The organism is Arthrobacter sp. D3-16, assembly GCF_054408515.1.
Genome location: NZ_CP096437.1, coordinates 3,243,959 through 3,300,813, shown reverse-complemented (window position 1 = coordinate 3,300,813; position 56,855 = coordinate 3,243,959). Strand labels below are relative to the sequence as shown.

50 protein-coding genes, 1 tRNA gene and 3 riboswitches (2 of these 54 running past the window's edge) are annotated in these 56,855 nt (G+C 64.9%); of the genes, 28 read left to right on the top strand and 23 right to left on the bottom strand.

The annotated features are described in order from the left end of the window. On the bottom strand, nucleotides 1-908 hold the 5' portion of the coding sequence (locus M1D32_RS15410) for a LacI family DNA-binding transcriptional regulator (RefSeq protein ID WP_458779500.1). It extends 124 nt beyond the left edge of the window; the window shows 908 of its 1,032 coding nt (coding positions 1-908); its start codon is at nucleotides 906-908; its stop codon lies beyond the left edge, outside the window. 2 nt (nucleotides 909-910) lie between these two features. After that, complete coding sequence (locus M1D32_RS15405) at nucleotides 911-2,638, bottom strand: glycoside hydrolase family 13 protein (RefSeq protein ID WP_458779499.1); 1,728 nt, start codon at nucleotides 2,636-2,638, stop codon at nucleotides 911-913. 214 nt (nucleotides 2,639-2,852) lie between these two features. On the opposite strand from M1D32_RS15405, the gene M1D32_RS15400 reads away from it, so the two are divergent. Beyond that, on the top strand, nucleotides 2,853-4,223 hold the full coding sequence (locus M1D32_RS15400; protein ID WP_458779498.1) for an FAD-binding oxidoreductase: 1,371 nt from the start codon (nucleotides 2,853-2,855) through the stop codon (nucleotides 4,221-4,223). Nucleotides 4,224-4,225: 2 nt separating this feature from the next. Here the strand turns inward: M1D32_RS15400 and M1D32_RS15395 are convergent, their stop codons facing one another. From M1D32_RS15395 to M1D32_RS15380, 4 genes are all read right to left on the bottom strand, one after another. Next, nucleotides 4,226-5,644 carry a DUF4032 domain-containing protein gene (locus M1D32_RS15395; RefSeq protein ID WP_458779497.1) on the bottom strand — a complete coding sequence of 473 codons (1,419 nt, stop codon included), beginning with the start codon at nucleotides 5,642-5,644 and terminating at the stop codon, nucleotides 4,226-4,228. A 193-nt stretch (nucleotides 5,645-5,837) separates the two neighbouring features. After that, nucleotides 5,838-6,920, bottom strand: a complete 1,083-nt coding sequence (locus M1D32_RS15390) for an ABC transporter ATP-binding protein (RefSeq protein ID WP_306638141.1) — start codon at nucleotides 6,918-6,920, stop codon at nucleotides 5,838-5,840. A gap of 211 nt (nucleotides 6,921-7,131) precedes the next feature. After that, on the bottom strand, nucleotides 7,132-7,974 hold the full coding sequence (otsB, locus tag M1D32_RS15385; RefSeq protein ID WP_458779496.1) for a trehalose-phosphatase: 843 nt from the start codon (nucleotides 7,972-7,974) through the stop codon (nucleotides 7,132-7,134). Continuing rightward, the gene (locus M1D32_RS15380; RefSeq protein WP_458779495.1) at nucleotides 7,964-9,466 is read right to left on the bottom strand and encodes an alpha,alpha-trehalose-phosphate synthase (UDP-forming); all 1,503 of its coding nucleotides are present in this window, start codon (nucleotides 9,464-9,466) and stop codon (nucleotides 7,964-7,966) included. The genes otsB and M1D32_RS15380 overlap by 11 nt, the downstream gene beginning before the upstream one ends. 179 nt (nucleotides 9,467-9,645) lie before the next feature. On the opposite strand from M1D32_RS15380, the gene M1D32_RS15375 reads away from it, so the two are divergent. Then, the gene (locus tag M1D32_RS15375; protein WP_458779494.1) at nucleotides 9,646-10,521 is read left to right on the top strand and encodes a DsbA family protein; all 876 of its coding nucleotides are present in this window, start codon (nucleotides 9,646-9,648) and stop codon (nucleotides 10,519-10,521) included. 163 nt (nucleotides 10,522-10,684) lie between these two features. Continuing rightward, nucleotides 10,685-10,758, top strand: a tRNA-Thr gene (locus M1D32_RS15370). A 29-nt stretch (nucleotides 10,759-10,787) separates the two neighbouring features. Here M1D32_RS15370 and M1D32_RS15365 read toward each other — a convergent pair. Continuing rightward, nucleotides 10,788-12,209, bottom strand: a complete 1,422-nt coding sequence (locus tag M1D32_RS15365; protein ID WP_458779493.1) for an FAD-binding oxidoreductase — start codon at nucleotides 12,207-12,209, stop codon at nucleotides 10,788-10,790. 510 nt (nucleotides 12,210-12,719) lie between these two features. On the opposite strand from M1D32_RS15365, the gene M1D32_RS15360 reads away from it, so the two are divergent. Next, nucleotides 12,720-13,022 (top strand): DUF4193 domain-containing protein, encoded by a 303-nt coding sequence (locus tag M1D32_RS15360; protein WP_163165722.1) that lies wholly within the window; start codon nucleotides 12,720-12,722, stop codon nucleotides 13,020-13,022. A 271-nt stretch (nucleotides 13,023-13,293) separates the two neighbouring features. Then, a complete protein-coding gene (locus tag M1D32_RS15355; RefSeq protein ID WP_458779492.1) occupies nucleotides 13,294-13,842 on the top strand; it encodes an AMIN-like domain-containing (lipo)protein in 549 nt (182 codons plus the stop codon). Nucleotides 13,843-13,914: 72 nt separating this feature from the next. On the opposite strand, the gene M1D32_RS15350 is transcribed toward M1D32_RS15355, so the two are convergent. From M1D32_RS15350 to M1D32_RS15340, 3 genes are read right to left on the bottom strand one after another with little or no spacing between them, the layout of a single operon-like run. Beyond that, nucleotides 13,915-15,468, bottom strand: coding sequence for an APC family permease (locus tag M1D32_RS15350; RefSeq protein WP_458779491.1), 1,554 nt, complete (start codon nucleotides 15,466-15,468; stop codon nucleotides 13,915-13,917). After that, nucleotides 15,465-16,490: an agmatine deiminase family protein gene (locus M1D32_RS15345; RefSeq protein ID WP_458782207.1), complete on the bottom strand. Its 1,026-nt coding sequence runs from the start codon at nucleotides 16,488-16,490 to the stop codon at nucleotides 15,465-15,467. The genes M1D32_RS15350 and M1D32_RS15345 overlap by 4 nt, the downstream gene beginning before the upstream one ends. A gap of 56 nt (nucleotides 16,491-16,546) precedes the next feature. Beyond that, entirely contained in the window at nucleotides 16,547-17,575 is a 1,029-nt protein-coding gene (locus tag M1D32_RS15340; RefSeq protein WP_458779490.1) for a nitrilase-related carbon-nitrogen hydrolase, read from the bottom strand. A 213-nt stretch (nucleotides 17,576-17,788) separates the two neighbouring features. On the opposite strand from M1D32_RS15340, the gene M1D32_RS15335 reads away from it, so the two are divergent. Then, nucleotides 17,789-18,265 carry a Dps family protein gene (locus M1D32_RS15335; protein ID WP_458779489.1) on the top strand — a complete coding sequence of 159 codons (477 nt, stop codon included), beginning with the start codon at nucleotides 17,789-17,791 and terminating at the stop codon, nucleotides 18,263-18,265. 108 nt (nucleotides 18,266-18,373) lie between these two features. On the opposite strand, the gene M1D32_RS15330 is transcribed toward M1D32_RS15335, so the two are convergent. Next, nucleotides 18,374-19,942, bottom strand: a complete 1,569-nt coding sequence (locus tag M1D32_RS15330) for an MFS transporter (RefSeq protein ID WP_458779488.1) — start codon at nucleotides 19,940-19,942, stop codon at nucleotides 18,374-18,376. Between the two features lie 66 nt (nucleotides 19,943-20,008). Here M1D32_RS15330 and M1D32_RS15325 point away from each other — a divergent pair, with 66 nt between their 5' ends. From M1D32_RS15325 to M1D32_RS15310, 4 genes are all read left to right on the top strand, one after another. Continuing rightward, nucleotides 20,009-20,548, top strand: a complete 540-nt coding sequence (locus M1D32_RS15325; protein WP_458779487.1) for a TetR/AcrR family transcriptional regulator — start codon at nucleotides 20,009-20,011, stop codon at nucleotides 20,546-20,548. A 90-nt stretch (nucleotides 20,549-20,638) separates the two neighbouring features. Beyond that, a riboswitch (glycine riboswitch) is annotated at nucleotides 20,639-20,737 on the top strand. A 181-nt stretch (nucleotides 20,738-20,918) separates the two neighbouring features. Beyond that, the gene (gcvP, locus tag M1D32_RS15320) at nucleotides 20,919-23,807 is read left to right on the top strand and encodes an aminomethyl-transferring glycine dehydrogenase (protein ID WP_458779486.1); all 2,889 of its coding nucleotides are present in this window, start codon (nucleotides 20,919-20,921) and stop codon (nucleotides 23,805-23,807) included. A gap of 10 nt (nucleotides 23,808-23,817) precedes the next feature. After that, entirely contained in the window at nucleotides 23,818-24,978 is a 1,161-nt protein-coding gene (gcvT, locus tag M1D32_RS15315; protein WP_458779485.1) for a glycine cleavage system aminomethyltransferase GcvT, read from the top strand. 39 nt (nucleotides 24,979-25,017) lie between these two features. Continuing rightward, nucleotides 25,018-26,445, top strand: a complete 1,428-nt coding sequence (locus M1D32_RS15310; protein WP_458779484.1) for an L-serine ammonia-lyase — start codon at nucleotides 25,018-25,020, stop codon at nucleotides 26,443-26,445. A 33-nt stretch (nucleotides 26,446-26,478) separates the two neighbouring features. On the opposite strand, the gene M1D32_RS15305 is transcribed toward M1D32_RS15310, so the two are convergent. Next, complete coding sequence (locus M1D32_RS15305; RefSeq protein ID WP_458779483.1) at nucleotides 26,479-27,024, bottom strand: TspO/MBR family protein; 546 nt, start codon at nucleotides 27,022-27,024, stop codon at nucleotides 26,479-26,481. A gap of 194 nt (nucleotides 27,025-27,218) precedes the next feature. Here M1D32_RS15305 and M1D32_RS15300 point away from each other — a divergent pair, with 194 nt between their 5' ends. The 3 genes from M1D32_RS15300 to M1D32_RS15290 all read left to right on the top strand — a co-directional run bounded on the left by M1D32_RS15300 (nucleotide 27,219) and on the right by M1D32_RS15290 (nucleotide 31,239). After that, on the top strand, nucleotides 27,219-28,292 hold the full coding sequence (locus M1D32_RS15300) for a lipid II:glycine glycyltransferase FemX (protein WP_458779482.1): 1,074 nt from the start codon (nucleotides 27,219-27,221) through the stop codon (nucleotides 28,290-28,292). A 105-nt stretch (nucleotides 28,293-28,397) separates the two neighbouring features. Further along, nucleotides 28,398-29,714 (top strand): peptidoglycan bridge formation glycyltransferase FemA/FemB family protein, encoded by a 1,317-nt coding sequence (locus M1D32_RS15295; protein ID WP_458779481.1) that lies wholly within the window; start codon nucleotides 28,398-28,400, stop codon nucleotides 29,712-29,714. Nucleotides 29,715-29,751: 37 nt separating this feature from the next. Then, a complete protein-coding gene (locus M1D32_RS15290) occupies nucleotides 29,752-31,239 on the top strand; it encodes a threonine/serine exporter family protein (protein WP_458779480.1) in 1,488 nt (495 codons plus the stop codon). Between the two features lie 71 nt (nucleotides 31,240-31,310). Here M1D32_RS15290 and M1D32_RS15285 read toward each other — a convergent pair whose 3' ends face one another. After that, nucleotides 31,311-32,150: a siderophore-interacting protein gene (locus M1D32_RS15285; RefSeq protein WP_458779479.1), complete on the bottom strand. Its 840-nt coding sequence runs from the start codon at nucleotides 32,148-32,150 to the stop codon at nucleotides 31,311-31,313. Between the two features lie 14 nt (nucleotides 32,151-32,164). Then, nucleotides 32,165-32,935 (bottom strand): uracil-DNA glycosylase, encoded by a 771-nt coding sequence (locus M1D32_RS15280; RefSeq protein WP_458779478.1) that lies wholly within the window; start codon nucleotides 32,933-32,935, stop codon nucleotides 32,165-32,167. 127 nt (nucleotides 32,936-33,062) lie between these two features. Between M1D32_RS15280 and M1D32_RS15275 the strand changes: the two genes are divergently transcribed. The 5 genes from M1D32_RS15275 to groL all read left to right on the top strand — a co-directional run bounded on the left by M1D32_RS15275 (nucleotide 33,063) and on the right by groL (nucleotide 37,650). After that, nucleotides 33,063-33,392 (top strand): DUF3263 domain-containing protein, encoded by a 330-nt coding sequence (locus M1D32_RS15275; protein ID WP_458779477.1) that lies wholly within the window; start codon nucleotides 33,063-33,065, stop codon nucleotides 33,390-33,392. 49 nt (nucleotides 33,393-33,441) lie between these two features. Beyond that, nucleotides 33,442-34,086, top strand: a complete 645-nt coding sequence (locus M1D32_RS15270) for a LytR C-terminal domain-containing protein (RefSeq protein ID WP_458779476.1) — start codon at nucleotides 33,442-33,444, stop codon at nucleotides 34,084-34,086. Nucleotides 34,087-34,268: 182 nt separating this feature from the next. Next, nucleotides 34,269-34,475, top strand: a complete 207-nt coding sequence (locus M1D32_RS15265) for a cold-shock protein (protein WP_015936110.1) — start codon at nucleotides 34,269-34,271, stop codon at nucleotides 34,473-34,475. A 5-nt stretch (nucleotides 34,476-34,480) separates the two neighbouring features. Then, a complete protein-coding gene (locus M1D32_RS15260) occupies nucleotides 34,481-35,740 on the top strand; it encodes an ABC transporter substrate-binding protein (RefSeq protein WP_458782206.1) in 1,260 nt (419 codons plus the stop codon). 281 nt (nucleotides 35,741-36,021) lie between these two features. Then, nucleotides 36,022-37,650, top strand: coding sequence for a chaperonin GroEL (gene groL / locus M1D32_RS15255; RefSeq protein WP_458779475.1), 1,629 nt, complete (start codon nucleotides 36,022-36,024; stop codon nucleotides 37,648-37,650). A gap of 93 nt (nucleotides 37,651-37,743) precedes the next feature. Here groL and M1D32_RS15250 read toward each other — a convergent pair whose 3' ends face one another. Beyond that, complete coding sequence (locus M1D32_RS15250; RefSeq protein WP_458779474.1) at nucleotides 37,744-39,054, bottom strand: ABC transporter substrate-binding protein; 1,311 nt, start codon at nucleotides 39,052-39,054, stop codon at nucleotides 37,744-37,746. A 276-nt stretch (nucleotides 39,055-39,330) separates the two neighbouring features. On the opposite strand from M1D32_RS15250, the gene M1D32_RS15245 reads away from it, so the two are divergent. After that, nucleotides 39,331-40,389, top strand: a complete 1,059-nt coding sequence (locus M1D32_RS15245; protein WP_458779473.1) for an RNase H family protein — start codon at nucleotides 39,331-39,333, stop codon at nucleotides 40,387-40,389. Nucleotides 40,390-40,410: 21 nt separating this feature from the next. Here the strand turns inward: M1D32_RS15245 and M1D32_RS15240 are convergent, their stop codons facing one another. The 4 genes from M1D32_RS15240 to M1D32_RS15225 form a co-directional block, all read right to left on the bottom strand. Beyond that, complete coding sequence (locus M1D32_RS15240) at nucleotides 40,411-40,698, bottom strand: WXG100 family type VII secretion target (protein WP_458779472.1); 288 nt, start codon at nucleotides 40,696-40,698, stop codon at nucleotides 40,411-40,413. A 103-nt stretch (nucleotides 40,699-40,801) separates the two neighbouring features. Beyond that, a complete protein-coding gene (locus M1D32_RS15235) occupies nucleotides 40,802-42,331 on the bottom strand; it encodes a sensor histidine kinase (protein WP_458779471.1) in 1,530 nt (509 codons plus the stop codon). A 2-nt stretch (nucleotides 42,332-42,333) separates the two neighbouring features. Then, the gene (locus tag M1D32_RS15230) at nucleotides 42,334-43,044 is read right to left on the bottom strand and encodes a response regulator transcription factor (protein ID WP_142043766.1); all 711 of its coding nucleotides are present in this window, start codon (nucleotides 43,042-43,044) and stop codon (nucleotides 42,334-42,336) included. Between the two features lie 72 nt (nucleotides 43,045-43,116). Then, on the bottom strand, nucleotides 43,117-43,617 hold the full coding sequence (locus M1D32_RS15225; protein ID WP_458779470.1) for a DUF427 domain-containing protein: 501 nt from the start codon (nucleotides 43,615-43,617) through the stop codon (nucleotides 43,117-43,119). Between the two features lie 220 nt (nucleotides 43,618-43,837). On the opposite strand from M1D32_RS15225, the gene M1D32_RS15220 reads away from it, so the two are divergent. Together M1D32_RS15220 and M1D32_RS15215 are read left to right on the top strand one after the other, a co-directional pair. Next, on the top strand, nucleotides 43,838-44,095 hold the full coding sequence (locus tag M1D32_RS15220) for a hypothetical protein (protein ID WP_458779469.1): 258 nt from the start codon (nucleotides 43,838-43,840) through the stop codon (nucleotides 44,093-44,095). Between the two features lie 5 nt (nucleotides 44,096-44,100). Then, nucleotides 44,101-44,970 carry an FHA domain-containing protein gene (locus M1D32_RS15215; RefSeq protein ID WP_458779468.1) on the top strand — a complete coding sequence of 290 codons (870 nt, stop codon included), beginning with the start codon at nucleotides 44,101-44,103 and terminating at the stop codon, nucleotides 44,968-44,970. A gap of 14 nt (nucleotides 44,971-44,984) precedes the next feature. Here the strand turns inward: M1D32_RS15215 and M1D32_RS15210 are convergent, their stop codons facing one another. From M1D32_RS15210 to M1D32_RS15200, 3 genes are read right to left on the bottom strand one after another with little or no spacing between them, the layout of a single operon-like run. Further along, the gene (locus M1D32_RS15210; protein WP_458779467.1) at nucleotides 44,985-46,631 is read right to left on the bottom strand and encodes a DNA repair helicase XPB; all 1,647 of its coding nucleotides are present in this window, start codon (nucleotides 46,629-46,631) and stop codon (nucleotides 44,985-44,987) included. 13 nt (nucleotides 46,632-46,644) lie between these two features. Beyond that, complete coding sequence (locus M1D32_RS15205; protein WP_458779466.1) at nucleotides 46,645-49,131, bottom strand: helicase-associated domain-containing protein; 2,487 nt, start codon at nucleotides 49,129-49,131, stop codon at nucleotides 46,645-46,647. A gap of 10 nt (nucleotides 49,132-49,141) precedes the next feature. Next, nucleotides 49,142-49,375 carry a hypothetical protein gene (locus M1D32_RS15200; protein WP_458779465.1) on the bottom strand — a complete coding sequence of 78 codons (234 nt, stop codon included), beginning with the start codon at nucleotides 49,373-49,375 and terminating at the stop codon, nucleotides 49,142-49,144. Nucleotides 49,376-49,594: 219 nt separating this feature from the next. Between M1D32_RS15200 and M1D32_RS15195 the strand changes: the two genes are divergently transcribed. Together M1D32_RS15195 and M1D32_RS15190 are read left to right on the top strand one after the other, a co-directional pair. Next, nucleotides 49,595-49,978 (top strand): cold-shock protein, encoded by a 384-nt coding sequence (locus tag M1D32_RS15195; RefSeq protein WP_013599963.1) that lies wholly within the window; start codon nucleotides 49,595-49,597, stop codon nucleotides 49,976-49,978. A gap of 6 nt (nucleotides 49,979-49,984) precedes the next feature. Continuing rightward, complete coding sequence (locus tag M1D32_RS15190; RefSeq protein ID WP_458779464.1) at nucleotides 49,985-50,758, top strand: DUF3027 domain-containing protein; 774 nt, start codon at nucleotides 49,985-49,987, stop codon at nucleotides 50,756-50,758. Between the two features lie 139 nt (nucleotides 50,759-50,897). Here M1D32_RS15190 and serC read toward each other — a convergent pair whose 3' ends face one another. After that, a complete protein-coding gene (gene serC / locus M1D32_RS15185; protein ID WP_458779463.1) occupies nucleotides 50,898-52,028 on the bottom strand; it encodes a phosphoserine transaminase in 1,131 nt (376 codons plus the stop codon). A 278-nt stretch (nucleotides 52,029-52,306) separates the two neighbouring features. On the opposite strand from serC, the gene M1D32_RS15180 reads away from it, so the two are divergent. The 5 genes from M1D32_RS15180 to M1D32_RS15160 all read left to right on the top strand — a co-directional run. Beyond that, on the top strand, nucleotides 52,307-53,002 hold the full coding sequence (locus M1D32_RS15180; RefSeq protein ID WP_458779462.1) for a metal-dependent transcriptional regulator: 696 nt from the start codon (nucleotides 52,307-52,309) through the stop codon (nucleotides 53,000-53,002). A 146-nt stretch (nucleotides 53,003-53,148) separates the two neighbouring features. Then, nucleotides 53,149-53,360: riboswitch (cyclic di-AMP (ydaO/yuaA leader) on the top strand. A gap of 10 nt (nucleotides 53,361-53,370) precedes the next feature. Next, nucleotides 53,371-54,192 (top strand): M23 family metallopeptidase, encoded by an 822-nt coding sequence (locus M1D32_RS15175; RefSeq protein WP_458782205.1) that lies wholly within the window; start codon nucleotides 53,371-53,373, stop codon nucleotides 54,190-54,192. A gap of 128 nt (nucleotides 54,193-54,320) precedes the next feature. Further along, a riboswitch (cyclic di-AMP (ydaO/yuaA leader) is annotated at nucleotides 54,321-54,503 on the top strand. Between the two features lie 70 nt (nucleotides 54,504-54,573). Further along, entirely contained in the window at nucleotides 54,574-55,269 is a 696-nt protein-coding gene (locus tag M1D32_RS15170) for a C40 family peptidase (RefSeq protein WP_458779461.1), read from the top strand. 167 nt (nucleotides 55,270-55,436) lie between these two features. Beyond that, on the top strand, nucleotides 55,437-56,210 hold the full coding sequence (locus M1D32_RS15165; protein ID WP_458779460.1) for an NlpC/P60 family protein: 774 nt from the start codon (nucleotides 55,437-55,439) through the stop codon (nucleotides 56,208-56,210). Nucleotides 56,211-56,488: 278 nt separating this feature from the next. Then, nucleotides 56,489-56,855 carry the 5' portion of an HNH endonuclease gene (locus M1D32_RS15160; protein ID WP_458779459.1) on the top strand. 134 nt of this gene lie beyond the right edge of the window, so only the first 367 of its 501 coding nucleotides appear in the window; the start codon lies at nucleotides 56,489-56,491; its stop codon lies beyond the right edge, outside the window.

Sequence of the window (56,855 nt, the reverse complement as noted above, 5' to 3'; positions counted from 1 at the left end):
CTGGCTGCCAGAGCGCCCTGCCCGCGGGCGTCCTGGTCAATGGTGGTCAGCCCGAACGTTTGACCCAATTCGTGGCCGTCCATGCCCACCACCGAGAGATCCCTTGGAACCTGCAACCCGAAGTCCCGCGCGGCGAGGATGGTGCCCACAGCCATCTCGTCCGAGGCGGCGAAGACGGCTGTGGGGCGTTCCGCGGTAGTGCCCAACAGCTTCCGGGCAGCCGTGTATGCCCCCTGGACAGTGAAGTCGGCGGCAGCCTGCCATTCAGGGCGGATGTCCAAACCGGCGGCGGCCATGGCTTTTTGGTAGCCCGCCTGCCGTATGCCCGGCAGCTTGAAATCCTGATCCAAGGCCACGTTGCCGGTGACATGGGCTATCCGGGTGTGGCCGAGCCCTACCAGGTGGTCGGTGGCCATGCGGGCCAGCCGCTCGTCGTCGATCCTTATGGTGGACGCACCGGGCAAGGTGCCGCCGATGCCCACAATGGGGCGGTGGACGGCCAGCAGCTGCTGGATCTCCGCATCGCTGAGCACCAGGGCAACGGCGATCACGGCGTCGAGGCGTTTCCGGAGCAGGAAATCGTTAAGCACGCGGTGACGGTGTCCGGGCTCGTGGCCCACGTTGTAGAGCGTCAGGTCGTAGCCGGCGTCCAAAAGGACCTCAGAAACACCCTCGAGAACCGATGAGAAGTACCACCGGTGGATCGCGGGAACCACCAGGCCAATGTTGTGGTTCCGCCCGGAGGCAAGGCTGGAGGCGTGATAAGACGGGACAAACCCCAATTCCTCTGCCGCCTCCAGCGCCAGTTTCCGGCTCTTCGCCGAGACGTTTTTTTTGCCGCTGAGTGCCCGCGAAACAGTGGCTACGGACAGGCCCGCCTTGTCAGCGACGTCCTTGATGCCCGCCATACTCACTCTGCCGCGGTATCCGGCCCAATACCGATCCAGGCGGTTTCACCGGAAGCAAGGAAGCCGTCCGTGGCTGAGGCGCTGCGGACGAGGACCTGGCCGGCTGGCATTTCCAGCGGCTCGGGGTTCAGGTTCATAAGCATCAGCGTAGTGCCGTTGACGTACGCCAGGGATGAACCGGTGCACCACTCCTCCGCCCACGCGAGCGACCCACGCCCCAGGTCCAGCTCGCGGCGGACCGCCAGCATGCGCCGGTACAGGGCGAGGTGCGATGACGGGGAGTCAGCCTGCAGGTCGCGTGCCAACCCCTTGAACGAGGAGGGCAGGGGCAGCCAGGGATCGCGGCCCGAGCCAAATCCAAGGTGGGGTTCAGCGGCGCGCCACGGCAACGGAACCCGGCAGCCGTCCCGGCCAAGCCGCTCCCCGCCTGTTCTGGCGAAGGTGGGGTCCTGGCGGAGATGCTCAGGGATGTCGATGCCGTCGGGCAGCCCGAGCTCTTCACCCTGGTAGACATAAGCGGCCCCCGGGAGCCCGAGCATAAACAGGGAGGCAGCAGCGGCCCGGTGCCGGCCCAGGGCCGTATCCGGTTGCGGATCTGCGGGCCCGATGCCGTCACCATCGCGGGGTCCATGCCCGTTGTAGCCGAAGCGGCTGGCGTGCCGGACGACGTCGTGATTGGACAGAACCCAGGTGCTGGGAGCGCCAACGGCGTCCAGGACCGTCAGGGAGTCCGTGATGACCGACCGCAGGCGATAGACGTCCAGCCCTGCGTGCAGGTACGGGAAGTTAAAGGCCTGGTGCATCTCGTCCGGCCTGACCCACTGCGCAAGCCGGGGGAGGTCAACGCTGGCCTCTGCGCAAAGAATCCGGTCCGGGCCGTACTGGTCCAGGATCCTGCGCCACCCACGGTAGATGTCGTGGATGGCCGGCTGGCCGAACATCGGTGCCTCATGGCCCGGGAAGCCGTCCGAACTTCCGCCGTCGGCCCGGCCTCCCCAAGCCGGGAGGCCAGGGGCCTTGACCAGCGCGTGAGCCACGTCCACACGGAAACCTGAAACTCCGCGGTCGAGCCAAAACCGGAGAATCCGTTCGAATTCGGCATGGACGGCGGGGTTGTCCCAGTTGAAATCTGGCTGGGATGAATCAAAAAGGTGCAGGTACCACTGCTCCGGCTGGCCGTCGGGCCCCGTGACCCGGGTCCAGGCAGGTCCGCCGAAGTGGGACTGCCAGTTGTTGGGCGGTTCATGCCCGTCATGCCCAAGGCCGTCGCGAAAGATAAACATCTCCCGTTCCCGGCTGCCGGCCGGTGCCGCAAGGGCTGCCTGGAACAACTGGTGCTGATCCGAGCAGTGGTTGGGCACCAGGTCCACAATGACGCGCAGGCCCAGCCGGTGGGATTCGGCCATCATGACGTCGAAGTCACGGAGGGTGCCGAAGATCGGGTCCACGTCGCAGTAGTCGCTGACGTCATAGCCCGCGTCGCGTTGGGGAGACCTGTAGAAGGGGGACAGCCACACGGCGTCCACTCCGAGGTCCGCCAGGTGCGGCAGTTCCTCCGTAATCCCCGCAAGGTCGCCGACGCCGTCGCCGTTGAGGTCACGGAACGAACGCGGGTAGACCTGGTAGATCACGGCGGAGCGCCACCAGCCGGGCTGGTTGTCCTCGGGGTGGACCAAGGTCAGCGGTCCGGTTTGAGGAGCGGTGGTGAGCGTCACAGTTTCGACAGACATAGAAGCAAGCTTAGGGGTCGGAGGCCTGAGAATGGAAACGCTTCCACGGCGAGCAGTAGGAGCACTAGTCGAAAGCAGCCTTTCCGCAGGTCAGCCCTGGAAGCGCTTGCAAGGTCTTTCTTGAGCAGGCTTTGCCAGGGAGGACCTTTCGCGCTACGGCCGCACGGCGCCGTCCTACACTGGTGGGACGTGTGCGACGACGGATGGAGGCTTCGTGGGAAGCGTAGTTGAGGAGCTGGAGACCGTGTTGGCGGCCGGACAGGTGGACCGTGCGGAAGCTACCCTCAGCCGGTACGCGGTGGACCAGGCGCCCGTCCTCGACTACCAGCTCCCGCTGGCTGTGGTGTTCCCGGAGTCAGTGCCGGATGTACAGGCCGTGGTGCGGATCTGCGCGGCTGGTGCCGTTCCGATCGTGCCGAGGGGCGCCGGGACGGGTGTTTCCGGCGGTGCCCACGCCACCAAGGGCTGCATCATCCTGTCGCTCGAGCGCATGGACCGGATCCTGGACTTGAATCCTGACGACGAAACGGCAGTGGTGGAACCGGGGGTCATTAATGCCGTGCTCAATGAAGCAGCAGCGCTGCATGGCCTGATGTACGCGCCGGATCCAGCGAGCTTCCGCACCTCCACCATCGGCGGCAACGTCGCAACCAACGCAGGCGGGCTGCGGTGCGCCAAGTACGGCGTCACCAGGGACTCGGTTCTTGCGCTGGACGTCGTGCTGGCTGACGGCTCCCTCATCCACACCGGCCACCAGACCTTCAAGGGCGTCGCGGGCTATGACCTGACCGGCCTGTTCGTCGGCTCGGAGGGGACGCTGGGCATCGTAGTGGGCGTGACGGTGCGGCTGAAGTATCTTCCCCGGGAGGTGCACACTGTTGCGGCCTTCTACCCAGACTTCCGACGCGCCGCCGCCGGTGTCCTTGCCGTAGGCAGGGCGCGGGTGCAGCCCGCCATCATGGAATTGCTCGACGGCGGTACGCTGGCCCAGCTGGACGATATCCACGGTTCGGACCTCACTGCACGCGGCAGGTCCCTGCTCCTGATCCAGACGGACGGCTTCGGTGCTGCCGCCGAGGCGGAAGTGGTCCGGGAGGTCCTGAAGGCCGGTGGGGCAACCGTCACTACTGAAGTCAGCGCCGAGGCTGAACGGCTGGTGGAACTCAGGCGGCACAGCAGGGGCGTGGAAGTGGACGATGAGTATCGGGTGGGAGAGGACGTCGCCGTGCCCCGCTCCCGGCTGGTTGACTACGTGGCTGCCCTGGAGGCCATGGCCGCCGGCTACGGCGTGCAGCTGAAGGTCGTGGCCCACGCGGGCGACGGCAACCTGCACCCCACCTTCTGGATCGACCGGAAGGACAGCAAGGTGGATACCGCAGCCATGGCGAGGCTCCAGCAGGTCCTTGACAAATCCATCACGGCAGCCCTGCAGATGGGTGGAACCATCACCGGGGAACACGGGGTAGGGCAGTACAAACTTCGGTGGCTGGGCCAGGAGCAGCCCGAACCGGTCCGGGAGTTCCAGCGCAGGATCAAGGAACTGTTTGATCCTGCCGGCATCCTCAATCCCGGGAAGGCAATCTAGCCCTAGTCGTCCGAGTCGGGGTATTCGTCGATCGTCTCGTCTTCGCCGTAACGGGATTCTTCTGTTTCCACCTCGAGGATCTTCAGCAGCCCGGTGTCCGGGTTGAGCATGATCGCCGCTTCGTCCCGGCGGTGCCGGAGGATGGAGTCGATGTAGGACTGGACGGCCTCGGCCAGGGGTATGTGCCGCTCCTGCTTTTCGGACATGTACCAGCGGTGCTCCAGGACCTCGTGCACCACTTCCGCGGGCTCCAGCTTCCCGGAAAGGTCCCGCGGGATGGACCGGACGATCGGCTCGAAGATCTGGCTGACCCAGAGATGGGCGCTGTATTCCTCGTCCATATCCGGGTTGTTGTCCGCACGGAAGGAGTCCATGTCATTAAGGAGCCGCCGGGCCTGGTTTTCCTGCGCGTCGATGCCCGTAAGCCGCAGGAGCCGCCGCTGGTGGTGTCCGGCGTCCACCACTTTGGGCTGCAGCTGGATGGTGGACCCGTTCTGGGTGGTCTTGATGGCGTATTCCTCGACGTCGAAACCGAGTTCATTGAGCCGGCGGATTCTGGCACTCACGCGCCACCTCTCACCTAGTTCGAAGGACTCCTTCTCCGTCAGTTCGGCCCAAAGGCGCCGGTAGCTGTCCATGATCAGCTCGCTGGTGGCCACCGGGTCCACCTTTTCCTCGATCAGCCCGCCATCCAGCAGGTCCATCAGCTCGCCCGCGATGTTCACCCGTGCGATTTCCAGGTCGTACTCGCGCTGGCCGGTGGACAGGTCCGGATACAGCTCGCCGGTTTCAGCGTCCACCAGGTAGGCGGCAAAGGCTCCGGCATCACGGCGGAACAGGGTGTTGGACAGGGAAACGTCGCCCCAGTAGAAGCCGATCAGGTGTAGCCGCACCATCAGCAGCGCCTGCGCATCGATGAGGCGCGTGAGCGTATCCTTGCGGAGCATCTGCGAGAACAGGGCGCGGTACGGCATCGAGAACTTCAGGTGCCGGGTGACCAGCACCGGGTTCAGCGGCCGCCCGTCCAGGGTGGTGCGCCCGGTGATGACGGCGACGGGCTCTACGCAGGGCACGTCCAGCCGGGCCAGCTTCCGCAGCATGTGGTATTCATGCCGGGCGACGTGCTCGGAGGTTTCCTTGATGGCGATCACCGAGCCGCCGAGGTGGGCGAAGCGGACGATGTGCCGGGAGATGCCGCGGGGGAGTGCGGCCAGGTTTTCCGCCGGCCAGTCCTCCAGCGCGATGTGCCAGGGCAAGTCCAGCAGCTCGGGGTCTGCCGCTGCGGCCGTGATGTTCAGCGAACTGGAGACCGAAGCGAGCTTGCCGTCGTCGGCACTCGCCGCCACGAACCGGGGCAGTTTCCCCACCTGCGCATAGTCGGTGGGTTCGTCGTGCCACTGCGCGCTGTATTCCTCGGTCATAGGTCAATTCTTCCGTACATCGGCGTGGCCAGCTAATTCTTCAGCAGGCACGGTTAAAGGCCGACGGCGGCCGTCCGGTTAAGGAGGCCGCCGTCAGTTTCATGCGGTGCTTTAGGTTTGGGCGCCGGTGGATGGGCCCACGCCGGCAGGGTTCCCTAATCGAAGCGGAGCGAGGTTAGGGCACCGGCGGGGATTAGTCGCCCAGGCGCAGGCCGGTCTTGGTGTCGAACAGGTGCACGTGGCCCGACTGCGGACGGACGTAGATGGACTCACCCTTCATCGGGGGGCGGCGGCCGTCGACACGTGCCACGATGTCGTGGTCCTTGCCGTCAAGGGTGGTGTGGCCATAGACGTAAGCGTCGGCACCCAGCTCCTCGACGACGTCGACCTCTACCTTCAGGCCTTCGCCGTGCGGAGCGGTCTCGAGGTCCTCGGGGCGGGATCCCAGGGTCACAGTGGAGCCGTGTGCCTCTTCGAGGACGTCGCGCGGTACCGGGTAAACCGTGCCGCCGAACTGTACGCCGCCGTCGACGACCGGCAGTTCGAGCAGGTTCATGGCAGGGGAGCCGATGAAGCCGGCCACGAAGACGTTCTTGGGCTTGTCGTACAGGTTGCGCGGGGTGTCCACCTGCATCAGCAGGCCGTCCTTCAGCACAGCGACGCGGTCGCCCATGGTCATGGCCTCAACCTGGTCGTGCGTCACGTAAACAGTGGTGACGCCCAGGCGGCGGGTCAGGGATGCGATCTGGGTGCGGGTCTGCACACGGAGCTTGGCGTCCAGGTTGGAAAGCGGCTCATCCATGAGGAAGACCTGCGGGTTACGGACAATGGCGCGGCCCATGGCAACACGCTGGCGCTGACCGCCGGAGAGTGCCTTCGGCTTGCGGTCCAGGTAGGGCTCAAGGTCAAGGAGCTTGGCAGCTTCACGGACACGCTCGGCGCGCTCTTCCTTGGAGACGCCGGCGATCTTCAGGGCGAAGCCCATGTTGTCGGCCACAGTCATGTGCGGGTACAGCGCGTAGTTCTGGAAAACCATCGCGATGTCGCGGTCCTTCGGCGGAACGTCGGTGACGTCGCGGTCGCCGATGAGGATGCGGCCTGCGTTGACGTCCTCGAGGCCTGCGAGCATGCGCAGCGAGGTGGACTTACCGCAACCGGAGGGTCCAACGAGGACCAGGAATTCGCCATCGGCGATGTCGATGTTGAGCTTATCGACGGCGGGCTTTTCTGTGCCCGGGTACAGACGCGTAGCGTTATCAAAAGTAACTGTAGCCACAGTTATCAATCCCTTCACCGGCAGGTACGTGCCGGACGATCCGTTGTGAATGGTTCATGTTTGTTCAGTTTTGTGCTGCAGACGTTCCTCAACCACGGTCGGAGAGCGCCGAGTGACGCCGCACGGTGCTTGTGCGCCACATCACAAGCAAGAGTATGTCAGATGTTGTGCGTTTAGTCGCAAATGTTACGGACGTCACATATGACCTTGCTCAACTTCTGCCCTGAAAGCCCTGCTGGTCTTCCTCGGCAACGGCAAGGCTCCGCTCCTGGAGCAGCACCTCCAGCATCTCCGCCACGTGCACGGGTGCCTCCACGCGGTACTCGGCCTGGGTGAAGTCCAGGCCCACCTTCACGCCCACATCTCCGGGCCCGAGGCGCGCCAGCGCATCCTCATCCGTGGTGTCGTCGCCCGCGAACAGGACGGCCGTGGCACCGGTGACCTGGCGCAGGAAGGTAACCCCCTCACCCTTTGAGGCGTTCACCACAGAGGTTTCCAAGACGCGCTTTCCGTCCTTAAGGAAGACGCCCTTCCGGTCCTGCAGCACAGAGCGGGCGGCGGATACCGCATCCTGGGCTACGTCGTCGTCGGCCAGGCGGGTATGCAGGACCACCCCGGCGGGCTTGTCCTCCAGCATCGTGCCGGGCGCCTCCTCGACGATGTCCGCCAGGATGCTGCGGACCTCGGCGAGCAGGGCCTTTTGCTCCGCATCGAGCGTCAGTCCTGCCGATCCAGGCCCCAGCCAGGCCTCTGCCCCGTGGCTGCCAATCAGGAGGGTGTCCACCGGAGGCGACGCGACCGTGCGCAGGCTGGCGAGGGCGCGTCCGGAGATGAGTGCCGTCGTCGTCCTGGGCAGCACGGCTAGTCCGGCGAAGGCCTTGGCGGCGCGGGGAAGGGGGCGGGCGTCGTCGGCGTGGCCCACGATGGGAGCCATGGTGCCGTCGAAGTCCATGGCCACCAGCAAGTGATCCGTCGCAGCCACGCGCCGAAGGGCCTCGCGAAGCTCCGGTGTCAGTGCCAACTTGCCGTTGCCGGCCCGGCCGTCAGGAGTCATCACGGACCGCCTTCTCCTCAAGGGCCCGGAGGAACTCGGCAGACCAGTAGTCCACGTCGTGCTCGAGGATCTGCTTGCGCATGGCCCGCATCCGCCGGGAGGCATCCCGGGGCGGCAGCTCCACTGCCCGCATAATCGCGCTCTTCAAGCCATCGATGTCGTGCGGGTTCATCAGCAGGGCCTGCTTGAGCTGATCAGCCGCGCCGGCGAACTCGCTGAGCACCAGGGCGCCGTCGTTGTTGGTCCGCGCGGTGACGTACTCCTTGGCCACCAGGTTCATGCCGTCCCGGAGGGCGGTCACCAGCATGACGTCCGCTGCCAGGTACAGGGCCACCATCTCCTCCACGGGGTAGCTGTGGTGCAGGTAGCGGACCGCTGTGTTCTCCAGGGTGTCGTAGGTGCCGTTGATGTGGCCTACCGTGCCCTCGACTTCCTCGCGCAGGAGCCGGTACTGTTCAACGCGCTCGCGGCTGGGGCTGGCTACCTGGATCAGGGTGGCGTCGCCAACGGACAGCTTGCCGTCGGCCAGGAGCTCCTCGAACGCCTTGAGCCTGTGCCGGATGCCTTTGGTGTAGTCCAGGCGGTCCACGCCGAGCAGGATGGTTTTCGGATTACCCAGGTCCTGGCGGATTTGACGGGCCCGCTCAATGATCTCGGGTTTTTTGGCCAGTTCGGTGATCTGCTGGACGTCGATGGAGATGGGGAACGCCTGGGCCCGGGCGATGTGCGTGATTTCCCCGTCCTGGCCCTTAACGTGCACCTGCTGCTGCTTGACGCTGGCGCCCAGGAAGCGGCGGGCCGAGCGCATGAAGTTGCCGGCGTCGCTGGGCCGCTGGAAGCCCACCAGGTCGGCGCCGAGGAGGCCGTCGATGATGGCCTGGCGCCAGGGCAGCTGGGCGAAGATCTCCGGCGGGGGGAACGGGATGTGATTGAAGAAGCCGATCCGGAGGTCCGGCCGCTCCTCCCGGAGCATCCGCGGCACCAGCTGCAGCTGGTAGTCCTGGATCCACACCGTGGCAGCTTTGTCAGCATGGCGTACGACGGCGTCGGCGAACCTTCTGTTGACCGTGCGGTAGGTATCCCACCAGGTCCGGTGGAATTCGGGCGGGGCGATGACGTCATGGTAGAGCGGCCACAGCGTGGCGTTGGAGAAACCCTCGTAGTAAAGCTCTACGTCGTCAGCGCTCAGCTGGACCGGAACCAGGTCCATGCCGCCGTGGCTAAACGGTTCCACCGTCTCATCCGGTGCGCCGTGCCAGCCCACCCATGCGCCGTCGGTCTTGGTCATCATCGGCGCCAGCGCGGTCACCAGGCCGCCGGGGGACCGGCGCCACCCGGAGCCGTCGTCGCCGCTTTCGCCCGGGGCGCAGCGGTCAACGGGCAGCCTGTTCGAGACCACCATGAAGTCATACTTTGTTTCCCCGCTGCCGCCGGAGCCGGCGGCGCCGGACCCGGCTGCGGTGGCAGGTTTTTCCTGGACGGGTGTTTGCATTGCGGCCCCCTGGGGTTGCTTGTGCCTCTCAGCCCACCCTAACGGGACGGAATCTTCCATGCTATTCGTCCGTTGGTCAATCCGGCAGAATACTTGAAAAGGCAAGCTCTCAGCTTTCTCCCCTAAAATAATGGGGTTGCCACGAATTGGTCCCCCTCGTCAATCGACCCAAGGAACACATGAGCCCCGCAAACGAAGTACGTAAGTCCAAAGCTGAGCGAACCGCGGAGGCCCGCGAGAAAGCGCGGCTGATCCGTGAAGCCCAGCTGAAAAAGGACAAGCGCAACAAGCTGCTGATCGGGTGGGGAATTGTGGTGGCCGTTGTGGCCATCCTGGCGGTGATCGCGCTGGTGGTGACGACGGGCATCCGGCAGAACACCCCCATTGCCGACCAGGGCCCGGTGCCGGCCAGCGCCAACGTCAACGGTGGTGTGACCCTCCTGGCCAACACCGAAGTCAAGAAGACAGACCCGGCGACTGTGGACATGGCCAACCTGCCGGCCAAGCCTGATGCGCAGCCGAGCCCGGTGGTGGCACCGGGTGCCGAGGCCGAAGCCGGCCAGCCCGTGAAGGTGATTGCCTACATCGACTTCATCTGCCCGGTCTGCCTGCGCTTTGAAAACACCTACAACGAAGCCCTCACCACGCTCCGTAATGAAGGCAAGATCAGCATGGAGTACCGTCCGCTGGGCTTCCTGGACCGCCAGTCCAGCACCAACTACTCCTCACGTGCCGCCAACGCTGCGGCCTGCGTAGCCGACAAGGCACCGGAAAAGTATGCCGAATACGTGGACGTTCTTTTTGCCAACCAGCCTGCCGAAGGCGGAGCAGGACTCTCTGACGACAAGCTGAAGTCCCTTGCCACTGAGGTGGGTGCGGATATCAACAGCTGCGTGGATGACAAGACCTTCCGCCCGTATGTGAAGTACTCCACCGCGCTGGCAGCGAACACGGGCATCACCGGTACGCCTACCGTCTTCGTTGACGGCAAGCAGTGGGACGGCGCAACCGACCTGAACGCTGAGATCCAGGCAGCCATCGACGCCAAAGCCTAACGGTCTCTCCCGAACATCAGGGGCCCGCCTCCGGAGCGTTTCCGGAGGCGGGCTTTTCCTTTGCCCGCTTCTTCCGTGTAGGAACCGAGGCGGCGTTTTTACCACCGGGAGGACTTGGGCTAACCTTATCTAGCGCCGTCCAGGCGCCCGCCCGCAGGGGCACGCCTCCTTAGCTCAGTTGGCCAGAGCACCGCTCTTGTAAAGCGGGGGTCGTCGGTTCGAATCCGACAGGGGGCTCCGATTGACCGTCCGCCCTGAGGGGCCTTTCACGCCTGCGTCGGCGGGATGTTGTGGTTCAGGCGCAGGAGATTCTGCGGATCATAGCGGTCCTTGAGGGCCACGAGGCGCTGGTACTTGTCCTGGCCGTAGGCATGGCGCGCGGCGTCCGTCTCCTTGATCCCCAGCTCCGCTCCCAGGAAGTTGACGTATTCCCCCTGCTCGGCGAAGGGCCGCATCAGGGCGTAGGCCTTGCGGGCGAAGGCGGTGAGCCGTTCGTCCTCGGCGGCGTCGCCCCAGAAGCCGTAAACGTTCAGCCAGTAGCGCGCCGACCGGTTCGGAAACGCTGTTGCCTCCTCCGGGACCCGCCCGAACGCGCCCTCCAGGTGGTGGATGTCGATACCGGTTCCGTGCCACGCCAGCTCGGAGGCGAAACCCACCACCACATCGGCCACCTCCTCGTCCAGCCGTGAAAACGAAACGTTCTTCCAGTAGCCCCGGGAGCCCTTGGGGAACACTGCATCCATGGCGCTCTGCCAGTCCAGCCATGATGTCGGTCCCACTTCCTCCTCGTCAGGCGGGGCAACGGCCCGGAGCTGGTCAACAAGCTTGAGGCCAGCCTGGTGGTCGGCGGCGGTCCAGGCGAAGCCAAGAATCATCCAGGGCTCGTCGCCCATGCCGAAATCGGGCGGGAAGACCAGGAAGGAGATGATCGGGTTCATCTCATCAGGCAGGTCCCGGGTCCAGGCATCGAAGGCCAGCAGGGCCTGCTTCCAGTGCTGTTGCCGGTAGAAGAGGTTGCCGCCCAAGGGTGCCGCCGGCAGGGGATGGGCGCGGAAAGTGAAAGAGGATACGACGCCGAAGTTTCCGCCACCGCCGCGCAGCCCCCAGAACAATTCCGCGTTTTCGTCCGCGCTGGCGTGCAGGTGTTCGCCTGCGGCGGTGACGATGTCCGCGGCTTCCAGGTTGTCCAGGCTCAGGCCTCCGGTTCGGGTCAGCCAGCCCACCCCGCCGCCAAGGGTAAGTCCTGCTACTCCTGTTCCGCTGATGACTCCCAGCGGAACAGCCAGCCCATGCGCGGCCGTGGCCCCGTCCACATCAGCGAGGGTAGCTCCCGGCTCAACGGTGACGAGCCGCCGTTCAACGTCCACGTGAACAGCCCGGAGTGATCCCAGGTCCAGCACCAGGCCGCCTTCAACAGTTCCGTGGCCGGCAATGTTGTGCCCTCCGCCGCGGACCGCCAGCGCCAGACCGCTGCGCCGCGCAGTATCCAGAACAACGTCAATGTCCGAGACTGCCCCAGCTTTTGCGATGGCGAGTGGGCGGAGATCGACCATGCCGTTCCAAACCGCCCGGGCTTCCTCGTACAGCGGATCCTGTGGCTCGATTAAGGGTCCCCGCAGCCGCCCACGCAATTCCTGCAGTGACTGCTGGGCGTCACGTTCCGGATCGTGGTGATGAACTGTGGCCATCGCTGATGCTTCCGGGTCAAAGGGCGAAAACTATTCACAGGGGATCCCGATGCCCGGAGTTTAGGAGCAGTTCCGCGGGCCGGTCAATAGCTTCTTCTTTCGGCCGCAGCCAGCCCGAATTCAAGGCGGCCTCCGCTCTCAACAGGAGCGGGATTAATGTCCGTGAGACAGGGACGAAACGCGGCCACAACATTGACTGCGTATGGTCGGCGGCATGACAGCTCACTATCCGGCCCGTATCCGGGCCTGGTTCGCGGATACCTTTTACTGCGATACCCCCGGCCAGGCTGCAGATGCCATGGCAGATGCGACGCGGTGGGGCTGGCTTCCGGCCCTCAGCGGCGTGGCTGTCGGAGCAGATCAGGCGCGGGAAAAGCACCTAAATTCCCCGGCCGAACCCGGCGGAATGTCTGGTTGAACACACTATTGCGCGGGTGAGGGCATAATGACCTAAACTGCTTCACTGAGGTGCCTGAAATGGCGCTGTGCAGCAACGAAAGTGAACATGCAATGGCTACCGATTACGATGCTCCACGCAAGCAAGAAGAAGAGTCACCCGCGGATTCTTTGGAGGCACTGCAGGCCTCGCGTGGCGGCAACGCGCAGACCGCAGTAATCGACCTCGACGAAAACGACACGGCCGAGGGAATCGACCTGCCCGGCGCCGACCTTTCCAACGAGGAACTGACAGTCATCGTTGTTCCGGAGCAGTCAGATGAGTTCACCTGCTCCTCCTGCTTCCTGGTCCGCCACCGGTCCCAGGTGGCCCGTGAAAAGAACGGCATGAAGTACTGCCGCGACTGCGAAGGCTGAAATTCCGTACGGAAAACAGCGCCGGACACCCCCTCGGGTGTCCGGCGCTGTTTCGTCTTTCCGGCACCGTTATCCGGCATAACGGGCGGGTCCAGAAACGGCACCGGAACGGTTAAGGACGGTGGCAAAACGGCCCCGGATTTACAGCGGCGTGATGCATATTCGGGCTTCCTCACAGTTGCGCGCCGAAGCGGCCACAACCCTCGTTTCGGCAGTGCTGTGCTCCTACGCTTGAGCTATCCAACCGTTCCTCCTCTGGATGGCACCCACAATGAAAAAACTCCTCATCTGGCTCACGGCGCTCTTAGTGGCCGTCGGGCTGGGAATCCTGGTTCCGGGGCCCGCCTCGGCAACCACATCGTATTGCGGGCTGGTCTGGGGCTCCATGACCAAGACTGACAACAGCCCGAGCACCGCATCCATCACCAACGTCCGCACCGGGCAGCACTACTGCTTTGACCGGATGGTGGTGGACCTCAATGGCCCGGCAGCGGGCTACACCGTGCGTTATGTACCCCAGATAGTCCAGGACGGCTCCGGGTTTACGGTCCCTGTCCGGGGAAACGCCCGGCTGCAGGTTACCGTCAAGGCACCTTCCTATGACGGCAACGGCAACGCCACGTACAACCCCGCAAACAAGGCGGAACTGTCCAACGTCTCCGGCCACCAGACCTTCCGCCAGGTGGTCTACGCCGGAAGCTTTGAGGGTCAGACCAACTTCGGTGTGGGCGTCCGTGCCCGCCTTCCGTTCCGGGTGTTCACCCTCGACGGCCCGGGATCCGGTTCACGGCTGATTGTGGACGTGGCGCACTTCTGGTGATCCAACTGAAAAGGTGCCGCACCCCGATGATCCGGGGTGCGGCACCTTTTTGTGTGCACTGCTGCTCAGGACCTACTCCGGAACAATAAGGGCGGGAGTGTCCCGTTTGAGGGTTTCGCCGCGGAAGAACCCGGGACGCAGCCGGGACATCACCAGCATGAACACCGCGCCAAGTGCCAGGATGCCTACCCCAAGGACGAAGACCAGCCCCACGCCGAACACCTCGGAGCCGCTGCCGAACTCGGGGGCAAGACTGTCCACGGCGGTCTGGCCGAACACCACGAACAGGCCCACGCCGCCCAGTACCGGGCAGAGGAACCGCAGCAGGAAGTTGCGGAAGCTGCTGAACACGCTGTTGCGGAAGTACCAGGCGCAGGCCAGGGCGGTCAGCCCGTAGTAGAAGCAGATCATCAGGCCCAAGGCCAGGATGGTGTCGTTGAGGACATTCTCGCTGACTACATGCATCACGGCGTAGAACCCCGCGGACATGATGCCGGCTGCAATGGTGGCGAAGCCCGGCGTCGCAAACTTCTTGCTGACCCGGCTGAACGGCTCCGGCAGGGCACCGTAGTGTCCCATCGCCAGGAGGCTGCGGGACGGTGACATAAACGTGGACTGCAGCGAGGCAGCGGAGCTGGAGAGCACCGCCAGGGACATCAGGATGGCGAAGGGACCCATGATGGGGGAGGCCAGCGCCGTGAAGATGTTTTCGTGGATTTCGGTGTTGTTCAGGCCGTTGCCGGTGTCTCCGACGCCGGCGAACATCATCGTGGCGATGCTCACCAGGAGGTAGATGGCCAGGACGATGACGGCCGTCAGCGTGCCGGCCAGGCCGGAGGTCTTCTTCCCGTTCGCGGTTTCCTCGTTCACGGTGAGGCAGACATCCCAGCCCCAGTACACAAAAATCGAGAGGGAGATGCCCGCGGCGATCTGGCCGAAGGTCTCGATCCTGGTGACGTCGAACCATTCCCAGCTGAACGGGATGGCCGTTTCGGAGCTGGACCAGTTGGCGAACGCCATGGCCACGAACAGGCCAAGGACCAGCAGCTGGAACCCCACCAGGCCGTACTGCACCAGCTTGGTGGTATGCAGTCCGCGGTAGCTGACCCAGACGGCCAGCGCAACAAACACGAGGCAAGTCAGCACGTTAAGGGCTTTGTTGGCTGCCAGGTCTGCCAGTTCAGGCGTCCCGGTGAGCTGCGAGAGGAACAGGTAGAAGAAGTCAACGGCGACGCCGGCCAGGTTGGACAATACGATGATATTTGCCGCGAGGAGCCCCCAGCCGCCCATCCACCCGACCCAGGGGCCAAATGCCTTGGTCACCCACGTGAAGGTGGTGCCGCTGTCCGGGGAGTCGGCGTTGAGTTCCCGGTAGGCGAGCGAGACCAGGATCATGGGGATGAACCCGATGAGGAAGATGACCGGCAGCTGGAGTCCGGCCTCGTTGACGGTGGGGCCCAGTGCGCTGGTCAGCGTATAGGCCGGTGCGATGGTGGAGATGCCAAGGACGACGACGGCGAGAAGTCCCAGCTGCCCGCCCTTCAGGCCCTTTGGGGTTATTCCGTGGGCAGTACCGGGAGCATGCCCGCCGGCGGCGGGAGTGCCGGTTCGGATGGTTTCTGTCATGACACCACTTTCTGGGAAGCAGCAGGCTGCTGTTGGGTGATGCAGTGGATACCCCCGCCGCGGGCAAACAGCTCACGTGCGTCAATGGCGACGATACGCCGCCCGGGGTAGGCCTCGGCCAAGATCTGCAGGGCCTTGTCGTCCTGGGGGTCGTTGAAGCTGCAGGCGATCACTCCGCCGTTGACCGCCACGTGGTTGATGTAGCTGTAGTCCACGAAGCCTTCCTCATCCCGGAGTGTTTCGGGCGCGGGGACTTCGATGATGTTCCAATGGCGGCCGGCGGCGTCCGTGGTGCCGCGCAGGAAGTCGATAATTTCCCGGCAGACCTCGAAGTCCGGATGCTCGGGATTCTCCTGGGAATGGACCAGCAGCGTACCGGGCGAGGGGATGGCGGCCACGATGTCCACGTGGCCGCGGGTGCCGAAACGCTCCAAATCCCGGGTGAGGCCGCGAGGCAGCCACACCACATGGGTGGCACCGATCGTGCGCGCCAGCTCCAGCTCCACGTCGGCCCGGCTGATGCCGGGATTGCGCCCCGGATCCAGCTGGACTGTTTCCGTAACGAGGACAGTTCCCTGGCCGTCCACCTGGATGCCGCCACCCTCGTTCACCAGCGCCGAGACGATGTGCTGTGCCCCTGACCGGCCGGCCACCTCTCCGGCGACCAGTGCATCTTTGTCCCACTGCGCCCAGTCCTGTCCGCCCCAGCCGTTGAACACCCAATCCACCGCGCCAAGGTTTCCCTCGCCATTTAAGACAAAAGTGGGGCCGATGTCGCGCATCCACGCATCATTCAACGGGGCTGCAAGTAGCTCAATGTCGGGGGAGAGGTAGGCAGCGGCCGTTTCGACGTCGTCGGGATCCACCACCATGGTGACCGGCTGGAATTCGACGGCGGCGTTCGCCACCGCAGCCCAGGTGGACCTGGCCGCGTGGGCAGCCTCGGCCGACTCGCCAAGGGTGTAGCCGCCGGCGGGAAACGCCATCCAGAGCCGCTCCTGCGGGGCTGTTTCGGCAGGCATCCGCCACTGCTCGGCCTGCATCAGGGCCCCTGCGTCCTGCTGCGCCACGGGGGCGGTCACGAGCACACCTCCGCGAACCCGCGCTCGCCGCCGATGGATTCATTCGGGCGGACGGGCTCGGTGAGGCGGCCGTAGGTGTCCGGGCGCCGCGTTGCCAGGAAGGGGAACAGGGTCAGCCAGTCCTTCCGCTGGTCCAGGTCCAGGTCGGCCACGAGGACGGCGGACGCGTCGCGGGGTGCCTGGGCAAGGATCCGCCCGTAGGGGTCGGAGATGAAGGACGAACCGTAGAAGTTCAGGGTGCCTTCGCTGCCCCAGCGGTTGGGCGCGATCATAAACAGCCCGTTGGCGATGCCGTTCCCTACAATTACCTGCTGCCAGAGCGGCTGGGTGTCAAAATCGGGGTGGTCCGGTTCGGAGCCGATGGCCGTGGGGTAGACCAGGATTTCGGCACCGCCCAGCGAGTACAGCCGGGCCACTTCAGGAAACCATTCGTCCCAGCAGGTGGGCATACCCAGGCGGGCACCGGCGAGTTCGGCAGGGGCATGCACCTCGTAGGCGTCAGCCGCTGCCGGGCCCTGGCGGAAGAACTTGTCCTCGTAGTACCCGGCGGTGACGGGGATGTGGAGTTTGTGGGTCCGCGCCAGGAGTTCGCCCTCCGGCGAGACCAGGATGGCCGTGTTCAAGCCCAGCCCGTCGTCCTGTCCGTCAGGGTCTTCGGCCCGCTGGTACAGCGACGCGTGGACCGATACCCCTTGGCGGCGGGCAGCCTCTGCGGCGAAGCGGAAGGTTGGCCCCGTTAGCAGGTCTTCGGCGATGTCCGAGGGCCGGGGACGGGTTGTCCCCTCTGCAGGGTCGTTGTGCGGCAGCGTGTCCGCCGGATAACGCGAAAGCGTCAGCTCCGGCAGGAAAACCACAGAGGCTCCCAATGCAGCGGCCTGGCTGATGCCCTCGTTGAGTTCGGCCTCGACAGCGGCGCTGTCGGCTTGCCACCGGTGCTGGACCACGCCAACGCGCAGGGCCTTCCGGCTGGACGGCGATGTCCGGGCCAAGGAGGCGGGTGCGTCGAGGCAGGAAATTTCAATCATGTTTGCTACTCCAGTGAGACGATGGTCACTAAATGAATGACGTTCATTTAGTATGCGGTTCCATCCGTCCCGATGCAAGGGGAAATATGAATCGCGTTCGTTTATGTCGGAAAAAAGGAATTAGTAAGCTCACTGAGAAATTTCCCGGCGGTACCGTCTCTGCCCGTGCGGGGCTGATAGCGTCGGGATTACTGGACCAATCGAGGAGGACGCATGAAAGCTTCACCGACACTGACCAACAACCTGCAGGCTGTGCTGACAGACCTGATCGAGCTGCACCTCCAGGGCAAGCAGGCCCACTGGAACATCGTGGGAACGAACTTCCGTGACCTGCACCTGCAGTTGGACGAAATCATTGACGCCGCCCGCCAGTTTGCCGACGATACCGCCGAGCGGATGCGCGCGCTGCACGCCCTTCCGGACGGACGCAGCTCCACTGTGGCAGAGTCCACCAGTCTCGCTCCGTTTCCTGAAGGCCTGATCAGTACCAAGGACGCCATCGAGCGGATTGTCGCAGCCCTGGAAGCTGCCGTGGGCACCATGCGCAAGGTCCATGACGAAGTAGACGAGGAAGACCCCACGTCGGCTGACCTGCTCCACGAGTTCATCGCCAAGTTCGAGCAGTTCGCCTGGATGGTGAACGCCGAAACCATGAAGCCGACGGCGAGCGTCACGGCGCCTGACGCTTAGCCAGCAGGGCATCACGCACGGCCTTTCAGCGCCCGGCCCGGACACGAAGTCCGGAGCCGGGCGCTGTTTTTATGCCTGCCCGCGCGAGCCCCTATGCAGTCTGCGCCCCTACTGCGCCTTGGGCACCTTTCGGAGCACGACGGCGGCCAGGACTGCCGCCGTCGCCATCAGCACCAGCCCGATCGCCGCGGTGACGTGCACGCCGGAGTCGAAAGCGGAGCCAGCGGCATGGCGGACGGCGTCCGCCAAGGGTGCCGGCAGCCCGGCTGCAAGTTCCATGGCCCCGGCCAGGGTTTCGCTGGCATGCGCACTGCCCTGGCCTGCGGCCTCGACCGCCGCGGCAGGAAGCTGCAGGTTCTGCTGGTAGGAGGCGGTCAGGATGGAGCCCAGGACGGCAGTTCCCAGCAGGGCGCCCACCTCATAGCCTGTCTCCGAGATCGCGGAGGCCGCCCCCGATTTTTCCGCCGGGACGCTGCCAAGGATGAGGTCATTGGAGATGGTTTCGGCCGTTCCCACGCCCAGGGCCAGGACCAGCAGGGCAGCGAGCAGCAGTGCCGGCCCGTCGGCGTGGCTGCCGAACGTCACCATGCTGTAGCCTGCGGCGCTCATGGCCAAACCGGCGCCCACCACGAAACCCGGCCGGACCTTCCGCACTACCGGCACCACCGCAAGGCCCGCCACAACGGTTGCCACCAGCGCCGGAATCATTGCCATTCCCGCAGCGGAAGGCGACATGCCCTCAAGGAGCTGGAGGTGCTGCGCCAGGAAGAGGATGAAGCCGTTGAAGGAGAACAGGGCCAGGACGTTTGCCGTGATGGCCATGCTGAACACCCGGTTGCGGAACAGGGACATGTCCAGCAGCGGGCTCTTCAGCCGCTGCTGCCGCCGGACAAAAGTGGCGCCCATTGCCAGGCCGAAAGCCAGGCTGCCCAGGGCCAGCGGTCCGGCACCTTCGGTGGCGAACTCCTTGATGCCGTAGACCACCGGAACCATGGTGAGCAGCGAGAGCAGGATGCTCGGCGCATCCACCCGACCAGGTGTTGGGTCCTTGGACTCCGGGATGAAGGCGGGTCCGAAGGCCAGCAGGGGCAGCATGATGGGCACGGCCACCAGGAGTACTGCTCCCCACCAGAACTGCTCAACGAGCCACCCGCCAAAAATTGGGCCCAGGGCGGCACCGCCGGAAAACCCGGCCGCCCAGATGGCAATGGCCAGCCGCCGGCGGTTGGGATCAACAAAAATGTTGCGGATCAGGGAGAGCGTTGAGGGCATCAGCATGGCGCCGAAGAAACCCAGGGACGCGCGGCCGGCAATCAGCCAGCCGGCGCTGGGAGCGAAGGCTGTTACTGCTGACACGGCTGCAAAGCCAATGCTGCCGATGATCAGGAGCCGGCGGCGTCCAATCCGGTCGCCCAGGCTCCCCATGGCCACGAGTAATCCTGCCAGCACCAGCGGATAGGCATCCACAATCCACAGCAGCTCCACCCCCGAGGTGCCCAGTGCGCCCGCGATGGCGGGCAGCGCGAAGGTCAGGGCGGTATTGTCCACGGCCACGAGGAGGACCGGGAACATCAGCAGCCCGAGTGCAAGCCAGTCGCGCCACGTGCCCCGTGCGGGATCCGGGACGGTCGGGGCAGTGCGGGTACGTGCTTGCTGGGAGGCGGCGGACGGTGTCATGAGATAACTGTACCGTCCGGACGGTATAGTTAAGAAATTGTCTGCCGGAGATGCATGATGGGAGGCATGCCCCGAAAACCCGTAGCGCGAGATGCAGTCCTCGATGCCTTTGAAGAGCTCCTGATCGATGTGGGAGAGAGGGCCGCCACGCTGGATGCGGTGGCAAAGCGGGCCGGTGTGTCCAAGGGCGGCCTGCTGTACCACTTCCCCAACAAGGAAGCGCTGATCACCGCAACCTTGGAGCGGTTGGACCGCCTGGCAGGAGAAGACCTCGCCGCCATGGCCGCCGCGCCCGAGGGGGCCGCGGCCTACTTCATCCGGTCATCCCTCTGGTCCGATACCCCGATGGACCGTTCTTTTGTCGCCGTGACGCGGCTCGCCGAGGTGGCCCACGAGGATGCCCGCCGCCGCTTCGCAGTCATCCAGCAGCAATGGCTGGACCTGATCGGCAAGGACGTGGGAGCGGCGATGGCAAAGGCCGTCCTGTATATGGGGGACGGGCTGTACTTCAACGCCATGTGGGAGAGCGGGCCGTCCGGAAACGCCGGCGACAGGCAGGCGGAGGTCGAAGAACTCCTGGCCGCCGTCGAGAGGCTGAGGGGCTAGCCGGTATTTGCTCCTGAGCCCGCGGCATAGGAGAATTAGTGCATGTGTGGGCCGTAAACGGCCACCAGGAAAACCCAAATGAATAGCCTTTGATCTGCGGCGGGAGAGTTCTGCCAGAAGGTACAAGCAGGCGCCGTAGGAGCAATACCTCCCCAGGAATCTCACAGGCCCATGTACCGCCGCGGCGAGGCAACTCTGGAAAGTAGCAGGCTGTCCGCCTGGCATCCGGTTCCCCCGGATACCCGGACTGCTGTGCTCACCGACGGTGCAAGCGGGGCCAGCGGATGCAGGCAACGCGGAAACTCTCAGGTCCAATACAGAGCGGGGAGGAACCCGAATCGATGCGGCGTACCCTGATGCCGCCTTAGCTATGGAGTTCCCCGTGACTGTATCTCCGGCCCCCGCCTCTCCGGCTATTGCCGCCCCGGCTGCTGCCACCTTCGTTGACCGGCATATCGGCGCCCGCCGCGAGGCCGACGTGGACACGATGCTCAAGGCAGTGGGCTACGACACCGTGGACGCACTGGTGGATACCGCCGTCCCCAAGGACATCCGCCAGGACTCCGCGCTGGAACTGACGGCCGCGCTGAGCGAGGTGGAGGCGCTCGCCGAGCTCCGCAAACTTGCCGGCAAAAACAAGACGGCCGTGCAGATGATCGGCCAGGGCTACTACGACACCTTCACGCCGCCGGTGATCCGGCGCAATATCCTCGAGGGTCCGGCCTGGTACACCGCGTACACCCCGTACCAGCCCGAGATTTCCCAGGGCCGGCTCGAGGCGCTGCTGAACTTCCAGACCATGGTCCAGGACCTGGTGGGCCTGCCCATCGCCAACGCCTCGTTGCTTGATGAAGCCACGGCGGTGGCCGAGGCCGTGCTGATGATGCGCCGGGCGAACAAAAACAAAGAGGTGCGCGACGGCAAGACAGTGCTGGACGCCGATTGCCTGCCGCAGACCATCGCCATCGTGAGGGGCCGCGCCGAGGCACTCGGCTTCGAGGTTGAGGTGGCGGACCTCTCCACAGGATTGCCCGACGGCGCCATCAACGGGGTGGTCCTGCAGCAGCCCGGGGCTTCCGGCCGGGTGTTTGACCACAGCGCGGTGATCGCCGACGCCAAGGAGCGCGGCGCCCTGGTAACCGTTGCGGCCGACCTGCTCGCGCTGACCCTCATCACGCCTCCGGGTGAGCAGGGCGCGGACATCGCCGTCGGCTCGGCACAGCGCTTCGGCGTCCCGCTGTTCTATGGCGGCCCGCACGCCGCCTACATGGCAGTGCAGAAAGGCCTGGAGCGCTCCATGCCCGGCAGGCTGGTGGGAGTTTCCAAAGACTCGGCAGGAACTCCGGCCTACCGCCTTGCCCTGCAGACCCGTGAGCAGCACATCCGCCGCGAGAAGGCCACCTCCAACATCTGCACGGCGCAGGCCCTGCTGGCCATCGTGGCCTCGATGTACGCCGTCTACCACGGACCCGAGGGGCTGAAGGCGATTGCGCAGTCCGCACACGCTCATGCCAGGACCCTGGCCGCTTCGCTCAAGGCCGCCGGCCTTGAGGTAGTGCACACCAGCTTCTTCGACACCGTCACGGTCTCCGTTCCCGGCAAGGCGGCGGGCATCATCGCCGCAGCAGAGGCCAAGGGCATCAACCTGCGCAGCATCGACGCGGACACGCTGGGCTTCTCCACTGATGAAACCACAACCCCGGAAATTGTCGACGGCGTCCTGGCCGCCTTTGGCGCCGGGCTGGCTGAGGTGACGGACGGGTTCGGCCTGGATGCCGCCGTCGAGCGCTCCTCCGACTTCCTGCAGCACCCGGTGTTCAACACCCACCGCTCCGAGACCCAGCTGCTGCGCTACATCCGCCGTCTCTCCGACCGGGACCTGGCGCTGGACCGCACCATGATCCCGCTGGGTTCCTGCACCATGAAGCTGAACGCCACGGCCGAGATGGAAGCCATCTCCTGGCCCGAGTTCGCCTCGATCCACCCGTTCGCTCCGGACTCCCAAACTGAAGGCTGGCGGGAACTGATCGCGGACCTGGAAGCGCAGCTGACCGAGATCACCGGGTACGACCAGGTGTCCATCCAGCCCAACGCCGGTTCCCAGGGCGAGCTCGCCGGCCTGCTGGCGATCCGCGGCTACCACCACTCGCGCGGTGACCAGCAGCGCAACGTCTGCCTGATCCCGGCGTCGGCGCACGGCACCAACGCCGCCTCGGCTGTCCTCGCCGGCATGAAGGTGGTTGTGGTGGCCACCGCCGCCGACGGCACCATTGACCACGCCGACCTGTACGCCAAGATCGAGGCCAACAAGGACGCGCTGTCCTGCATCATGATCACCTACCCGTCAACGCACGGGGTGTACGACGCCGACGTGCGGGAAGTCTGCGATGCCATCCACGCCGCCGGCGGCCAGGTCTACATTGACGGCGCCAACCTGAACGCCCTCGTCGGGTTGGCACAGCCCGGCCAGTTCGGCGGCGACGTCTCGCACCTGAACCTGCACAAGACCTTCTGCATCCCGCACGGCGGCGGCGGCCCCGGCGTCGGACCGGTGGCTGCGAAGGCGCACCTCGCGCCCTTTATGCCCGGCAACGCTGCCACCTGGACCGAAGGCAACGACGTCCCCATCTCCGCCTCCAAGTACGGTTCCGCCGGCGTGCTCCCCATCTCCTGGGCGTACGTGAAGCTCATGGGCGGCCAGGGCCTGACGGAGGCCACGAAGTCCGCCCTGCTCGCTGCCAACTACATCGCTGCCCGCCTGAACGACTTCTTTCCGGTCCTGTACACCGGAGAAGGCGGGCTGGTGGCCCACGAGTGCATCCTGGACCTGCGCGAGGTCACGGCCAGGACCGGTGTCACCGCCGAGGATGTGGCCAAGCGCCTTATCGACTACGGCTTCCACGCCCCCACCCTGGCCTTCCCCGTTGCGGGCACCCTGATGGTGGAGCCCACGGAATCCGAGGACCTCGGCGAGATCGACCGCTTCATTGAGGCCATGATTTCCATCCGCGCAGAAATCGACCAGGTGGCGCAGGGTGACTTCACCGTTGCTGACAGCCCGCTGCGCAACGCTCCCCACACCGCCGCGGCTGCCATCAGCAGTGACTGGGACCGCGCCTACCCGCGCGAGCAGGCCGTGTTCCCGGTGAAGTCCTTGAAGCAGGACAAGTACTTCCCGCCGGTGGGCCGCATCGACGGCGCGGCCGGCGACCGGAACCTGATCTGCTCCTGCCCGCCGCTTTCCGAGTTCGAGAACTAAGGCCGGCGCCATGACCGAAAAGTACACAGCCCTCTACGACGAGCACAAGAAACTGGGCGCATCCTTCACCGACTTCGGCGGCTGGCAGATGCCCCTGAAGTACAGCTCCGAACTGGCGGAGCACCACGCGGTGCGCAACGCCGCAGGCCTCTTTGACCTCTCCCACATGGGCGAGGTCTGGGTTACCGGAGCGGACGCCGCCGCGTTCCTGGACTACGCCCTGGTGGGAAAGATTTCCGCCATGCCCGTGGGAAAGGCAAAGTACTCGCTGATCTGTGACGAGGACGGCGGCATCATCGACGACCTCATCACGTACCGACGCACTGCAGGTGAGGGCACCTCAGGAGGCGGCAGCGACGCTTTCCTGGTGGTCCCCAACGCAGGCAACGCCGGGGTTGTTGCCACTGCCCTTGCCGAGCGGGCTGCCGGCTTCGACGTCAGCGTCGAAGACGCTTCCGCCACCACCTCGCTGATCGCCGTCCAGGGCCCCAATGCGCAGGAGCTGCTGCTGCGCCTGGTCCCGGCCGCTCAGCATGAACTCGTGACGGAGCTGAAGTACTACGCCGCCGTGGTGGTTCCCGTCCTGGTGGGCGGCGCCGGACGGGACCTCCTGCTCGCCCGCACCGGCTACACCGGCGAGGACGGGTTTGAAATTTTTGTGTCCAACGACGACGCCGCTGGCCTTTGGCAGGCACTCGTCGCCATCGCGGATGAAGGGGAGCTGACTCCCGCCGGCCTCGCCTCCCGCGATTCGCTCCGTCTCGAAGCAGGCATGCCGCTGTACGGCAATGAGCTGTCCCTGCAGGGGGACCCCTTCGCCGCAAGCCTGGGACCCGTCGTCGCGCTTTCCAAGGAAGGCGACTTCGTGGGCAAGGCCGCGCTGGCCGCCAAAAAGGAAGCCGGGGTTGGCAGAACGTCCGGCCGCAGGCTGGTCGGCCTCAAGGGCCTGGGCCGCCGCGCCGGCCGCGCCCACTACCCGGTGCTCAAGGACGGCAACGTCGTTGGCGAAGTCACCTCCGGCCAGCCAAGCCCCACCCTGGGCTACCCGATCGCCCTGGCCTACGTCGACGTCGACTTCACCGAAGTCGGCACCGCCCTGGAGGTTGATCTCCGCGGCAAGGCAGAGCCGTTCGAAGTAGTCGACCTGCCGTTCTACAAACGCACCAGGTAGCTCCGCTGGCCCGACCAGAACTTAGTTAGGAACACGCGCATGGCTGTTGGTGTCTTTGATCTTTTTTCCATCGGAATCGGGCCTTCAAGTTCGCATACTGTGGGGCCGATGCGGGCGGCCGCCGTATTCGCGGAGGAGCTGAAATCCTCCGGCGCCCTGGACCGTGTGGCATCGCTGCGGGTGGACCTCTACGGGTCGCTCGCGGCGACGGGCCATGGCCACGGCACCATGACTGCGATCCTGCTGGGGCTGGAGGGGTTTCATCCGGAGTTGATCCTGCCGGACGAGGTGGAGGAACGCCTGGCCGCGATCGCGGAGACTGGAATCCTGCAGCTGGCCGGTGCGGTGCCCCTGCCGTATGGGGTGAAGGACATGGTGCTGCGGCCGCTGACCATCCTGCCGCGGCATACCAACGGCATGACGTTCACCATCTTTGATGCGGAGGACGAGATCCTCCACACCGCCACGTTCTTTTCCGTGGGCGGTGGGTTCATCGTCCGCGAGGGCGAGGAGGATGCCGCGCAGCAGGAGCTGGAGGAGTCCAAGAAGGAACTGCCGTTGCCTTTCCGGACGGCTGCAGAGCTGCTGGGGCGCTGCCAGTCCAAGGGGCTGTCGATTGGCGACATCATGCTGGTCAACGAGAAGGCGTCCCGCTCCGAGGAAGAAATCCGGAAGGGACTGCTGCACATCTGGTCCGTCATGGAGGAATGTGTGCAGACGAGCCTCAAGCGTGAGGGCGTGCTGCCGGGCGGGCTGAAGGTCCGCCGTCGTGCCCCTGACTGGTACGACCGGCTCAAGAAGGAAAGTTCCCGGCCTGACAGTGAAGGCCAGGATGAGGACTTCCACGACCCGAAGTATTGGCAGGAGTGGGTTAACTTGATCGCCCTTGCTGTGAATGAGGAGAACGCGTCCGGCGGGCGGGTGGTCACCGCGCCCACGAACGGGGCTGCCGGGATCATCCCTGCGGTGCTGTATTACGCGCTGCATTTCGCGCCGGGGATGGAGAACGCCAGCCAGGAGGACCGCGACGACGTGGTGGTGAAGTTCCTGCTCGCTGCCGGCGCCGTCGGGGTGCTGTACAAGGAGCAGGCGTCCATTTCGGGGGCTGAGGTGGGCTGCCAGGGTGAGGTGGGGTCGGCGTCGTCGATGGCTGCCGCCGGCCTGGCCGAGGTGATGGGCGGGACCCCGGCGCAGGTGGAGAACGCCGCGGAGATCGCGATGGAGCACAACCTGGGCCTGACCTGTGATCCGATCGGCGGGCTGGTGCAGGTGCCCTGCATCGAACGCAACGCGATCGCTGCAGCGAAGGCCATCAACGCCGCGAAGATGGCGCTCTGGGGTGACGGCTCGCACCGGGTCTCCCTCGATGAGGTCATTGTGACCATGCGCGAGACCGGCAAGGACATGAGCTCCAAATACAAGGAAACGGCGATGGGCGGCCTCGCCGTCAACGTCGCCGTCTGCTGACGGTGACTGGCCCCGCCGACGTGACGTGCGCCGTCAGTTATGGATGGCAGCCCACCCGTTGAGCGTGGCTGCGAACACGAGCCAGGTGATGTACGGCAGCAGGAGCAGCCCGGCGGTCCGGCTGATGGGTCCGAAGTACAGCACTGTCACCGAGACGGCGGCGATGAGGGCGAGGATGATGACCAGCGCCAACCACAGCGCAGCCGACCCAATGGCTGGATAAAGACCGAAAAATACCGGGGTCCAGGCCAGGTTCAGCGCCAGCTGGGCTGCGTAGGCAGCCAGGGCGCGCCTGCTGCCTGGTGACTGTTTCCGCCATACCAGCCAGGCTGCAACCGCCATCGCCGTGTACAGGATGGTCCAGACAGGCCCGAAGACAGTGTTGGGCGGTGACCACGGGGCCTTGTCCGCGGCGGTGTACCACCCGTCCACGTTGCCCGCGGTGGCAAGGGCACCCAGCCCGGCGACGAGGAAGGACGTGGCAAGGAACACCAGCAAGGCCACGATCTGCCTGCCAAGCCCCGGCCGTTCAACAGGTCTGTCCTGCTGGGGCCTCAACTGTTCGGGATGCGGCTGCATGCTTCAACCCTCGCCACAACGCATTCCCGAGTCAAGGCAGCGGGGTTTTGGCATCTCCGGCAGCGCCGGCAGGAGGGCTTCGGCCCGCCGCGCTGGAAAGCCCCCGCCCCGCCAGGCTTTAGACTTGAGGTTGCATGTCCGCACGCAGCCACGAGTACAGAACCGCGCACAACCCCTGATTGGACACGGCCCCCTTGCGAGAATTCACCGCACGTTTTGCCACAGCCGAGGAAATTGAAAACTGGGACAAGCACGTCACGGCCAACCCGAACGGCGGCAACATGCTGCAGTCCGCGGCATACGCGTCGGTAAAGAACGGCACTGGCTGGAAGGTCATGTTCCTGGTGCTGGAAAGCTCCGGCACCGCCAGCTACAACCTGGTGCTTGAAAAGAAGTTCCCGGTGCTTGGCAGGCTCTGGTACCTCATCAAGGGCCCCGACCTCGCCGACGCCAGGGACCTGAAGCCGGCCCTTCAAGCCTGCGCGGACTTTGCCCGTGCCAGGAAGCTCAACGTCTTCACCATCAAGATCGAACCGGACATCGTGGACGCGGCCGATGCCCAGGCGCAGCTGGCTGAGGCCGGCCTGGTCAGGGCCCCCAATATCCAGTCCAACGACTCCACCGCCCTGCTGGACATCTCGGCACCGGAGGAAGAGGTCTTCAAGGCCATCTCTTCCCGGGCACGCAACGCCATCCGACGCGCGGAGCGGGAAGGCTGCGAAGTGCTCCGGAAGGAACACGGCCCGGAAACCTACCGCGCACTCTACGATCTGATGGCGGACACCGTCAGCGCCAAGGGTTCCATGCCCCTGCGCAGCTATGAGTACTACGCCGCGTTCTGGGACGAGTTCTGCAACCGCGGACAGGGCAACTTCTTCTTCGTTTACGAGGACGGCAAACCCAGCGTTGGTGCGTTCGTGATCAACTACGGAGCCAAAGCCACCTACAAGGACGGCGGTTCCACCCAGAACCGCAAGCAGTACGGCGACTCGCACCTGGTCCAGTGGGCAGCCATCCGCCGCATGCAGGAATTGGGTTGCACCGAGTACGACTTCTGCGGCACGCCGCCCTCCGCCCGGATCAAGGACAAGAGCCACAACCTGTACGGCATGGGCATGTTCAAGACCAGCTTCACCAAAACGGTCACTGATTTCGTAGGGTGCCACGACTACGTCCTGGCTCCCCTCAAGCACCGCTTGTGGGTCAAAGGCGCCGAAAGGGTCTTCCGCCGGATCGAAACAGCCCGGACCGGCCAGCAGTTCTACTGACCTGAAACGCCCGGACCAGCCCCTGCACCGGCTGGCCGGACCCCTGCCCGTCATTGCCCTGCGCCTGCCACTGCCAGGACGCACAACAGCGAATGAGGAAATCCCTTGAATCCAGTCACCACCGGCACCGATCTTGACTTTGCCCTCCTCAGCGACGCAGACTTCGAGGCCTACGCCCTGAAGCACCCGCAAAACAGCTTTCTCCAGTCCGTTGACTTCGCGACATTCCAGCGCGCCCGCGGCCAGCAGGTGGAGCTGTTTGGCGTACGCCGCAACGGCGAACTGGTGGCGGCCGGGAAACTGAATTACACCACCACCCGCCTGGGCTACACAGTGTGCGAGTGCGCCAAGGGACCGCTGATGGACTACACGGACACCGATCTGGTGCGCGCCGTCGTCGGACTCCTCCGCCAACGCGCCGCCGAACGCAAAGCCGCCGAGCTGAAGATTTCGCCCAACCTCAAGTACATCGCCCGCGACGCCGACGGCGCCGAACACCCCGAAGTTGAGGACAACCGGGAGCTGGTGGCCCGGCTTTCGGAACTGGGGTTCCAGCACCAGGGCCTGGACATGAACTTCGTCAACGTGAACTGGATGTTCATCAAAAGCCTGGCCGGCGTAAGCGACGCCGAAGAGCTCATCATGGGCACCAGCTATCGGACCCGCAAGGCCATCCGAAAAGCCGAGAAAAACGGCGTCTTCCTGGAACAGGCCACGCTGGAAACCCTTGACGATTTCTACGGTGCCCTGAGCAAGGCCGGGGACGAAAAGGGCTTCGTCTACCGCGAGCGTGCCTATTACGAGCACCTGCTCCGGACCACCTCGGCAGAATTCACCAAGCTCATGATGGCCAAGATCGATATCCCGGCCTACCGGAAATCCATCACCGAGCGGCTGGAGGCGGAATCCGCGACGGCCGCGGAGCTGCGCCGTGAGGTGGAAGAGACCGGGAGCAAGAAAAAGGCGAACCGGCTCAAGGTGGTCCAGGACCTCGTGGACAGCTATGAACGGAGCCTGAAGGACATTGAGCGGTTCCCCGACTCGGTGGGAGTTGCCACCGTGGCAGCGATCCACTTTGTCTGCTACGGGGACGAGGTGGTCTGCGTGATCGGCGGCACGGTGCAGGACTACATTTACTTCAACGGCGCCACCTCCCTGTACTGGGGCATGATGCTCCACGCACTGGAGCACGGGTACCAGCGGTACAACTTCTACGGAACTTTCGGCATCTCCGGCCAGGACGAGGAAGGCCACGGCGGCTATGCGTTCAAAAAGGGCTTCGGGGGAGAGGTGGTCCAGCTGGTGGGTGATTTCGTGATGCCGGTCCGCCCTGCCGTCTTCCGCGCCAACACGCTGGCCCGCGCGGCAGCAGCCGCTGCCCGGACCTTGCTCCGCAGGCTCCCCCTGAAGCGTTCCGCCTGAAATACCAACCAGAGCACCGCACCGGGAGGAGGCAACCATGACTGACCGGCCCGAACGTCCCGGGCGACGGCCGCGCACGGACGGCCTGCCCAAAACAGAGCCGCTGACCCCTGCCCAGGTCCGGCAGAACGCCGCAGCCAAAAAAATGCTGCGGCGCCTGGTCCAGGGTGAAAACCCGCCCACGGCGCCGATGAGCATCGTGGACCGGTTGACGGGGAGTCCCTACGCCAACCCGATGATCCAGGTGGGCGGCGTTGACACCTCTGCCCGCAAGACCCTCGACTTCGCCCTGCACCTGGCCGAAACCATGTTCCGGTACGGAGCCGGTGCGCTCGAGGTGGAAACGAGCATCATCGCCGTCACCGCTGCGCTGGGGCTGAAGAACATCGAAGTGGACATCACCAACCAGTCCGTGGGCATTAACTATGCGCCCAAGGACCAGACGCCCATTTCGCTGCTGCGGGTGGTGCGTTCCTGGACCAACAACTACGCCGGCCTGGCCAAGGTGCACCAGCTGGTGACAGACATTGTGGCCGGGGGAGTAGGCCGTGACGAGGCAATCCGCCGGCTTGATGAGGCCATCACCAGCCCCAAGCCCTTTCCGCGCTGGATGGTCACCGTGGCCTTCGGTACGTTCGCAGCCGTCTTTGTGGGAGTCCTGGGCGGCGGCCCGGTGTCCTCCGCCATCGCCTTCGCGGCCAACATCGGCATTAGCCTGCTGGCCCGCCAACTGGGCCGCTGGCGCGTCCCCGACTTCTTCATCACCGCCAGCTGCTCCTTCGTAGTGACGCAGCTGGCACTGGTGCTTTGGCAGTTCGGGCTGACAACATCCCCGGCCATCGTGGTGGTGGGCGGCATCCTGCTGCTCCTGCCGACAGGACGCCTCGTCTCGTCGGTGCAGGACGCCATTAACGGCTTCCCCGTGACGGCAGCCGGACGGTTCCTGTCCACGCTGCTGACCTTCGGCGCCATTGTTGCCGGCATCGCCGTCGCCTTCGTTGTGGGTGAATTGACCGGGATGCAGCGCATTGACGTCACCCAAACGTTCCCGCCGGCCTACGATCTGTGGGTCCTGGTGATCTTCGTGGCGGTGGCCGTAATGGCGATTGGCATCACCGAACAGACCAGCTGGCAGCTCCTGCTGCCTACAGCAGCTGTTGGCGTGGCCGGCTACCTCGTCCTGCTCGCGGCCGGCCAGCTCGGCGTGGGCGACCGGTTTTCGCCGGCCCTGGCCGCCGTGGTCATCGGCCTGCTGGGGCGTGTGGTCGCCCTTCGCATGGGGGCGCCGCAACTGGTGGTTGCCGTGCCTGCAGCCTTGATCCTGCTGCCCGGCCTGACCATCTTCCGGTCCATGTACGTGCTCACCATCGAGGAGGCCGAGATCCTGCTTGGCGCCGGCGGGATGCTGAATGCAGGGGCTATCGTGCTGGGTACAGCGGGCGGAATTGTCCTGGGCGACACCCTTGCCCGGCCGCTGACGCGCAGCCTGGCAAGCAATGAGCGGCGGCGCGCCCGCCGCCGCTGACGCCGGGATAGGGCTGGGCAGACCAGTGCCAGCCAGGTCTGCCCAGCCCGGACTGGCTGGATCTGCTGTGGCTAGATCTGTCCCACCGGCAGTTTTTTCTCGGCCTGGAACACATCCTCCACGCGGCCCTTGGCCCAGTAGCCCGAGAGGGAGACCTGGCTGCGTTCCAGGCCCCGCTGATCGAAAAGGACCCCGCGCAGGGCCTTCATGTAGCCGCGCTCACCATGGACGAAAACATCCACCCGGCCCGCGGGCCACTCGGCGTTTGCCACGGCCTGCACCAGGAGGTCGCTCTCGCCTGCAGGGACACCATTGCGGGCAAGCCAGTGGATTTTCACCCCGGCGGGGGCGGCAATGAACTGGATGTCGGCGTCGGAATCAACCTCCACAAAGGCAAGGCCTTCCGCCTCCGGCGGCAGGGACTCCAGGCACGCGGCAATTGCGGGCAGCGCCGCCTCGTCGCCCGCATAGAGGTACCAGTCAGCATCGCGTGCCGGATTGTAGGCGCCCCCGGGGCCGGTGAAGGTGAGGACGTCGCCGGGCTGCGCCCTGGCGGCCCAGGGGCCTGCGAGGCCCTCGTCGCCGTGGACTACAAAATCGATGGCGAGCTCGCGGGCGGCAGGGTCCACCCAGCGGATGGTGTACGTCCGGGTGAAGGGCCACTGTTCCCGTGGCATGGTCTCCCGGATGCTCCACAGGTCCAGGGGGGAGGGATACTCCACGCCCGGCTGGGGAAAGACGATCTTGACGTAGCGGTCCACATAACCGTTGTCCACGAAGTCCGCGAAGCCGTCCCCGCCGGCCACGATCCGGACCATGTGCGGGGAAAGCTCTTCCCTGCGCAGCACGGAGAGGTTGATCTGCGGACGGCTTTTCTTGGTGGCGCTGGTAGCGGCGGGAAGGGTGTTCATAAGGCAAGCCTAAGCTAGGGTGCTGCGGGGAGTTCCCAGGTTACGCCCAGGGCGCCCTGCTCCATCAGCAGTTCATTGACCCGGCTGAAAGGCCGGGACCCAAAAAAGCCGCGGGATGCGGACAGCGGGCTGGGGTGGGCGCTGGCCACGGCAGGAGCCCCGGCCAGGAGGGGGCGGACGCTCTCGGCGTCCTTTCCCCACAGCACGGCAACCAGCGGCATCCGGGACCCGTTCGTGTCCCGCCGGTGGGCCACCGCGGAGACTGCCGCCGTCGTGATCTTCTCCCAGCCCTTGCCGCGGTGCGAACCGGGGGATCCCGCCCGCACCGTCATCACGCGGTTGAGGAGCAGCACGCCCTGGTCGGCCCAGGCGGAAAGGTCCCCGTGGATCCTGGCCGGCAACCCGAGGTCGGATTCCAGCTCCCGGTAGATGTTCGCCAGGCTCCGGGGGATGGGCCGGGTGCGCCGATCCACGGAAAAGGACAATCCCACTGCGTGCCCCGGCGTCGGGTAGGGATCCTGGCCCACAATCAGGACCTTCACGTCGGCGAGGGGCTGCCGGAAGGCCCGCAGGACGTTCGACGGCGCCGGCAGCACCTGGTGCCCGGCCCCCACGTCGTCCGCGAGGAAGGTGAGCACCTCCCGAAGTTCTTTTTCGACACCCGCCAGGGCAGCGGCCCAGTCCGGGGCCATGAGCTCATCCAGCGGGCGCCGCGCCAGCTCAACGAAGCCCGCTCCCTGCGCCGGTTCCTGTACGAGCTCGAACAAGGCATCTGATTCAAACACGGTCCCATTCTTGCAGGGCAACCCGCACCGGGCGCAGGGCGTGGCCTTCCACGCCGCAAATGACAATGCTGTTATTCGTCCGTAGCATGGGGGTCAGACATTTTCGTATCCAGCTAAGGAGTACGCCGTGGCGGAACCAGCCCGGGAGCACCTGCCGGAGCAGGAAACCCGGCAGTCCCTCCTGGCCGGCTTCACGCTCCGGGAGTCGCCGCTCAGCGAGCGTGACCAGCAGATGCTTGCCCTGGAGCGGCAGTGGTGGAAGTACGCCGGTGCCAAGGAACAGGCCATCCGGGAGCTTTTCGACCTCTCCGCAACCCACTACTACCAGCTGCTTAACGCACTGATCGACACCGAGGATGCGCTGGCCCACGATCCGATGCTGGTCAAGCGATTGCGTAGACTACGTACGTCGCGTCACCGTGCACGTACTGCACGGCGCCTGGGGTCCGACGCGTAAGACTCCCACGCTGAGCATTCAGCAGCAATCAACAAGGAATATGTCGTCCATGACCAAATACGCCCGCGATGAATTCGACAAAGTCCCTGAGACTGCGTCGCGACAAGGTGTCCACCGCACGGCTTCCGCCCCGTCACGGGTACGGCTTTGGCCCATCCTGGCGGTGGGCATGGTTGCGCTGGCCATCGGTCTGGTGTCCTTCCTGATCCTTCCCAAGCTCGGTTTCAGTGGGCCCGGCAGCCAGGCCGTTTCGAGCCAGGAGGCATCCGCGCTGGCCGCCACCGGTTCCACGCCCTCTGCCACTCCTGACGTTTCTCCGGGACCCTCTGCGGAGGCAGCGCCCCCTGCGCCCAGTGAGCCGGAACCCACCGCCGACGCTGAGCCGGAACCGAGCGCAACAGATCCGGCCCCGCTGTTTATCGACAAGACGCAAAGCGTCGCCATCTACAACGCGGCCGGGACGGCAGGACTCGCCGGGCGGGTTGGCGGAACGGTCCAGGCGGACGGCTGGACGCTGGGACAGGTAGGCAACTGGGCAGGTTCACCCCAGCAGGCCTCGATCATCTACTACCAGGGGGCAGACCAGCTGCCCAACGCACAGGCCCTCGCGGCGCTGCTGGGTATTCCCACCGTGCTCAACAGCACCGATTTCCAGGTGCCGCTCGTTGTGGTGCTGGGGCCTGGCTACCGGTAAGCAGTGTGCCGCCAGGCTGCGCCCTGTTGCAGCGGTCACGCCTCAGTAACTATTGAGGACGGGCCAAGGCCAACCCCGCGCCGGCGGCGCTGAATTGGCTAGAGTAATTTTTCAGGGTCGGTTCGGGGCCAGTCGGCACACAGTGGCGTGGGCGCCCGGAAACAACGGAAAGAGTGGTCGGCATGGCACTGGGAACCGTCAAATGGTTCAACGCAGAAAAGGGCTACGGCTTCATCACCGTTGACGGCTCGGGCGATGACATTTTCGTCCATTGGTCCGCCATCCAGGGTGAAGGTTACCGGGCCCTCGACGAGGGCCAGCGTGTGGAACTCGAAGTAGGCGAAGGCGAGAAGGGCCCGCAGGCAGAGAGCGTCCGGCCGGCCGAGTGAACCATCTGATCCTCCGTCCTGGACCCGTCCGCCGGACGCTCTTCACGGCTGCAGCCTGCTCCACCCTGGCTCTGACCGCCTGCTCCGGCGTCACCGGCAATGTGCGGGTGGAATCCGCAGAGGCTTCCGGCGACGGCACCCTGCGCGTAGGCCTGATCCTGGACAACACCGGCCACAGCGGCTTCCTCAACGCCCCGCAACTGGCCGCTGCCAAGCTCGCCGTACAGGAGATCAACGCCGCCGGCGGACACAAAGGCAAGCCGGTGGAGCTTCTTCCCGCCGACACAGTGCAGGACACGGCATTGCAGGCCCAGGCGCTGGTTGCCGGAAAAGCCGACGTCGTCATCGGCCCCACCGATTCAAGCCGTGCCGCAGCGGCCATCGATGTCCTCTCCCGCGCCCGGACGCCCCTCATCTCACCCGCCAACACCGCAGCCGGGCTAAGCAGTATCAGCAGCGGCGGCTATTATTTTCGGACTGCGCCGGCCGACGCCGCGCAGGGCCCGGTCCTGGTAAAGCTCGCCAAGGACGCCGGTGCCACGTCTATTGCGGTGCTGTACCAGGAGGGCTCCTACGGCAAGGACCTTTCGGCCGCCGTCGCCGCTGCTGCGGAACAGGCGGGTCTGGACGTGGTGGCCAATGCCGCATTCACAGCGGGCGACGCCGGCAACGCGGCCGATACCGCCGGAAAGGCTGACCCCGGCGCCGTCTTTGTCATTGCCCGCGATGGTGCCCAGGGAGCCCTGGCGGAACTGGCCAATTCCGGAGTTGACGGGAAGCGGCTCGTCCTCAGTGACGGCGCCTTCGGCCGATACGGTTCAGGGGTGGCAGCCGGATACCTGGACGGCGCCCGCGCGGTGGTTCCCGGACAACTTCCTGATGCCGACTTCCAGGCAAGGCTCCTGACGGTGGACCCCGGCCTGAAGGACGTATCCTTCGCTGCCGAAGCCTATGACGCCGTAACCCTTGCTGCCTTGGCTGCCGCAAGGGCGCAGGACGACGCCGGCCGGTCTGTTGCCGCCAACCTGATCGCCGTATCGGGAGGAACGGGGGGACCATCAGCGGGGGATGCGTGCCTGTCCTACAAGGACTGCCTGGCGCATTTGAAGGCCGGAGCGGACGCAAACTACGACGGCGAATCCGGGCCGGTTGCCTTCGACGCCAACGGAGATGTCACCACGGCCACCTTCACCGTCTTCACGTACGGCGCCGACAACCACTCTGCCGTGAGCGGCCTTGAGACCGCGGGGCGGGCTTCGAGCTAAACCCCGTGCCGCTGGCGGCAGCACCGTTTTCCGTCGTCTTTCGCTTGCACTCTAACGTGGGGAGTGCTAATTATTGAGTTAGCACTCTGACGTACCGACTGCTAAAGCAATGCTGGTTCCGGCCTGCGGCGCGCGGCACCGGTCGAGGAGCGAAGAAACACCTAACTGGAGTGAGATCCGCACCCCGAGGCATACAGAGGCCAACGGCGAAGGATCGTCCGTCGCGGGCACTGCAGCGAAGGTTCATTCTTAACGACTGTCCCGAAAGGACTATTGCCGTTATGGCCAAGATCATTGCATTTGATGAAGAGGCACGCCGCGGCCTTGAGCGGGGCCTGAACATCCTCGCCGACGCCGTTAAGGTCACCCTCGGCCCGCGTGGACGCAACGTCGTCCTCGAAAAGAAGTGGGGCGCCCCCACGATCACCAACGATGGTGTTTCCATCGCCAAGGAGATCGAGCTGGACGATCCCTACGAGAAGATCGGCGCCGAGCTGGTCAAGGAAGTTGCCAAGAAGACGGACGACGTCGCTGGCGACGGCACCACCACGGCTACCGTGCTGGCACAGGCACTGGTGAAGGAAGGCCTGCGCAACGTTGCGGCCGGCGCCGACCCGCTGTCCCTCAAGCGCGGCATCGAGAAGGCTGTTGAGGCCGTCACGGCCGAACTGCTGAACTCCGCCAAGGAAATCGAAACCAAGGAAGAGATCGCCGCTACGGCGTCCATCTCCGCTGGCGACGAGGAAATCGGCGCCCTCATTGCCGAAGCCCTGGACAAGGTGGGCAAGGAAGGCGTCATCACGGTCGAGGAGTCCAACACCTTCGGCCTGGAGCTTGAGCTCACCGAAGGCATGCGCTTCGACAAGGGCTACATTTCCGCCTACTTCGTCACCGACACGGAGCGCCAGGAAACGGTCCTTGAGGATCCGTACATCCTGATCGTCAACTCCAAGATCTCCAACGTCAAGGAACTGGTTGCTGTCCTCGAAAAGGTCATGCAGTCCAACAAGCCGCTGCTGATCATCGCCGAGGACATCGAGGGTGAGGCACTCGCCACCCTGATCGTCAACAAGATCCGCGGCACCTTCAAGTCCGTCGCCGTCAAGGCTCCGGGCTTCGGTGACCGCCGCAAGGCGCAGCTTGCCGACATCGCCGTCCTCACCGGTGGCCAGGTCATCGCCGAGGAAGTTGGCCTCAAGCTGGAAAACGCCGGCCTGGAACTCCTGGGCAAGGCACGCAAGGTTGTTGTCACCAAGGACGAAACCACCATCGTCGAGGGTGCAGGCGACGCCGACCAGATCGCCGGCCGCGTATCCCAGATCCGCGCCGAGATCGAGAACTCCGATTCGGACTACGACCGCGAGAAGCTGCAGGAACGCCTGGCCAAGCTGGCCGGCGGCGTGGCAGTCATCAAGGCCGGTGCCGCAACCGAGGTTGAACTCAAGGAGCGCAAGCACCGCATCGAGGACGCTGTGCGCAACGCAAAGGCAGCCGTCGAGGAAGGCATCGTCGCCGGTGGCGGCGTGGCCCTCATCCAGGCCGGCGCCAAGGCATTCGCCAACCTGCAGCTTTCCGGTGACGAGGCAACCGGTGCGAACATCGTCCGCGTTGCCATCGATGCTCCGCTGAAGCAGATCGCCTTCAACGCCGGCCTGGAGCCGGGCGTTGTGGTGGACAAGGTCCGCGGCCTGCCCGCCGGCCACGGCCTGAACGCAGCAACCGGCGAATACGTCGACCTGCTGGCCGCCGGCGTCAACGACCCCGTCAAGGTAACCCGCTCTGCCCTGCAGAACGCGGCCTCCATCGCCGGCCTCTTCCTCACCACCGAGGCAGTTGTGGCGGACAAGCCGGAGAAGAACCCTGCTCCGGTTGGCGGCGGCGACGACATGGGCGGCATGGGCGGCTTCTAGCCTCCACGCCGGGCCCGTCCCGCACGTACACACAAAAGCGGCCCCCTCGTTTGAGGGGGCCGCTTTTTGTGTTCGGGCTTTTGCCGGACAGTTCTATTTCCTGGCGCCGGCCAGCATTCCTTCAACTTCCTTCTTGAATGCTTCGGCAGCCGACTGCGGCGTGAGGCGGTCGTACAGGACTTCATCGGTGTACCGCTTGATCACGTTCTGCACGCTGCCTGCGCCGACCGGAGGAACGGGCGGCGCTTCCTTCATGTCAGGGGCGATGTCCTTCAGGAAGCCAACCACCGTGGTGTCGGCGGGCTTCAGGGAGGGTGAAATGCCGTCCACAATCTCGGGGTTGGTGGGCACTCCCCGGTCCGTCATCAGGATGGCCCCGGCATCGGGGCTGTTGGCCAGGTAGTTGATGAAGGTGGCCGCGGCTTCCGGGTGCTTGGACCGTGAAGAAGCGGACCAGAACATGGTGGGCTTGTAGTACATGCCGTTACTTGCCGCCGAGCCGTCCTTGCTGGGCGCGCGGAGCATTTTGATGCTGCTGCCGGTGGTGGCCTCCAAGGAGCCGAGCTGGTTTGTCCACCACCACGCCATGCCTACCCGGTTGGTGCCGAAGAGGCTCTCCTCCAGGCCGGCGCCGGCATCTTCGGTGGCGACGGTCGCCGGCGGGCTCGCCTTGGAATCGCGCTGTTCCTTCAGGCGCTCCCAGAAGGAGGCGGCCGTTGCGGTGTCGAAGTCCAGCTTGCCGTCCTCGGAGTAAAGGTTTTCGCCATGCTGGCGCAGCCAGATGATCAGGTCCGCCTCATTGCTGCCGTATGCCGCGCCGTAGTTCTTCCCGTCCCCTGCGGCGCTGATTTTGGACGCAGTCTCCATGAATTCGTCCCAGGTCCACTTGGTGTCATCCGGCAGGGGCACGTTGGCAGCCTCAAAGACCTTTGTGTTGGCCATGATGACATAGGCGTTCTGGCCCGTGCTCAGCCCGTACTGGGCATCGTCGTACTGGCCTGATGCCAAAGCTTCCTTGTCCAGCTTGGAGGTATCGATTCCTTCCTGCTTCGACAGGTCCAGCAGGGCTCCGCGTCCGCCGTACTCGGCAATGTACTTCTGGTCCATCTGGATGACATCGGGGGCATCGTTGGCGGCAGTCTTGGTGGCGAGCTTGTCCCAGTAGCTGGCCCACTCTCCGGGCTCGGATTCGATCTTGATATTCGGGTGTTCTGCTTCGAAGGCGTCGATCACCTTTTCGGTTTGCGCATTGAGGTACTCGTTGCCCCACCAGGCAAACCTCAGGGTCACTTCCTCGTTGCCGCTTGAGCTGGTGGACGCGCCACAGCCGGTTGCGAGCAGGGAGAGCGCCAGGGCTGCCGCGCCGAGCTGGAATTTCCTCCGGCTAACGGTTGGAATCGTCATTGATGTGCCTTCCTTGTTTCTGGGACGCGCTTCCTCAGGGGCTTCCCGGCACGCATCGTCGCGGCGGGACCTGAGGTGAGAAAGCGTTTTCTCGTATAACGTCCGATTGTGCCGGGGCCGGGACGTCCGCGTCAAGAGTTGGCGGCAAACGCTTTCCTCTGGCATCCTCCAGCGTCGTTTTTACGCTGGGTGGCCCCTCGTCCCGCTGCTGCCCTCCGGGGTGTTGCGCCGGGACCGCATCACCGCATTGTCACTGCCGTCTGGCAGGATAGACCGGTGACGATTACTGCAGCGGCCGACGGTTCGGCTTTAGGAAACCCCGGCCCGGCCGGCTGGGCCTGGTACGTGAATGACGGTTGTTGGCGAGCAGGCGGATGGCCCCACGGCACCAACAACCAGGGCGAATTGATGGCTGTCCTGGACCTGCTGCGGGCCACCGCGCACGTTCGCCACGAGGACCTTCACATCCTCTGTGACAGCCAGTACGTCATCAACTCGATCACCAAGTGGATGCCGGGATGGAAGCGCAAAGGCTGGCGGAAGGCGGACGGCAAGCCGGTGCTGAACGTCGATCTGCTGAAAGAGCTGGACCGGGAACTCGCCGGACGGAAGTACAGGTTCGAGTGGGTCAAGGGGCACGCCGGGCATGACCTGAACGAAGCCGCCGATGAACGGGCGCGGGCCGCTGCAACCGCCTACCAGCAGGGGGTAGCGGCCAGGTCGGGACCAGGCTTTCCCGGTACCCGGCACGCACCGGCTTCCGGAACCCCTGCGGCAGGCAAGGCCCCTTTCCCAGTTGAAATTCCGGCGGCCGCCGCCGGCGAACCCGACCTCTTCAGCCAGCAGGACACCGCCCCGCCGGAGACCACGCAACGGAGCGCCCGGCAGGACTCAACCCAAAAGGAACCCGCCCCGGAGGAATTCACCCAGCTGGACTTTACCCAGTTGGACGGCGCTTTTGACCTTGCCGGGGCGACAGGCCAGGCGGAAACCGCCCCGCCAGAAGCCCTTGTGGAAGAGCTGGAGCGTGAACTGCTTGGCCCGCTGGTGCGCGGCGACATCGGCAGGACTGCTGTCCTGCTGCACCCGGACTTCCTGGAAATCGGCAGTTCGGGCAGGGTCTGGACGCGGGACGCCATGATGATGGCACTCGAAGAAGACCCGGGTGAGCGGACAGATATCGAGATCCTCGGCGCGGACCGCATCGGCACCAGTGCAGTCCTGCTGACGTACCGGAGCTACGCACGCTCCGGTACGACTCTCCGGAGCTCCCTGTGGGTGCAGGACGGCGGCCGGTGGCGGCTGCGTTTCCACCAGGGCACGCCCGAAGCCTAGGGGCGCGCACACTGGGCACGATCAGCTGAACCTTTGCGTGTTCCCCTGCTCAGCCTGCGCATACGTGGCCGCGGCCGAAGCGAGGGCCATATTGATTGAGGCCAGGGATGCCTCCACCCTGCCTTGGGTGATGGTCCACTCCGTGATGAGTGCTTGGAAGTTGGTGGCAGCAGAGCCCCGCCAGGTGCCCTGGAGCTCGTCCAGCCCGCGTTTCATGGCCTGGACATCGGCGCTGATGCGGTCCACAGTCGCCTGGACGTTGGCGGACTTGAGCTGGAGGAGTTCGGTGTCGACGGAAATGATGCTCATGGCGGTGCCTTTCGCTGGAGCGGCAGCTTCTGCTCCCGCGCCCGGACTGTCCGGGCCACTGCGAGCCTAGGGAAGCGGGGGCGCGGGTGCCATTACGGGGAATCTATATGTGGATAACCCTGCCGTCGCTGCCCCGGGAGTCACTGCCGGCGGGCTTGGGAAAAGAGCCCAGGCTTTCTGCTTCCTCGACGTCCGCTGCTTCCTTTTCCTGTGCGTCGTCGCGGTGCGGAAGGGCGACTACCAGCGTGGCGCCCCCGCCGTCGGTATTTTCCACGCGGACCGATCCGCCGTGGGAGCCCACGATCGCGGCCACGATGGCCAGTCCCAGGCCGCTGCCTCCCGTCTCCCGTGTACGGGAGGTATCGGCCCGGTAGAAGCGCTCGAAAACCTTGGAGGCGTCCTCCTCCGAGATTCCCGGCCCGTGGTCGCGGACCTCAATAACTGACCGGGGCTGCCCGCCCTCCGTGGCGCGGACGCCCACAGCCAGCTCGATGGGGCTTTCTTCCGGGGTGTAGCGCAGCGCGTTGCCTACGAGGTTTCCCACCACCTGGCGGAGTTTGGCCTCGTCGCCGAGCACCGGCGCAGGGGCTGCCGGGCCACCGTCGAGTCCGGTAAGGGATATAACCCGTGAGCGGGCGCTGGCTTGGGTGTCCACTACTGCGTCATGGGCGATCAGCTGGAGGTCTACGGGCTTTTGCTGCAACGGCCGTTGTTCGTCCAGGCGGGCCAGCAGCAGCAGGTCCTCCACCATGTTGCCCATGCGTTTGGCTTCGCTTTCGATCCTGCCCATGGCAGTGGCCACGTCCTCCTCAGTGGCCAAGGCGCCGTGCCGGTACAGCTCCGAGAAGCCGCGGATGGTCACCAGCGGCGTCCGCAGTTCGTGGGACGCATCGGCGGCAAACCGGCGCATCCTCGCCTCAGAGGCCGTGCGCGCGGAGAAGGCGGTTTCGATGTGGGCGAGCATGGCGTTCAGGGAGCTGCTGAGCCGGCCCAGCTCGGTTCCGGGATTTTCCACGTCCACCCGGCGGGACAGGTCGCCGGCGGCAATGGCGGCGGCTGTCTTTTCGACCCGGGCAAGCGGCCGGAATGCCCGCGAGACAGTCCAGCTGGCAATCAGGGATGCCAACAGGAGCGTCAGCAGGCCCACGCCGATGACAACAAGGGTGGCGTGCTCCAGGACGTCGTCAACGCTTTCCAGCGGCAGCCCGATGACCACCACGGCTGTGGTCTGGTTGTTCTGCACCGTCACCGCGATAACCCGCCAGTTGTGGCCGTCGGTGCCGCGCACCTGGTATGGGTCGGTGCCGCGTTCCCGGGCCTGTTCCACAGTCATGGAGCTGATGTCCGGCCCGTTGTCGGGCTCAGCGCCGAAGGGAAAAGGATCTTCCCCGGGCACGAACAGAATCAGCGAGTAGTCGGTGGGAACCATGGGGGCCTGCAGCTGCGAGAAGGACCGCTGCCGGCTGGCCAGCTCAACGGCTGCCTGCAGCTTTTGGTCCACCTGGCCCTGCAGGTAGCTGTGAAGGAGGGCCAGGGTACCTGCCCCAGTCACCGTTAGGGCAACGATAAGCAGCGCCATGATCATGGCCACCAGTTGCGTCCTGAGCGAGGACGACTTCCACTGCTGCAGCAAGGTCAGCGCTTTTCTGCCGTCCGGAGCACGTACCCCACGCCGCGCTTGGTCTGGATCAGGGCCGGAGCTTCAGGGTCAATGTCCACTTTCCGGCGAAGGTAGGAGATGTATGACTCCACGATGGAGGCATCGCCGTTGAAGTTGTACTCCCACACATGGTCCAGGATCTGCGACTTCGACAACACCCGGTTCGGGTTGAGCATAAGGTAGCGGAGCAGCTTGAACTCCGTGGGGGACAGTTCGATGACTGTGCCGCCGCGCCGTACTTCATGGGCGTCGTCGTCAAGCTCCAGGTCATCGACGCGGATCACGGCGTCATCATCGAGCAGGGGCTGCGTCCGGCGCAGGACGGCGCGGATCCGGGCCACTACTTCATCGAGGCTGAAAGGTTTGGTCACGTAGTCGTCCCCGCCGACCGTGAGGCCCGTGACTTTGTCCTCTGTATCGTCCTTTGCTGTCAGGAACAGAACGGGAAAATGCTTGCCGGAAGCCCTGAGACGGCGGGTAACGGTGAACCCGTCCATGTCGGGAAGCATAACGTCCAGGACGGCAAGGTCCGGAGCGTGCAGGTCGGCAGCAGCAAGGGCGTCCCGTCCGTTTGCCGCGGAGACGACGTCGAACCCGGCGAACCGCAGGGACGTGGAGAGCAACTCCCGGATGTTGGGTTCGTCATCCACTACCAGGAGCTTTGCCTCAGGTCCGTTCTTGTTCATGTTCCCATCATGCTCCCGGACGCTGGGAGTTGTCTGGATATTCCTTGGAAGCTCGGTGTGCGGACGCCGCTATCACCAGTGCATGGTCCCCGGTTCACCCTTGGTGGGACCGGCTACCCGGCCAGTGATCCAGCCCCCGTAGAAGTTCCCGGGCTGGGGGCGGACCCGCTCCCCGTCAACTTCGCAGTAGTCCATCATGCCGGGGTACACAGCCACCCGGCCAGCGAGCGCCTCGTATCCCGACGCGGGCTCAGAATAAAACCAGGCGGCCCCCTCTGCCGCCACCCTGCCTCCATGGACTGTGAGGTAGTGCGCCAAGCCTTTGAACTCGCAGAAGCTGCTGCCTGGCGCCGGCTCCAGTGCCCCTGGGCTGAACGCCGACCGGGGAAGGTAGTAGACCGGGGGATGGCTGGTCTCAAGGACCCGGAGCGAATCCGTGGTGTCCAGAATCAGCTCCCCGCCGAGGACTACCCGAATGCGTTCGGTGCTCGCCTCGACGCGCGGGGGCCTGGGGTAGTTCCACACGGACTCCTGCCCGGGACGGGGAACAGCGGGCGTGGCTTTACTTTGCATTCCTCCAGTGTGCATGACGGGAACCGAAACGGGAGCGAGAACGTTTCCCGGATAACATCTTCCTCCTGGCCTAGGGCGGGCATACAGTGATGGAGCCGGGCCCGTTCCCATCCCTGGATTCATTGATTGAAGGACCGGCCCCGGTGCCGAAGGCGCCAGCGCCTGACGTCACCACACCGTGTTCTCCAAGATTCCCAGCCCAATGAAGGGGACAGACATCATGACTGATTTGAGTGCTTCCGAAAATACTGCTTCCAACGACCGCAGCATCCGCGACTGGGCAGATTTGGCAGAGGAAATGTGGTCTTACCTCACAGGTAAGGGCGCTGCGATCAACTACCAGTTCGTGGATATGACGGTCGAGGTGCCCCGGGACATCGGCCCTGATGCTCCCCGCGCCACTTGGAAACTTAACGGCAGCTTGCGCGTCACGACCAGCGACAAGGATGTTGCCGGTTCCGATCTGAACCGCAGCTGACGGACATGTCCGAGTTCCGCCTGGACGTGGACCTGTCCTTCTCCTATACGGATGAGTCGGGCTCGGTGACGAAGGGGAGTGCCGTCTCCTCGGGGACGGACGTCAAAGTGGCACTGGACAGCCTGGCACCCCTGGGAAGCGGCCGCATGCCGTCGCTTGACGACGTCAGGCCGCTGGCTAAGATGCTCGCCGGCAAGGGAGTCAGCGTCACGCTCTCCGGCCCGGACGGAGGCATTATCAGCCTTGGAGCCGTGGACAGTCCAGCCTCGCAACGGCTTGTAACCCGTTCGCCGTACATCAAACTGGGGAAACTGGGTGCGCTGGTGCCGCTTGTCCGGCAGAGCCGGCGGAAGCCCGCTGCAGCCAGGCTCCTGCCGCCGTCGACCCCCTTGCCGTTGCTGCCCACGGTCCAACGAAAGATCAACCGCCGGATCACCACCACCCACTACATCCGGGGCAGCGGCCGTCCGCGGCTGATCTTCGTCCAGGACTCAGCCGCCTGGACAGGCCAGATCCCACGGGAGGTCACACTGGCAGGGGAAACCACCACCATCGGCAGCGGCCCCGGCTCCGATATCCTGCTCGAAGGGCTGGACGGACTGCATGCCGAGATACGGCATGATGAACAGGACGAGTACGTGCTGGTCCCCCATGGGGCGGTCAGCGGCAGCGTCGCCGGCAAAGGCCCATCAGTACTTCGCACGGGTGCCAGGCTGCAGATGGGGCAGTGGTGCCTGGCCTTCTTCCGGGAAGAATTCGCCGATCACGGCCGTCCCTACGGCGGCCGCAGTGGCGGAGAGCTGGCCTATGAGCGTCCGCAGTTTGATCCGCGGTCAGGACGTATCGCGCGGGACAGCTCGAGGGGTGTCACCTAAGCGGCAACATAGGGCTATTCGGCCGTTTCAACGTCCTTGGCGTCCATAATGCGGTAGGCATAGCCCTGTTCGGCAAGGAACCGCTGGCGTTTGGCCGCGAAGTCCTGGTCCAGGGTGTCCCGGGCCACGAGCGAGTAGAACCGCGCCGCCCGGCCGTCCTTCTTGGGCCGCAGCAGCCTGCCCAGCCGCTGTGCCTCCTCCTGCCGCGATCCGAAGGAACCGGAAACCTGGATCGCTACAGAGGCTTCGGGAAGGTCGATGGAAAAGTTGGCAACCTTCGAGACCACGAGCGTCTGGATCCCGCCGGCACGGAAGTCGTCAAAGAGTTTTTGGCGCACCTTCACGGACGTGTCGCCCTTGATGACCGGCGCCCCGAGGCGCTCGCCGAGGTCATCCAGCTGGTCGATGTACTGGCCGATGACCAGCAGTTGCTCCCCACGGTGCCGGGCAACGAGCTGTTCCACCACCTGCGTTTTGGACTCTGAGGTGGCACAAAGCCGATACTTGTCCGCGTCGTCCGCCATGGCGTACGCCACCCGCTCGTCCCGCGGCAGGTCCACCCGGACCTCCACGCAGTCGGCCGGGGCAATGTAGCCCTGGGACTCGATGTCCTTCCACGGTGCGTCGTAACGCTTGGGGCCAATCAGGCTGAACACCTCGCCCTCGCGGCCGTCTTCCCGTACCAGGGTTGCTGTCAGGCCAAGGCGTCGCCTGGCTTGCAGATCCGCCGTCATCCGGAAGATGGGTGCAGGCAGCAGGTGCACTTCGTCGTAGATGATCAGGCCCCAGTCGTGCCCATCCACCAGTTCAAGGTGCGGATACAGGCCGCCGCGCTTGGTGGTGAGGACCTGGTAAGTGGCAATGGTTACCGGCCGTACTTCCTTCACAGCCCCCGAGTACTCACCAATCTCGTCCTCGGTGAGGGACGTGCGCTTGAGCAGCTCGTCCTTCCACTGCCGGGCAGCGACGGTGTTGGTGACCAGGATCAGGGTGGTGGTGGAACCGGTGGCCATGGCTGCGGCACCTACCAGCGTTTTGCCCGCCCCGCAGGGCAGCACCACAACCCCGCTGCCGCCTGCCCAGAAGTTGTCGCTGGCCATTTGCTGGTACGGCCGCAGTTTCCAGCCGTCCTCATTCAGCGCGATCAGGTGCGGGGTGCCGTCCACGTAGCCGGCCAGGTCCTCCGCCGGCCACCCGATCTTGAGCAGGAGCTGCTTGAGCTGTCCACGCTGCGACGCGTGCACCACCACAGTTTCGCCGTCAATACGTGGGCCCAGCAGCGGCTGGATCTTTTTGGACCGGATCACTTCCTCGAGAACCGGGTAGTCGTCAGTCCGCATAACCAATCCGTGCTGCGGATCCTTCTCCAGGCGCAGCCGGCCGTACCTGGACATGGTTTCTTCGACGTCGATCAGCAGCGAATGCGGCACGGGGAACCGGGAGTACTTCAGGAGGGTGTCGAGGACTTTCTCGGCGTCAAGTCCGGCGGCACGGGCATTCCACAAGCCCAGGGGAGTGAGCCTGTAACTGTGAACGTGTTCAGGGGCGCGTTCCAGCTCTGCGAACGGTGCGATGGCATGCCGGGCTTCGGTGGCGAGCTCGTGGTCAACCTCGAGCAGGATGGTTTTATCGCTCTGGACTATCAGGGGTCCGTCGTTCACGCGGGGGAGTCCTTCACTGGCGCAGTTCCTCTGCGGCCTCAATGTCAATGATGCGATGGATGGACAGCACCCGTTCGGTGTCCTTCGCGGGATCAAAGACCCGCACCCGTCCGCCGCTTACTGACAGGGGAACAACAATTTCCAGGTTGGCATTCCCCAGGCCGTCCACCACGTTCATGCTGATGCGCTGCTTGAGCCGGATGGCCCGCTGCAGCGCCTCCAAACCAAGCTGCGTGGCTGCCTCACCGCTATGGTCTGCGTCCGCGCCGTGATGAGTCCCTACGGCGGCAGGACGGTGGCGCAGCACATCAAGTTGTGCTTGCACTTCCTCCGCCGGCGGGGCTGTCCGCGGGGCAGTGTAGATGGGGCGGGATGGGGTGTGGGGCGCCGGAACGCGCCGGAGCCGGAGCACCGGCTGTTCCGAATCATCAATGGACGGGGAGAGGCCCAGGCTCCGGAGGACCTGCGCCGTTTCCCGCGGCGGCGCCGATGAGATGAGGACCGTGGGCGCAATCCGCACCAGGCCAAGCCCCTCCGTCTTCGGCCCGGCCAGCAGCTCCAACAGTGCAGCTTCATCCTCGCTCTGGACGAAACTGGCCGCTGCACCCACCCGCAGCCGGCCGTGCCGGGCCGCCGTATCCTCCACGAGGTACTGCAGCGGCTGGGGTACCGCAGTGGCCGAGTGCTCCTTCAGGAATTCCAGCACGGTGGAGGCGTCGTGGCCGGCGTCCAGGGCGCGCCGGACGGAGCCGGGCGAGAACCGGTAGATGGTGGCGGGCCCCTGGCCTTCAGCGTCGGCCATCAACAGCAGTTTTTCGGTCAGCGCCGGGGCCAGGTACCCGGGGGCAACTGCGGTGAGGTCTGCTTGGAGCAGTACGTGGTTCAATTCCGCGGGCAGGTGCTCACCCAGGATGGAGAGGGCGGCCTCGGGATCGTCGTCCGCGATGGCGCTTCCCAGTTGGCTCAAGGCCCCGGAGCCCAGCAGTCCGAGTACTTCGGCTTCTGCCAGGACTCCGCGGATCAGTGAGCTGAAGCGGCGGGCCATCCGCGGTTGGGCCCACTCTGCGCGTTGGAGCACCGCTGGGGCGTCCAGGACGGGCGCAGTTCCGTCAGGGGCTGCTGCTTCCCGGGTGAGTTCGTTCAGGATCTCCAGGATCCGTTTGCGAACGACCGGGGCGTCGGGCCGTTGCGCTTCGGCCGATAAGGCGATGATGGTGCTCCCGGAAGCGGCACGGTGCGCTGCGGCTCCCGGGGTCCCGTTGATCGGTTGCCCCACCAGGGACGGTACGCGCTCGCTGGCCAGCCAGGCGTTAACGAGCCAAAGCCACTGTTCCTGCCTGGGCAGGATAAGCCACTCCAGCTCCGGCGGCTGGACCCACGATGAGGAGTCCACATCCAGGCGGATCAGTCCGGCAAGCCCGCAGAGCTCCAGGAGCAGCCCGGCACGGGGCTGGTCGATCCGGAGCATCTCGGCGAGCCGCCGCATCTCACGGACACCTACGCCGCCACTGCGCAGTGTGGCCAGGGGCTGCTCCCGGACCGCATGGAGTATTTCGCCCACGAGCCGCAGCGTCTCGCTGATGGCTCCCAAGGCAGCATTCCGCCGCAACGCCGCACTGGTTTGGCCGAGCTCGGGAACCGGCGGCGACAGCCTGAAGTCGTCGATGATGGCACCCCCGCGCAGCGAGAGCCCCACGCTGTGCGGCAGTTCCACATGGGCGGCGTCAAGCGGCACCAGCAGTCCGCGGGCCAGGAGCCAGTCGATCGGCCCGACGTCGGATCCTTCGGTGGAGATGGACGCCTTGCGCTGCGCCTGGGGAACGGCACCCATGGCCCAGTTCCTGAACCGGGCGAGCAGGGCGGCCGTCCGTTCCGGAGCCGTGGCCAAAATGTCCTGGAGGTTCTCCGGCGAGGACGTCCAGTGCTGCAGGGCAAGCGCTGCTTCCATGGGCGTTGTGGCTCCATGGATGGCTGCACCGCTGCGGTGAAGCTCGGAAACCAGCTGGACCGCCCGCTGCGCAAAAGCCGGCTGGAGGCGCACCAGTTCGGTATAGCTGCGGCCAAGCCCGGCAGGATAAATGCCCACCACATCCTTGAGGCTGCCGACGGGAAGGTAATAGCGCTGCCTGTTGCCGGTGGCGGGTGATCCGTGCGGGGGTTCTGCGCGGTGTACGAGGGCGAGTTCCTGCAGGGACGCCAGGATCCGTTCCACAGCGGCAACCGTGGAACCCGATATCAGTTTGCGCAGTCCTGTGGCGGAGGCGCTGTGCTCCGTATCCGTGTTGGTGCACAAATGGAGGGTTTCCAGGACCTGCATCTGTGGCCGGTTGAGGCGTTCCAGCGCACGCTGGACGCTGACACGCCCGCTGGCCCGGGCAGCGAGGGCGGCGAAGTCAGGTACCGGGGGGGAAACGAGATCCGGACGCGCGTCGAACAGCGCCCGCAACGAGTCGTCGCTGCGGGCCTCCAGGTCCTTGCTGAGCGCGCGAATAAGGGACATCAGTCCAACGTTACCGCCCGCCCGGTTTTCCTGCCCGGCGGCGGCCGGCAACGCTGTCCAGAACAAGGAACAGCATCAGGAGGAATGCCAGCGGCAGGCCGTAGAGCGCGGTGTAGGTGACCCAGGCAGGAGCAACTGAACCGGCGAAGGCGAAGGCCATAACGGCAGCCACCGCCGCCAGCGAAAGCACGGCAATAACGGCGGCGACGATCGTCAGGGGACGCCGGTAACGCGAGGGTGTCATGAACGTAACGCTAACAGCCCGGTCTGACAGTCCCGGCATGGCTGCAGGGTGGCGTTGCGGAGAGCCCTCGAAAGCAGGATTACGGCAGCGGGCAGGATAACCTTGAGGGATACAGACCAACACGGTCTCCCAGCCGTCACACCTTGGACCCGCACAACCATGTGGATGCGGTGACAGCTGGCCGTGTCTCAAGACGTCAGAACGAAGAAGGTTGATTACGTGCCTACCGGCAAGGTCAAGTGGTATGACAAGGAAAAGGGCTTCGGATTCCTCGCGGGCGAAGATGGCCAGGAAGTCTTCCTGCCCAAATCGTCGCTGCCTGAGGGCGTAACAGAGCTGAAAGCAGGCACCCGCGTCGAGTTTGGAGTGGCAGACGGCCGCAAGGGAGCCCAGGCCCTGGGCCTGCGCGTGCTGGACAAGACGCCGTCCATTGCCAAGGCGAAACGGCCCAGCGCGAAGGACCTTGCGCCGCTGGTCCAGGACCTGGTGACTGTTTTGGACAACCTGTCCGGAACCCTTTCCAAAGGCAAGTACCCGGAAGGCAACAAGGGCAAGGCCATCGCCGCGGCCCTGCGTAAGGTTGCCGACGAGCTGGACGTTTAGGCCTTCATGAACCGGGAAGCTGATCAGCAGGACCTGGAGTCACTCGACCCGGAGTCAACGTACCTGGAGCCACCGGGTTTGGAGTCACCGGTCATTCAACCGGTGGACCGGGTGCCCTGGGCGGCAAAACCAGCCAAGCGCCGCGCCGGTGTGCCCGTGTGGCGTACAGGTAAGCCGGATGCTTTCCTCGCTGCTGCCGTGGACACGGCGCGAACGGCCATCGAGGGCATCACCGCAGCGTCGGACATTGGGGAGCACCTGGCGGCCAAGACCGAAGGCGACCGCCTGGTCACTCACCTCTTTGAATGCAGGCTGCCCGGCTATGCCGGCTGGCAGTGGTTCGCAGTGCTGACGCGGAATTCGCGGTCCAAGGTGGTCACGGTCAACGAGCTCGGCCTCTTGCCATCGGAGGAGTCCATCCTCGCCCCCGAATGGGTTCCGTGGGCCGAGCGGGTGCGGCCCGAGGATGAACAGGAACAGGAACAGGAATCGGGGCGCGGTGAGGACCGGGCGCACGAGCCGGAAGCCGCCACGCCCGACGCCGGTGCGCAGCAGGCTGATGTACGTGCATCCCACCCTGATGTGTCGGAAACCGACGCCGCCGAGCCTGCTACTACACAGCCTGGTACTACACAGCCTGTTGATGGGGAGGCTGGAGCCCTGGTCGCTGCAGACCTGGACGATCAGGCCCAGGTTGACCAGGCCCAGGACGACCAGGCACAGGTTGATGAAGCCGACGTGCCTGAGCAGCCCACAGGCCACGCCTCCTTGGCAGATTAGGGCACAGAGAACAACCGCGCCCAGCAAGGAAACTGGGCCAGGACGCGCAAACGGCGCCGACCGGGCAGGACCCGGGCGGCGCCGTCGTACGTTAAGACTGGGGCGTTACGTCAGCCACGTTAGCTGCGCGCAGTCCCGATCACTTGCGCAGTTCGCCCACCACATAGTCGATGCTGGCAAGAAGCGCGGAAACATCGGCCGGTTCGATGGCCACGAAGGTTGCAATGCGCAGCTGGTTGCGGCCGAGCTTGCGGTACGGCTCGGTGTCCACGATGCCGTTGGCGCGGAGGACTTTGGCGACCACTGCTGCATCCACGGATTCATTGAAGTCGATGGTTGCGATGACGTTTGAACGCTCATCGGGATTGGTTACGAAGGGGGTTGCGAACTCTGAAGCCTCAGCCCAGCTGTAGATACGGCCGGCAGAATCGGCCGTGCGCGAAGAAGCGAAGTCAAGGCCGCCGTTGGAGTTCAGCCACTGCACCTGTGCGTCCAGCGTTACCAGCGTGGACAGTGATGGAGTGTTGTAGGTCTGGTTCAAGCGCGAGTTGTCAATTGCGGTCTGCAGGTCCAGGAAATCCGGAATCCAGCGGTCGCCCGCCTTGATCCGCGCCACACGTTCCAGGGCGGCGGGGGAGAACAGCCCAAGCCAGAGGCCGCCGTCCGAGGCAAAATTCTTCTGCGGAGCGAAGTAGTAAACGTCACTTTCCGCCACGTCCACGTCCAGCCCGCCCGCGGCAGAGGTGGCATCCACCAGCACCAGGGCACCCTCATCTGCACCGGCAACACGCTTAACCGGCGCTGAAACCCCCGTGCTGGTCTCGTTCTGGGGCCAGGCGTAAACGTCCACCCCTGCTTCGGCCTTGGCTGAAGGGCGGGTGCCCGGTTCGGACTTGATGATGGACGAGGAGTCCAGGAAGGGCGCGTTGTTGGTGGCTGCGGCAAATTTGGAGCCGAACTCGCCGAAGGAAAGGTGCTGCGCCTTGTTTTCAACCAGGCCGAAGCTCGCCACGTCCCAGAAAGCCGTGGAGCCGCCAACGCCCAGGACCACTTCGTAGCCCTCGGGGGCACGGAAGAACTGGCTGAGACCTTCGCGGACGGAACCAACGAGGTTCTTGACCGGGGCCTGCCGGTGGGACGTGCCCAGGATGTTCTTCGAGGCCGCGGACAGCGCATCAATTTGCTCCTGCCTGACCTTGGAAGGCCCGGCGCCGAACCGTCCGTCCTGGGGCAGGAGGTCGGCGGGAATAGTGATGCTGGTTTCGCTCACGGGTGCTCCAATTTCGGCGTGGACATGGCTTTTGTCCGGTCGGGTGTTGGTGGCCGGCAGCCGGGAACGACTGCAACCAGGGCCTCCCTCATTCTGCCTGAACCGCTTCATGGGCGGGAACCGGAACCGCCATAGTCCAGCCAATGAGACGGTCCGCCCGCACCCACGCGAACTATTAGGACAAAGTCAAAATAGGCTAAGCTTTTCCACGGACTACGTCGCGGTGAAGGCGATACGGTGGGACAACGCTAGGTACTGTGCTCGAGGAGCTGAGCTGGATGACGGATCTGATCGATACTACGGAGATGTACCTTCGGACCATTCTGGAGCTCGAGGAAGAGAACATTGTTGCCCTTCGTGCGCGTATTGCCGAGCGGCTGCGCCACTCCGGTCCCACCGTCTCCCAGACCATCGGACGCATGGAACGGGACGGGCTCGTTGTGGTCTCGGGCGACCGCCACCTTGAGCTGACCGAGACAGGCCGGAAGCGTGCCACGGAAGTAATGCGCAAGCATCGCCTGGCCGAACGCCTTCTCGCCGATGTGATCGGGCTGGACTGGGCCTATGTCCACGATGAGGCCTGCCGCTGGGAGCACGTGATGAGTGAGCGGGTGGAACGGCGCATTTACGAGTTGCTGAACCACCCCACCGAGTCCCCCTACGGGAACCCGATTCCGGGCCTTGCTGCCCTGGGTGGCGTGGCGTCCCTGGGTTTCGCGGATGGAGCCATTAGCCTTCTTGAGGCGATGAAATCCTACGGTCCCGCCTCAGTGGTGACCATCAGCCGGCTTGCCGAGCCCATCCAGGTAGAGCCTGAACTGCTCTCCCAGCTCGATGAGGGCGGCATCCGGCCGGGTGCCGCTGTATCGCTGGAGCGGGTGGGTGACTACATTTCGGTCCGGGTTCCCGGAATCGAAGGGGCGCTGGAGTTGCCCCCGGAGGTTGCCGCGCACGTCTTCGTGGCGATCAGCTAGAAAGCCACGGACGAGCCCGGTACCCCATGTGAGGGCCGTTACGCAATGATAACGGAATTGTTACTTTGGGCCTTAAGCATCTATAGTTGAACCAAGCGTTGATATTAAAGCGTTACCTGATCTGGAGCCGAGCTCTGCCAGCGGATCAGGAGCACCAGTCGTAACTGGCAGAGGCGGGGGAACCACAAGCGGCAGCGGGGGACTGCCTTGGGGTGAAGTCCGTCAGCAGCAAGCCTCTTCCAGTGAAGGATTCCTCCGGGGATATCTCTGTGCCGAAGCTTGCTTACGGCGGACCGGGTCTTTGAACTCTCTGACCCGAATCCGACAGCTAACTTCGCAGGCTTTCCAGAGAGGAACCCTTCTTGACCATGCAGAATTCCAGGGGACGCCGCCGCGCGGCGGTCCCTGCTTCGACACCGCCTGTTGTCGAAGTCATCACCTCGGAACGCCCCCGCGATCCGCACCGTGATGCGCGCCGCCGTCGGGGTCCCTTCCGTCAGATCACTGAATTCGCTGCTGCCAGCGGCATCGGCCAAAAGGCCGGCATCGCCCTCGCTGCCACCGGACTGGTACTCACCGTGACGGTGCCGGCTACCAGTCCAGTGATGGCCACCGACGCCTCCGGTTCCGCTCCTGTGGCTGCGTCCGCTGTTGTGCCCCAGCCCCAGGTTTCCGCGGAAGCTGGCGCCCAAATCGACTTCAGCCGCTCTGCTGTGGTTACCCAGGCGGACCCGGATGGCAAGCTGAAGCAACTTCTCAGCGCTCAGTCTGCCGGCGCCATCACCCGCGCCGCTTCCGCTGGAAGCCTTGGTGCCCCGCTCTCTGCCTTGACCACTGCTTCGCCCTTCGGGTACCGGGTCAGTCCCATTACCGGAGGCTCCGGCGACTTCCACCGGGGACAGGACTATGTGGCCCAGTGCGGCACCTCTGTACTTGCTGCAGCTACCGGAACAGTCACCTTCGCCGGGTGGCACCAGTACGGTGGCGGCAACCGTGTGGTGGTGGATCACGGCAACGGCCTCGAGACCACCTACAACCACCTGTCATCCTTCAGCGTGAAGGAGGGGCAGACGGTGTCCCGTGGGGACGTTGTGGCCCTCAGCGGGACCACTGGAGCCTCCACCGGCTGCCACCTCCACTTTGAGGTACAGGTCAACGGCGAAGTTGTTGACCCGACCGGCTGGCTTTAGTCAAGTGACGGTGAGCTATCGAATGATCTTGACTTGCCGTGACCTGAATGTGACATTCACGCAAAACTGCTGTACCGTCTAACTCGCGTCAACTTTTCCGAAGTTGACGCTCTTGTGCGGATTGCCTAACTCTGCCACCGCTCAAGGTCCGTTCGCATTTCATCGTCTGGCAGGGGCGGGGGAACCAATTTTGGCCTTCAGCTTTTTGAAGGCCTTGGGGTTAAGTCGCAGAAGCTTCCCAGGAAGCTGCGCGGCCGGGTGACTCCCATCCGAATCCGACAGCTCACCTCGTAGGCATTGGGAGAGGCTACCTTCGTGTCTTCACGCCATAATTCTGCGCGCCACCGTGCGCAACCGGTTCGTACCAACCCCCTGGACTCCATGTCCAAGGCTGTTAGTGCCAATGCCGGGACAGTAGGTCGCCAGGCTGCAGTGATCGCAGCTGCGTCCGGCCTCATCCTGACCATGGGCCTGCCGGCCAATGCGGCGGACACCACCGCTGGTGTCTCCGCCTCCACCGAGTCCGGATCCGCACAGAGCGCCCTCGCGGTCACTGCGGCACCCACGGCCACCGTTTCCTTCGAGCGCCCCGTGGTCAAGACCACTCCGGCGCCCAAGGTCGTCGAAACGGTGCGTACGCAGTCAACTGCCTCCGCCAACCGAACGGCAACCACCGCTGCCACGGCTGCCACCGCAGCCGCTCCGGCAACCGCCGCCGAGAAGCCCACTGAAACCGTTGCCTCCGCTTCCACCTCCGGAATCGCGGGAATCGCCTACACCGGCATTGGCCGTCCGTACGTTTGGGGCGGCACCACCCCCAACGGCTGGGACTGCTCAGGCTTCACCCAGTGGGTCTACGCCCAGGCCGGCATCAGCATCCCCCGCGTCAACGCGTGGACTGCAATGAAGCCCACCTCCACGCCTCAGCCGGGTGACCTGGTCATGCAGAACGGCGGCGCGCACGTAGGCATCTATGTCGGCAACGGCATGATGATCAGCGCCTTGAACCCGTCCCAGGGAACGCTGCTGCACTCGGTAGCTGCTACCGGCTCTTCCTCGTTTTTCACTATGAACTAGTTCTTCGACCCCAGGGTCCAAGGGCTTTTTCTTTGCCCAAAACACGCTCTTCGCTAAATCACACACATCCCCGTTCGGGGCGTGCCGGCGTACCCCCAAGATGCCGGCGCGTCCAAACGCCTTTGGCTGCCTACATGCGGTCTAAAGGAAAACGAAAGAGAGAACTGATGACTACTCGTGCAACCGCACGGCACCGCGCCGAGGTCACCAAAACCAACTCGCTCGCCATCATTGCCAAAGCTGTCGGCGGGAACGCCGGCGGCGTAGGACGCCAGGCAGCTGTTATCGCAGCCGCTTCCGGCCTGGTCCTGACCAGCGGCCTCGCTGCCAACGCTGCTGACGCCAACGTCCAGCGTGACTCCGCCCAGGCCTCCAACCTGGAAGTTGAGTCAACGGTCGAGGCTCCGATCTCCGCCGCTTCCACCATTGCCATCTCCTTCGAGAAGCCTGCTGTGACCACCACGCCGGCTCCCGTTATTGAAGCTCCGGAGCCCGAGGTTGAAGTCCAGGAAGCCGCTCCGGCTCCTGCGCCGGCCGCAAGGACCGCCGCTGTCGCAAAGGTAACCGCCACGGCTCCTGCTCCGGCAGCCCCCGCCGCTCCTGCCTCGGCCAGCGGTAAGGGTGCAGCCATCCTGTCCGCCGCATACGCCCAGCTTGGCGTTATGCAGGACTGCACCATGCTGGTGACCAACTCTTTGGCTGCCGTGGGCATCAACTTCCACGACTGGCCTGCAGGCTACCTCTCCCTTGGCCGTACGGTCAGCGCTGCTGAAGCTCAGCCGGGCGACCTGATCTACTACGCAGACGGCGGCGCCGGCATGGCCCACGTAGCTGTCTACGCTGGTAACGGCCAGGCGGTCCACGGCGGCTACAACGGTAACCAGACCGTTGTCTTCAGCGCCAACGTTGGCTCCGGCCCGGTGTTCATCCGCGTCAGCTGATAAAACGGCGGCCCGGAAGCGCCGCTGAACAACACTGGCCCAGGACCCCTGCTTTGCGGCAGGGGTCCTGTTCCGTTAACCGTCTGGGCAGCTCCGGACGGCTACTGGATGCGGCGAGGCGCCACCGAATGTCGGCCGGACACGGCGGCGCGTGCTCCAGCTATTAGCCGATAGTGCACTTCTTTGTTTACTCTTGTGGTGTCGATCCATAGCCCGGACATGCCGAGGGCAGCCGGCCCTCGTGCCCCTGACGGGTGCGGCCGTGAAGAGGTACGTGCATGCGCACTCTCGTTCTGAATGCTGGATATGAACCGCTGGCGGTTATTACTTTCCGCCGGGCGCTGGTGCTTGTCCTCACGGGCAAGGCGAGCGTCGTGGCCGAAGGGGACGATCCCGTAGTGGGCCCCCAGGAGATCCTGGGCCGCCCGTCCGTGATCCTCCTGAACCGCTACATCCGGCCCAGATATAACCAGTCCACCGCTGTCAGCCGGCGCGGAGTGCTTCGACGTGACGGGCACAAGTGCGCTTATTGCGGAAAAGCTGCGCACACCATCGATCATGTTCACCCAAAGTCACGCGGGGGAGCCGAATCGTGGGAAAACCTGGTGGCGGCCTGCCTGAGGTGCAACAACCTCAAAGGCGACC

Coding starts and splice junctions, on each gene's coding strand:
- M1D32_RS15225 (WP_458779470.1), bottom strand. CDS start 43,617: ATGCAAAGTAAAGCCACGCCCGCTGTTCCCCGTCCCGGGCAGGAGTCC.
- M1D32_RS15180 (WP_458779462.1), top strand. CDS start 52,307: ATGACGGATCTGATCGATACTACGGAGATGTACCTTCGGACCATTCTG.
- M1D32_RS15200 (WP_458779465.1), bottom strand. CDS start 49,375: ATGACACCCTCGCGTTACCGGCGTCCCCTGACGATCGTCGCCGCCGTT.
- M1D32_RS15380 (WP_458779495.1), bottom strand. CDS start 9,466: ATGCAAACACCCGTCCAGGAAAAACCTGCCACCGCAGCCGGGTCCGGC.
- M1D32_RS15205 (WP_458779466.1), bottom strand. CDS start 49,131: ATGTCCCTTATTCGCGCGCTCAGCAAGGACCTGGAGGCCCGCAGCGAC.
- M1D32_RS15290 (WP_458779480.1), top strand. CDS start 29,752: ATGACTGACCGGCCCGAACGTCCCGGGCGACGGCCGCGCACGGACGGC.
- M1D32_RS15350 (WP_458779491.1), bottom strand. CDS start 15,468: ATGACAGAAACCATCCGAACCGGCACTCCCGCCGCCGGCGGGCATGCT.
- M1D32_RS15165 (WP_458779460.1), top strand. CDS start 55,437: ATGACTACTCGTGCAACCGCACGGCACCGCGCCGAGGTCACCAAAACC.
- M1D32_RS15375 (WP_458779494.1), top strand. CDS start 9,646: ATGAGCCCCGCAAACGAAGTACGTAAGTCCAAAGCTGAGCGAACCGCG.
- M1D32_RS15355 (WP_458779492.1), top strand. CDS start 13,294: ATGAAAAAACTCCTCATCTGGCTCACGGCGCTCTTAGTGGCCGTCGGG.
- M1D32_RS15405 (WP_458779499.1), bottom strand. CDS start 2,638: ATGTCTGTCGAAACTGTGACGCTCACCACCGCTCCTCAAACCGGACCG.
- otsB (WP_458779496.1), bottom strand. CDS start 7,974: ATGACTCCTGACGGCCGGGCCGGCAACGGCAAGTTGGCACTGACACCG.
- M1D32_RS15340 (WP_458779490.1), bottom strand. CDS start 17,575: ATGATTGAAATTTCCTGCCTCGACGCACCCGCCTCCTTGGCCCGGACA.
- M1D32_RS15270 (WP_458779476.1), top strand. CDS start 33,442: ATGACCAAATACGCCCGCGATGAATTCGACAAAGTCCCTGAGACTGCG.
- M1D32_RS15365 (WP_458779493.1), bottom strand. CDS start 12,209: ATGGCCACAGTTCATCACCACGATCCGGAACGTGACGCCCAGCAGTCA.
- M1D32_RS15325 (WP_458779487.1), top strand. CDS start 20,009: ATGCCCCGAAAACCCGTAGCGCGAGATGCAGTCCTCGATGCCTTTGAA.
- M1D32_RS15250 (WP_458779474.1), bottom strand. CDS start 39,054: ATGACGATTCCAACCGTTAGCCGGAGGAAATTCCAGCTCGGCGCGGCA.
- M1D32_RS15335 (WP_458779489.1), top strand. CDS start 17,789: ATGAAAGCTTCACCGACACTGACCAACAACCTGCAGGCTGTGCTGACA.
- M1D32_RS15285 (WP_458779479.1), bottom strand. CDS start 32,150: ATGAACACCCTTCCCGCCGCTACCAGCGCCACCAAGAAAAGCCGTCCG.
- M1D32_RS15220 (WP_458779469.1), top strand. CDS start 43,838: ATGACTGATTTGAGTGCTTCCGAAAATACTGCTTCCAACGACCGCAGC.
- M1D32_RS15190 (WP_458779464.1), top strand. CDS start 49,985: ATGAACCGGGAAGCTGATCAGCAGGACCTGGAGTCACTCGACCCGGAG.
- groL (WP_458779475.1), top strand. CDS start 36,022: ATGGCCAAGATCATTGCATTTGATGAAGAGGCACGCCGCGGCCTTGAG.
- M1D32_RS15170 (WP_458779461.1), top strand. CDS start 54,574: ATGTCCAAGGCTGTTAGTGCCAATGCCGGGACAGTAGGTCGCCAGGCT.
- M1D32_RS15215 (WP_458779468.1), top strand. CDS start 44,101: ATGTCCGAGTTCCGCCTGGACGTGGACCTGTCCTTCTCCTATACGGAT.
- M1D32_RS15395 (WP_458779497.1), bottom strand. CDS start 5,644: ATGACCGAGGAATACAGCGCGCAGTGGCACGACGAACCCACCGACTAT.
- M1D32_RS15230 (WP_142043766.1), bottom strand. CDS start 43,044: ATGAACAAGAACGGACCTGAGGCAAAGCTCCTGGTAGTGGATGACGAA.
- gcvP (WP_458779486.1), top strand. CDS start 20,919: ATGGAGTTCCCCGTGACTGTATCTCCGGCCCCCGCCTCTCCGGCTATT.
- M1D32_RS15345 (WP_458782207.1), bottom strand. CDS start 16,490: ATGCCTGCCGAAACAGCCCCGCAGGAGCGGCTCTGGATGGCGTTTCCC.
- M1D32_RS15175 (WP_458782205.1), top strand. CDS start 53,371: ATGCAGAATTCCAGGGGACGCCGCCGCGCGGCGGTCCCTGCTTCGACA.
- gcvT (WP_458779485.1), top strand. CDS start 23,818: ATGACCGAAAAGTACACAGCCCTCTACGACGAGCACAAGAAACTGGGC.
- M1D32_RS15305 (WP_458779483.1), bottom strand. CDS start 27,024: ATGCAGCCGCATCCCGAACAGTTGAGGCCCCAGCAGGACAGACCTGTT.
- M1D32_RS15360 (WP_163165722.1), top strand. CDS start 12,720: ATGGCTACCGATTACGATGCTCCACGCAAGCAAGAAGAAGAGTCACCC.
- M1D32_RS15330 (WP_458779488.1), bottom strand. CDS start 19,942: ATGACACCGTCCGCCGCCTCCCAGCAAGCACGTACCCGCACTGCCCCG.
- M1D32_RS15265 (WP_015936110.1), top strand. CDS start 34,269: ATGGCACTGGGAACCGTCAAATGGTTCAACGCAGAAAAGGGCTACGGC.
- M1D32_RS15310 (WP_458779484.1), top strand. CDS start 25,018: ATGGCTGTTGGTGTCTTTGATCTTTTTTCCATCGGAATCGGGCCTTCA.
- M1D32_RS15240 (WP_458779472.1), bottom strand. CDS start 40,698: ATGAGCATCATTTCCGTCGACACCGAACTCCTCCAGCTCAAGTCCGCC.